At 58.5% G+C, this 55,783-nt stretch carries 59 protein-coding genes (2 of these 59 only partly in view); 48 read left to right on the top strand and 11 right to left on the bottom strand.

Annotated features, from left to right (window positions below):
* The 38 genes from rplJ to bfr form a co-directional block, all read left to right on the top strand.
* On the top strand, positions 1 to 2 hold a 2-nt sliver of the coding sequence (gene rplJ, locus WHX55_RS27995) for a 50S ribosomal protein L10 (protein ID WP_007970413.1). Its footprint begins 499 nt before the window's first position; only 2 of the gene's 501 nt are visible here; its start codon lies beyond the left edge, outside the window; its stop codon straddles the left edge of the window (only 2 of its three bases are visible, at positions 1 to 2).
* Positions 3 to 77: 75 nt separating this feature from the next.
* Positions 78 to 443, top strand: coding sequence for a 50S ribosomal protein L7/L12 (gene rplL, locus WHX55_RS27990; protein WP_108218340.1), 366 nt, complete (start codon positions 78 to 80; stop codon positions 441 to 443).
* A gap of 220 nt (positions 444 to 663) precedes the next feature.
* The gene (gene rpoB, locus WHX55_RS27985; RefSeq protein ID WP_108218341.1) at positions 664 to 4,737 is read left to right on the top strand and encodes a DNA-directed RNA polymerase subunit beta; all 4,074 of its coding nucleotides are present in this window, start codon (positions 664 to 666) and stop codon (positions 4,735 to 4,737) included.
* Positions 4,738 to 4,801: 64 nt separating this feature from the next.
* On the top strand, positions 4,802 to 9,001 hold the full coding sequence (gene rpoC / locus WHX55_RS27980) for a DNA-directed RNA polymerase subunit beta' (protein WP_150726866.1): 4,200 nt from the start codon (positions 4,802 to 4,804) through the stop codon (positions 8,999 to 9,001).
* 216 nt (positions 9,002 to 9,217) lie between these two features.
* A complete protein-coding gene (gene rpsL, locus WHX55_RS27975) occupies positions 9,218 to 9,589 on the top strand; it encodes a 30S ribosomal protein S12 (protein WP_003186084.1) in 372 nt (123 codons plus the stop codon).
* 108 nt (positions 9,590 to 9,697) lie between these two features.
* The gene (rpsG, locus tag WHX55_RS27970) at positions 9,698 to 10,171 is read left to right on the top strand and encodes a 30S ribosomal protein S7 (RefSeq protein ID WP_007994653.1); all 474 of its coding nucleotides are present in this window, start codon (positions 9,698 to 9,700) and stop codon (positions 10,169 to 10,171) included.
* Between the two features lie 30 nt (positions 10,172 to 10,201).
* Positions 10,202 to 12,307: an elongation factor G gene (gene fusA, locus WHX55_RS27965; protein ID WP_007994652.1), complete on the top strand. Its 2,106-nt coding sequence runs from the start codon at positions 10,202 to 10,204 to the stop codon at positions 12,305 to 12,307.
* 30 nt (positions 12,308 to 12,337) lie between these two features.
* A complete protein-coding gene (tuf, locus tag WHX55_RS27960) occupies positions 12,338 to 13,531 on the top strand; it encodes an elongation factor Tu (RefSeq protein ID WP_008053875.1) in 1,194 nt (397 codons plus the stop codon).
* Between the two features lie 157 nt (positions 13,532 to 13,688).
* Positions 13,689 to 14,000, top strand: a complete 312-nt coding sequence (gene rpsJ, locus WHX55_RS27955) for a 30S ribosomal protein S10 (protein WP_003186070.1) — start codon at positions 13,689 to 13,691, stop codon at positions 13,998 to 14,000.
* Positions 14,001 to 14,080: 80 nt separating this feature from the next.
* Complete coding sequence (rplC, locus tag WHX55_RS27950) at positions 14,081 to 14,716, top strand: 50S ribosomal protein L3 (RefSeq protein ID WP_003186059.1); 636 nt, start codon at positions 14,081 to 14,083, stop codon at positions 14,714 to 14,716.
* Between the two features lie 12 nt (positions 14,717 to 14,728).
* Positions 14,729 to 15,331 carry a 50S ribosomal protein L4 gene (gene rplD / locus WHX55_RS27945; RefSeq protein WP_003228735.1) on the top strand — a complete coding sequence of 201 codons (603 nt, stop codon included), beginning with the start codon at positions 14,729 to 14,731 and terminating at the stop codon, positions 15,329 to 15,331.
* The gene (gene rplW / locus WHX55_RS27940) at positions 15,328 to 15,627 is read left to right on the top strand and encodes a 50S ribosomal protein L23 (RefSeq protein ID WP_002555488.1); all 300 of its coding nucleotides are present in this window, start codon (positions 15,328 to 15,330) and stop codon (positions 15,625 to 15,627) included. Before rplD ends, rplW begins: the two co-directional genes overlap by 4 nt.
* A 14-nt stretch (positions 15,628 to 15,641) precedes the next feature.
* Positions 15,642 to 16,466 (top strand): 50S ribosomal protein L2, encoded by an 825-nt coding sequence (gene rplB / locus WHX55_RS27935; protein WP_003176423.1) that lies wholly within the window; start codon positions 15,642 to 15,644, stop codon positions 16,464 to 16,466.
* 16 nt (positions 16,467 to 16,482) lie between these two features.
* Entirely contained in the window at positions 16,483 to 16,758 is a 276-nt protein-coding gene (gene rpsS / locus WHX55_RS27930) for a 30S ribosomal protein S19 (RefSeq protein WP_002555486.1), read from the top strand.
* 11 nt (positions 16,759 to 16,769) lie between these two features.
* Positions 16,770 to 17,102, top strand: a complete 333-nt coding sequence (gene rplV / locus WHX55_RS27925; RefSeq protein ID WP_003103908.1) for a 50S ribosomal protein L22 — start codon at positions 16,770 to 16,772, stop codon at positions 17,100 to 17,102.
* 13 nt (positions 17,103 to 17,115) lie between these two features.
* A complete protein-coding gene (gene rpsC, locus WHX55_RS27920; RefSeq protein ID WP_008065719.1) occupies positions 17,116 to 17,802 on the top strand; it encodes a 30S ribosomal protein S3 in 687 nt (228 codons plus the stop codon).
* Between the two features lie 12 nt (positions 17,803 to 17,814).
* Positions 17,815 to 18,228, top strand: coding sequence for a 50S ribosomal protein L16 (gene rplP, locus WHX55_RS27915; protein ID WP_003228729.1), 414 nt, complete (start codon positions 17,815 to 17,817; stop codon positions 18,226 to 18,228).
* Positions 18,228 to 18,419, top strand: coding sequence for a 50S ribosomal protein L29 (gene rpmC / locus WHX55_RS27910; RefSeq protein ID WP_002555481.1), 192 nt, complete (start codon positions 18,228 to 18,230; stop codon positions 18,417 to 18,419). The genes rplP and rpmC overlap by 1 nt, the downstream gene beginning before the upstream one ends.
* A gap of 2 nt (positions 18,420 to 18,421) precedes the next feature.
* Positions 18,422 to 18,688, top strand: coding sequence for a 30S ribosomal protein S17 (gene rpsQ, locus WHX55_RS27905; RefSeq protein ID WP_003176419.1), 267 nt, complete (start codon positions 18,422 to 18,424; stop codon positions 18,686 to 18,688).
* A 23-nt stretch (positions 18,689 to 18,711) separates the two neighbouring features.
* Positions 18,712 to 19,080, top strand: coding sequence for a 50S ribosomal protein L14 (gene rplN, locus WHX55_RS27900; protein ID WP_002555479.1), 369 nt, complete (start codon positions 18,712 to 18,714; stop codon positions 19,078 to 19,080).
* Between the two features lie 11 nt (positions 19,081 to 19,091).
* A complete protein-coding gene (rplX, locus tag WHX55_RS27895) occupies positions 19,092 to 19,406 on the top strand; it encodes a 50S ribosomal protein L24 (RefSeq protein ID WP_003176416.1) in 315 nt (104 codons plus the stop codon).
* A 22-nt stretch (positions 19,407 to 19,428) separates the two neighbouring features.
* Positions 19,429 to 19,968: a 50S ribosomal protein L5 gene (gene rplE / locus WHX55_RS27890; protein ID WP_003210069.1), complete on the top strand. Its 540-nt coding sequence runs from the start codon at positions 19,429 to 19,431 to the stop codon at positions 19,966 to 19,968.
* A gap of 13 nt (positions 19,969 to 19,981) precedes the next feature.
* Complete coding sequence (gene rpsN / locus WHX55_RS27885) at positions 19,982 to 20,287, top strand: 30S ribosomal protein S14 (protein WP_003176414.1); 306 nt, start codon at positions 19,982 to 19,984, stop codon at positions 20,285 to 20,287.
* 209 nt (positions 20,288 to 20,496) lie between these two features.
* Positions 20,497 to 20,889, top strand: coding sequence for a 30S ribosomal protein S8 (gene rpsH / locus WHX55_RS27880; RefSeq protein ID WP_003186040.1), 393 nt, complete (start codon positions 20,497 to 20,499; stop codon positions 20,887 to 20,889).
* 12 nt (positions 20,890 to 20,901) lie between these two features.
* On the top strand, positions 20,902 to 21,435 hold the full coding sequence (gene rplF / locus WHX55_RS27875) for a 50S ribosomal protein L6 (protein WP_003176412.1): 534 nt from the start codon (positions 20,902 to 20,904) through the stop codon (positions 21,433 to 21,435).
* Between the two features lie 10 nt (positions 21,436 to 21,445).
* Positions 21,446 to 21,796, top strand: coding sequence for a 50S ribosomal protein L18 (gene rplR, locus WHX55_RS27870; RefSeq protein ID WP_003186037.1), 351 nt, complete (start codon positions 21,446 to 21,448; stop codon positions 21,794 to 21,796).
* A gap of 3 nt (positions 21,797 to 21,799) precedes the next feature.
* A complete protein-coding gene (gene rpsE, locus WHX55_RS27865; RefSeq protein WP_003186035.1) occupies positions 21,800 to 22,300 on the top strand; it encodes a 30S ribosomal protein S5 in 501 nt (166 codons plus the stop codon).
* Between the two features lie 2 nt (positions 22,301 to 22,302).
* Positions 22,303 to 22,479, top strand: coding sequence for a 50S ribosomal protein L30 (gene rpmD / locus WHX55_RS27860; RefSeq protein ID WP_003186033.1), 177 nt, complete (start codon positions 22,303 to 22,305; stop codon positions 22,477 to 22,479).
* Positions 22,480 to 22,482: 3 nt separating this feature from the next.
* Positions 22,483 to 22,920: a 50S ribosomal protein L15 gene (rplO, locus tag WHX55_RS27855; protein WP_003228720.1), complete on the top strand. Its 438-nt coding sequence runs from the start codon at positions 22,483 to 22,485 to the stop codon at positions 22,918 to 22,920.
* Positions 22,921 to 24,249: a preprotein translocase subunit SecY gene (secY, locus tag WHX55_RS27850; RefSeq protein WP_042610655.1), complete on the top strand. Its 1,329-nt coding sequence runs from the start codon at positions 22,921 to 22,923 to the stop codon at positions 24,247 to 24,249. It abuts the gene before it with no gap.
* A 24-nt stretch (positions 24,250 to 24,273) separates the two neighbouring features.
* Positions 24,274 to 24,390, top strand: coding sequence for a 50S ribosomal protein L36 (gene rpmJ / locus WHX55_RS27845; protein WP_002555468.1), 117 nt, complete (start codon positions 24,274 to 24,276; stop codon positions 24,388 to 24,390).
* 130 nt (positions 24,391 to 24,520) lie between these two features.
* On the top strand, positions 24,521 to 24,877 hold the full coding sequence (rpsM, locus tag WHX55_RS27840; RefSeq protein WP_009045849.1) for a 30S ribosomal protein S13: 357 nt from the start codon (positions 24,521 to 24,523) through the stop codon (positions 24,875 to 24,877).
* Between the two features lie 30 nt (positions 24,878 to 24,907).
* The gene (gene rpsK, locus WHX55_RS27835) at positions 24,908 to 25,297 is read left to right on the top strand and encodes a 30S ribosomal protein S11 (protein WP_002555466.1); all 390 of its coding nucleotides are present in this window, start codon (positions 24,908 to 24,910) and stop codon (positions 25,295 to 25,297) included.
* Between the two features lie 18 nt (positions 25,298 to 25,315).
* A complete protein-coding gene (rpsD, locus tag WHX55_RS27830) occupies positions 25,316 to 25,936 on the top strand; it encodes a 30S ribosomal protein S4 (protein WP_003176404.1) in 621 nt (206 codons plus the stop codon).
* 22 nt (positions 25,937 to 25,958) lie between these two features.
* Positions 25,959 to 26,960: a DNA-directed RNA polymerase subunit alpha gene (gene rpoA / locus WHX55_RS27825; RefSeq protein WP_007970428.1), complete on the top strand. Its 1,002-nt coding sequence runs from the start codon at positions 25,959 to 25,961 to the stop codon at positions 26,958 to 26,960.
* A gap of 42 nt (positions 26,961 to 27,002) precedes the next feature.
* Positions 27,003 to 27,389: a 50S ribosomal protein L17 gene (gene rplQ / locus WHX55_RS27820; RefSeq protein ID WP_046041617.1), complete on the top strand. Its 387-nt coding sequence runs from the start codon at positions 27,003 to 27,005 to the stop codon at positions 27,387 to 27,389.
* Between the two features lie 237 nt (positions 27,390 to 27,626).
* Positions 27,627 to 29,081, top strand: coding sequence for a catalase (locus tag WHX55_RS27815; RefSeq protein WP_353741665.1), 1,455 nt, complete (start codon positions 27,627 to 27,629; stop codon positions 29,079 to 29,081).
* A 148-nt stretch (positions 29,082 to 29,229) separates the two neighbouring features.
* A complete protein-coding gene (bfr, locus tag WHX55_RS27810) occupies positions 29,230 to 29,694 on the top strand; it encodes a bacterioferritin (RefSeq protein WP_150726869.1) in 465 nt (154 codons plus the stop codon).
* Between the two features lie 65 nt (positions 29,695 to 29,759).
* On the opposite strand, the gene uvrA is transcribed toward bfr, so the two are convergent.
* On the bottom strand, positions 29,760 to 32,594 hold the full coding sequence (uvrA, locus tag WHX55_RS27805) for an excinuclease ABC subunit UvrA (RefSeq protein WP_353741664.1): 2,835 nt from the start codon (positions 32,592 to 32,594) through the stop codon (positions 29,760 to 29,762).
* A gap of 191 nt (positions 32,595 to 32,785) precedes the next feature.
* Between uvrA and WHX55_RS27800 the strand changes: the two genes are divergently transcribed.
* From WHX55_RS27800 to WHX55_RS27790, 3 genes are all read left to right on the top strand, one after another.
* Complete coding sequence (locus tag WHX55_RS27800; protein ID WP_353741663.1) at positions 32,786 to 34,183, top strand: MFS transporter; 1,398 nt, start codon at positions 32,786 to 32,788, stop codon at positions 34,181 to 34,183.
* A gap of 9 nt (positions 34,184 to 34,192) precedes the next feature.
* The gene (locus WHX55_RS27795; protein ID WP_007984430.1) at positions 34,193 to 34,711 is read left to right on the top strand and encodes a single-stranded DNA-binding protein; all 519 of its coding nucleotides are present in this window, start codon (positions 34,193 to 34,195) and stop codon (positions 34,709 to 34,711) included.
* Between the two features lie 162 nt (positions 34,712 to 34,873).
* Entirely contained in the window at positions 34,874 to 35,746 is an 873-nt protein-coding gene (locus WHX55_RS27790) for an AraC family transcriptional regulator (protein WP_353741662.1), read from the top strand.
* 30 nt (positions 35,747 to 35,776) lie between these two features.
* On the opposite strand, the gene WHX55_RS27785 is transcribed toward WHX55_RS27790, so the two are convergent.
* Positions 35,777 to 36,277 (bottom strand): DUF417 family protein, encoded by a 501-nt coding sequence (locus tag WHX55_RS27785; protein WP_150726873.1) that lies wholly within the window; start codon positions 36,275 to 36,277, stop codon positions 35,777 to 35,779.
* 220 nt (positions 36,278 to 36,497) lie between these two features.
* Positions 36,498 to 37,058, bottom strand: coding sequence for a cysteine hydrolase family protein (locus tag WHX55_RS27780; protein ID WP_150726874.1), 561 nt, complete (start codon positions 37,056 to 37,058; stop codon positions 36,498 to 36,500).
* Positions 37,059 to 37,159: 101 nt separating this feature from the next.
* Here WHX55_RS27780 and WHX55_RS27775 point away from each other — a divergent pair, with 101 nt between their 5' ends.
* The 4 genes from WHX55_RS27775 to WHX55_RS27760 all read left to right on the top strand — a co-directional run bounded on the left by WHX55_RS27775 (position 37,160) and on the right by WHX55_RS27760 (position 40,295).
* A complete protein-coding gene (locus WHX55_RS27775; protein ID WP_150757827.1) occupies positions 37,160 to 38,152 on the top strand; it encodes a GlxA family transcriptional regulator in 993 nt (330 codons plus the stop codon).
* A gap of 66 nt (positions 38,153 to 38,218) precedes the next feature.
* On the top strand, positions 38,219 to 38,386 hold the full coding sequence (locus WHX55_RS27770; RefSeq protein ID WP_353741661.1) for a hypothetical protein: 168 nt from the start codon (positions 38,219 to 38,221) through the stop codon (positions 38,384 to 38,386).
* Between the two features lie 51 nt (positions 38,387 to 38,437).
* Entirely contained in the window at positions 38,438 to 39,547 is a 1,110-nt protein-coding gene (locus tag WHX55_RS27765; protein WP_150755409.1) for a DUF3182 family protein, read from the top strand.
* Complete coding sequence (locus tag WHX55_RS27760) at positions 39,537 to 40,295, top strand: alpha/beta fold hydrolase (RefSeq protein ID WP_150755408.1); 759 nt, start codon at positions 39,537 to 39,539, stop codon at positions 40,293 to 40,295. The genes WHX55_RS27765 and WHX55_RS27760 overlap by 11 nt, the downstream gene beginning before the upstream one ends.
* Positions 40,296 to 40,433: 138 nt before the next feature.
* Here the strand turns inward: WHX55_RS27760 and WHX55_RS27755 are convergent, their stop codons facing one another.
* From WHX55_RS27755 to WHX55_RS27740, 4 genes are all read right to left on the bottom strand, one after another.
* Entirely contained in the window at positions 40,434 to 41,420 is a 987-nt protein-coding gene (locus tag WHX55_RS27755) for a lysylphosphatidylglycerol synthase domain-containing protein (RefSeq protein ID WP_151214214.1), read from the bottom strand.
* Positions 41,407 to 42,699, bottom strand: a complete 1,293-nt coding sequence (gene clsB, locus WHX55_RS27750) for a cardiolipin synthase ClsB (RefSeq protein WP_150726879.1) — start codon at positions 42,697 to 42,699, stop codon at positions 41,407 to 41,409. Before clsB ends, WHX55_RS27755 begins: the two co-directional genes overlap by 14 nt.
* Positions 42,696 to 43,460, bottom strand: coding sequence for an endonuclease/exonuclease/phosphatase family protein (locus WHX55_RS27745; protein WP_224789068.1), 765 nt, complete (start codon positions 43,458 to 43,460; stop codon positions 42,696 to 42,698). Before WHX55_RS27745 ends, clsB begins: the two co-directional genes overlap by 4 nt.
* 251 nt (positions 43,461 to 43,711) lie before the next feature.
* Positions 43,712 to 44,923 carry an MFS transporter gene (locus tag WHX55_RS27740; protein ID WP_150757823.1) on the bottom strand — a complete coding sequence of 404 codons (1,212 nt, stop codon included), beginning with the start codon at positions 44,921 to 44,923 and terminating at the stop codon, positions 43,712 to 43,714.
* A gap of 204 nt (positions 44,924 to 45,127) precedes the next feature.
* Between WHX55_RS27740 and WHX55_RS27735 the strand changes: the two genes are divergently transcribed.
* The gene (locus WHX55_RS27735) at positions 45,128 to 47,257 is read left to right on the top strand and encodes a mechanosensitive ion channel family protein (RefSeq protein WP_353741660.1); all 2,130 of its coding nucleotides are present in this window, start codon (positions 45,128 to 45,130) and stop codon (positions 47,255 to 47,257) included.
* A 152-nt stretch (positions 47,258 to 47,409) separates the two neighbouring features.
* Here the strand turns inward: WHX55_RS27735 and WHX55_RS27730 are convergent, their stop codons facing one another.
* Entirely contained in the window at positions 47,410 to 51,717 is a 4,308-nt protein-coding gene (locus WHX55_RS27730) for a DEAD/DEAH box helicase (protein WP_353741659.1), read from the bottom strand.
* A gap of 307 nt (positions 51,718 to 52,024) precedes the next feature.
* On the opposite strand from WHX55_RS27730, the gene WHX55_RS27725 reads away from it, so the two are divergent.
* Positions 52,025 to 52,909: a sugar nucleotide-binding protein gene (locus WHX55_RS27725; protein WP_150726884.1), complete on the top strand. Its 885-nt coding sequence runs from the start codon at positions 52,025 to 52,027 to the stop codon at positions 52,907 to 52,909.
* Positions 52,902 to 53,831 (top strand): NAD-dependent epimerase/dehydratase family protein, encoded by a 930-nt coding sequence (locus WHX55_RS27720; protein ID WP_353741658.1) that lies wholly within the window; start codon positions 52,902 to 52,904, stop codon positions 53,829 to 53,831. The genes WHX55_RS27725 and WHX55_RS27720 overlap by 8 nt, the downstream gene beginning before the upstream one ends.
* 272 nt (positions 53,832 to 54,103) lie before the next feature.
* On the opposite strand, the gene WHX55_RS27715 is transcribed toward WHX55_RS27720, so the two are convergent.
* The 3 genes from WHX55_RS27715 to WHX55_RS27705 all read right to left on the bottom strand — a co-directional run.
* Positions 54,104 to 54,802 (bottom strand): OmpW family outer membrane protein, encoded by a 699-nt coding sequence (locus tag WHX55_RS27715; protein WP_150726886.1) that lies wholly within the window; start codon positions 54,800 to 54,802, stop codon positions 54,104 to 54,106.
* Positions 54,803 to 55,022: 220 nt separating this feature from the next.
* Entirely contained in the window at positions 55,023 to 55,541 is a 519-nt protein-coding gene (locus tag WHX55_RS27710; protein ID WP_150755399.1) for a DUF3299 domain-containing protein, read from the bottom strand.
* Positions 55,542 to 55,552: 11 nt separating this feature from the next.
* Positions 55,553 to 55,783, bottom strand: partial view of an ABC transporter permease gene (locus tag WHX55_RS27705; protein ID WP_057713119.1) — the 3' end only. The gene runs 1,035 nt beyond the window's last position; the window shows 231 of its 1,266 coding nt (coding positions 1,036–1,266); the start codon falls outside the window, past its right edge — the gene reads right to left on this strand; it ends in the stop codon at positions 55,553 to 55,555.

Below are 55,783 nucleotides of genomic sequence, written 5' to 3'. Positions count from 1 at the left end.
AAGGCTCGTCAACTTCTCGCGTTTTTTGTTTTTTTCGATGGTCGCGTAGGCCGTCCCCAATATCAGGAATTAGATTCATGTCTATCTCTCAGAACGATATCCTTGAAGCAGTTGGCAACATGTCCGTAATGGAAGTTGTTGAGCTGATCAAAGCTTTCGAAGAAAAATTCGGTGTTACCGCTGCTGCTGCATCGGCAGGTCCTGCCGCTGCTGCCGCTGTTGTTGAAGAGCAAACTGAATTCAACGTCATGCTGCTGGAAGCTGGCGAGAAGAAAGTTAACGTGATCAAGGCAGTACGTGAACTGACCGGTCTGGGCCTGAAAGAAGCCAAGGCTGTAGTTGACGGCGCTCCTGCCATGGTTCTGGAAGCAGTGACCAAAGATGCAGGCGACAAAGCCAAAGCAACTCTGGAAGAAGCAGGCGCTAAAGTCGAGCTGAAGTAAGCATCGACTTTGCGTCTCCAGCCCGAGCGTTAAGCGACAGGCTGATGGCTGGTGGCTCTTGCCACCGGCCTTTTTCCGTTATTGGCAGCCGACTGGGTCGGTGCCGATAACGTGCTGTAACCACCCGATGCGGTGGCGCAAACCATGGGGTTTGCACGATTTTCTGGCTGCTCCCGTCGGGAGGGGCCAAACAAGCAGGTGACCAAGCTGGGGAACGCTGATGGCTTACTCATATACTGAGAAAAAACGTATCCGCAAGGACTTTAGCAAGTTGCCGGACGTCATGGATGTGCCGTACCTCCTGGCCATCCAGCTGGATTCGTATCGTGAATTCTTGCAAGCGGGAGCGACTAAAGATCAGTTCCGCGACGTGGGCCTGCATGCGGCCTTCAAATCCGTTTTCCCGATCATCAGCTACTCCGGCAATGCTGCGCTGGAGTACGTCGGTTATCGCCTGGGCGAACCGGCATTTGATGTCAAAGAATGCGTATTGCGCGGTGTAACTTACGCCGTACCTTTGCGGGTAAAAGTGCGCCTGATCATTTTCGACAAAGAGTCGTCGAACAAAGCGATCAAGGACATCAAAGAGCAAGAAGTCTACATGGGTGAAATCCCCCTGATGACTGAAAACGGTACCTTCGTAATCAACGGTACCGAGCGTGTAATCGTTTCCCAGCTGCACCGTTCCCCGGGCGTGTTCTTCGACCACGACCGTGGCAAGACGCACAGCTCCGGTAAACTGCTGTACTCCGCGCGCATCATTCCTTACCGCGGTTCGTGGCTGGACTTCGAGTTCGACCCGAAAGACTGCGTATTCGTGCGTATCGACCGTCGTCGCAAGCTGCCTGCATCGGTACTGCTGCGCGCGCTGGGCTATACCACTGAAGAAGTGCTGGACGCGTTCTATACCACCAACGTATTCCACGTGAAGGGCGAGACCCTGAGCCTGGAGCTGGTGCCTCAGCGCCTGCGCGGTGAAATCGCTGTCCTCGATATTCTGGATGACAAAGGCAAGGTTATTGTCGAGCAGGGTCGTCGTATCACCGCTCGCCACATCAACCAGCTGGAAAAAGCCGGGATCAAAGAGCTGGATGTGCCTCTGGACTACGTCCTGGGTCGCACAACCGCCAAGGTCATCGTGCATCCGGCAACCGGCGAAATCCTGGCAGAGTGCAACACCGAGCTGAATACCGAGATCCTGGCCAAAATCGCCAAGGCTCAGGTTGTTCGCATCGAAACTCTGTACACCAACGATATCGACTGCGGTCCGTTCGTCTCCGACACCCTGAAGATCGACTCCACCAGCAACCAATTGGAAGCGCTGGTCGAGATCTATCGCATGATGCGTCCAGGCGAGCCGCCAACCAAGGACGCTGCCGAGACCCTGTTCAACAACCTGTTCTTCAGTCCTGAGCGCTATGACCTGTCTGCGGTCGGCCGGATGAAGTTCAACCGTCGTATCGGTCGTACCGAGATCGAAGGTTCGGGCGTGCTGTGCAAGGAAGACATCGTCGCGGTACTGAAGACCCTGGTCGACATCCGTAACGGTAAAGGCATCGTCGATGACATCGACCACCTGGGTAACCGTCGTGTTCGCTGCGTAGGCGAAATGGCCGAGAACCAGTTCCGCGTTGGCCTGGTACGTGTTGAGCGTGCGGTCAAAGAGCGTCTGTCGATGGCTGAAAGCGAAGGCCTGATGCCGCAAGACCTGATCAACGCCAAGCCAGTGGCTGCGGCGGTGAAAGAGTTCTTCGGTTCCAGCCAGCTGTCCCAGTTCATGGACCAGAACAACCCGCTGTCCGAGATCACCCACAAGCGTCGTGTTTCTGCACTCGGCCCTGGCGGTCTGACTCGTGAGCGCGCCGGCTTTGAAGTGCGTGACGTACACCCGACTCACTACGGTCGTGTATGCCCGATTGAAACGCCGGAAGGTCCGAACATCGGTCTGATCAACTCCCTGGCCGCTTATGCGCGCACCAACCAGTACGGCTTCCTGGAAAGCCCGTACCGTGTGGTGAAAGACGCTCTGGTCACCGACGAGATCGTGTTCCTGTCCGCCATCGAAGAAGCCGATCACGTGATCGCTCAGGCCTCGGCCACGATGAACGACAAGAAAGTCCTGATCGACGAGCTGGTAGCTGTTCGTCACTTGAACGAATTCACCGTCAAGGCGCCGGAAGACGTCACCTTGATGGACGTATCGCCGAAGCAGGTAGTTTCGGTTGCTGCGTCGCTGATTCCGTTCCTCGAGCACGACGACGCCAACCGTGCGTTGATGGGTTCGAACATGCAGCGTCAAGCTGTACCAACCCTGCGCGCTGACAAGCCGCTGGTAGGTACCGGCATGGAGCGTAACGTAGCCCGTGACTCCGGCGTTTGCGTCGTGGCTCGTCGTGGCGGCGTGATCGACTCCGTCGACGCCAGCCGTATCGTGGTTCGTGTTGCCGATGACGAAGTTGAAACCGGTGAAGCCGGTGTCGACATCTACAACCTGACCAAGTACACCCGCTCCAACCAGAACACCTGCATCAACCAGCGTCCGCTGGTGCGTAAGGGTGATCGGGTTCAGCGTAGCGACATCATGGCCGACGGCCCGTCCACCGACATGGGTGAACTGGCTCTGGGTCAGAACATGCGCATCGCGTTCATGGCATGGAACGGCTTCAACTTCGAAGACTCCATCTGTCTGTCCGAGCGTGTTGTTCAGGAAGACCGTTTCACCACGATCCACATCCAGGAACTGACCTGTGTGGCCCGTGACACCAAGCTTGGCCCAGAGGAAATCACTGCCGACATCCCGAACGTGGGTGAAGCGGCTCTGAACAAGCTGGACGAAGCCGGTATCGTTTACGTAGGTGCTGAAGTTGGCGCAGGCGACATCCTGGTTGGTAAGGTCACTCCGAAAGGCGAGACCCAGCTGACTCCGGAAGAAAAACTGCTGCGTGCGATCTTCGGTGAAAAAGCCAGCGACGTTAAAGACACTTCCCTGCGTGTACCTACCGGTACCAAAGGTACTGTCATCGACGTACAGGTCTTCACCCGCGACGGCGTTGAGCGTGATGCTCGTGCACTGTCGATCGAGAAGTCCCAGCTGGACGAGATCCGCAAGGACCTGAACGAAGAGTTCCGTATCGTTGAAGGTGCTACTTTCGAACGTCTGCGTTCCGCTCTGGTCGGCCACAAAGCCGAAGGCGGCGCCGGTCTGAAGAAAGGCCAGGACATCACCGACGAAGTTCTCGACGGTCTTGAGCACGGCCAGTGGTTCAAACTGCGCATGGCTGAAGATGCTCTGAACGAGCAGCTCGAGAAGGCTCAGGCCTACATCGTTGATCGTCGCCGTCTGCTGGACGACAAGTTCGAAGACAAGAAGCGCAAACTGCAGCAGGGCGATGACCTGGCTCCAGGCGTGCTGAAAATCGTCAAGGTCTACCTGGCAATCCGTCGTCGCATCCAGCCGGGCGACAAGATGGCCGGTCGTCACGGTAACAAAGGTGTGGTCTCCGTGATCATGCCGGTTGAAGACATGCCGCACGATGCCAATGGCACCCCGGTCGACGTTGTCCTCAACCCGTTGGGCGTACCTTCGCGTATGAACGTCGGTCAGATCCTTGAAACCCACCTGGGCCTCGCGGCCAAGGGTCTGGGCGAGAAGATCAATCGCATGATTGAAGAGCAGCGCAAAGTTGCCGAGCTGCGCAAGTTCCTGCACGAGATCTATAACGAGATCGGCGGTCGTCAGGAAAGCCTCGATGACTTCTCGGACCAGGAAATCCTGGACCTGGCTCAAAACCTGCGTGGCGGCGTTCCAATGGCCACTCCAGTGTTCGACGGTGCCAAGGAGAGCGAAATCAAGGCCATGCTGAAACTGGCGGACCTGCCAGAAAGCGGCCAGATGCAGCTGACCGACGGCCGTACCGGCAACAAGTTCGAGCGCCCGGTTACCGTTGGCTACATGTACATGCTGAAGCTGAACCACTTGGTAGACGACAAGATGCACGCTCGTTCTACCGGTTCGTACAGCCTGGTTACCCAGCAGCCGCTGGGTGGTAAGGCGCAGTTCGGTGGTCAGCGTTTCGGGGAGATGGAGGTCTGGGCACTGGAAGCATACGGTGCCGCTTACACTCTGCAAGAAATGCTCACAGTGAAGTCGGACGATGTGAACGGCCGTACCAAGATGTACAAAAACATCGTGGATGGCGATCACCGTATGGAGCCGGGCATGCCCGAGTCCTTCAACGTGTTGATCAAGGAAATTCGTTCCCTCGGCATCGATATCGATCTGGAAACCGAATAACACGTGACGCGAATCGAGAGCGGGGCAGGATTGCCCGCTCTCTGCTCCGCCAGGAGGAAAGGCCTTGAAAGACCTACTGAATTTGCTGAAAAACCAGGGTCAAGTCGAAGAGTTCGACGCCATCCGTATCGGATTGGCATCGCCTGAGATGATCCGTTCGTGGTCGTTCGGTGAAGTTAAAAAGCCGGAAACCATCAACTACCGTACGTTCAAACCTGAGCGTGACGGCCTGTTCTGCGCCAAGATCTTTGGCCCGGTAAAGGATTACGAGTGCCTGTGCGGTAAGTACAAGCGCTTGAAGCACCGTGGTGTGATCTGCGAGAAGTGCGGCGTTGAAGTCGCGCTGGCAAAAGTTCGTCGTGAGCGCATGGCGCACATCGAACTGGCCTCGCCGGTTGCCCACATCTGGTTCCTGAAATCGCTGCCGTCCCGTATCGGCTTGCTGATGGACATGACCCTGCGTGATATCGAACGCGTTCTCTACTTCGAGAGTTATGTCGTTATCGATCCAGGCATGACCACCCTTGAAAAAGGTCAGCTGCTCAACGACGAGCAGTACTTCGAAGCGCTGGAAGAGTTCGGCGACGATTTCGATGCCCGCATGGGTGCCGAAGCTGTCCGTGAACTGCTGCACGCTATCGACCTGGAGCACGAGATTGGCCGCCTGCGTGAAGAAATTCCGCAAACCAACTCCGAAACCAAGATCAAGAAGCTGTCCAAGCGTCTGAAGTTGATGGAAGCCTTCCAGGGTTCCGGCAACCTGCCAGAGTGGATGGTGCTGACCGTTCTGCCGGTTCTGCCGCCAGATCTGCGTCCACTGGTCCCGCTGGATGGCGGTCGCTTCGCGACTTCCGACCTCAACGATCTGTATCGTCGAGTGATCAACCGTAACAACCGCTTGAAGCGCCTGCTGGATCTGTCCGCACCGGACATCATCGTGCGCAACGAAAAGCGTATGTTGCAGGAAGCTGTCGACGCATTGCTCGACAACGGTCGTCGTGGCCGCGCTATCACCGGTTCGAACAAGCGTCCTCTGAAATCCCTGGCTGACATGATCAAGGGTAAGCAGGGTCGTTTCCGTCAGAACTTGCTCGGTAAGCGTGTTGACTACTCCGGCCGTTCGGTAATTACCGTAGGTCCGACCCTGCGTCTGCACCAGTGCGGTCTGCCGAAGAAAATGGCTCTCGAGCTGTTCAAGCCGTTCATTTTCGGCAAGCTTGAAATGCGTGGTCTCGCTACCACCATCAAGGCTGCCAAGAAGATGGTCGAGCGCGAGCTGCCAGAGGTTTGGGACGTTCTCGCTGAAGTGATTCGCGAACACCCGGTACTTCTCAACCGTGCGCCGACCCTTCACCGTCTGGGTATCCAGGCGTTTGAACCGGTACTGATCGAAGGTAAGGCTATCCAGCTGCACCCTCTGGTCTGCGCCGCGTACAACGCCGACTTCGACGGCGACCAAATGGCCGTGCACGTACCGCTGACGCTGGAAGCCCAGCTCGAAGCGCGTGCGTTGATGATGTCGACCAACAACATTCTGTCGCCAGCCAACGGTGAGCCAATCATCGTTCCGTCGCAGGACGTTGTATTGGGTCTGTACTACATGACTCGTGAAGCGATCAACGCCAAGGGCGAAGGTCGTGTGTTCGCGGATCTGCAGGAGGTTGACCGTGTGTTCCGTGCCGGCGAAGCCGCACTGCACGCCAAGGTCAAGGTGCGGATCAACGAAACCGTCAACGACCGTGATGGCGGCAGCGTGAGCAACACCCGTATCGTCGACACCACTGTCGGCCGTGCTCTGTTGTTCCAGGTTGTGCCAAAAGGTCTGTCGTACGACGTCGTCAACCTGCCGATGAAGAAGAAGGCGATCTCCAAGCTGATCAACCAGTGCTATCGCGTGGTTGGTTTGAAAGAGACTGTGATCTTCGCTGACCAGTTGATGTACACCGGTTTTGCCTATTCGACCATTTCCGGCGTTTCCATCGGTGTTAACGACTTCGTTATCCCGGATGAAAAAGCCCGCATCATCGCGGCTGCAACCGATGAAGTGAAAGAGATCGAAAGTCAGTACGCCTCGGGCCTGGTAACTCAGGGCGAGAAGTACAACAAGGTAATCGACCTTTGGTCGAAAGCTAACGACGAAGTCTCCAAGGCAATGATGTCGAACCTCTCGAAAGAGAAGGTTATCGACCGTCACGGCAACGAAGTTGAGCAAGAATCGTTCAACTCGATGTACATGATGGCCGACTCCGGTGCTCGAGGTTCTGCTGCGCAGATCCGTCAGCTGGCCGGTATGCGTGGTCTGATGGCCAAGCCGGACGGCTCCATCATCGAAACGCCGATTACTGCGAACTTCCGTGAAGGTTTGAGCGTACTCCAGTACTTCATCTCGACTCACGGTGCTCGTAAGGGTCTGGCGGATACCGCCTTGAAAACTGCTAACTCCGGTTACTTGACGCGTCGTCTGGTAGACGTTGCGCAGGATCTGGTTGTGACCGAAGTTGACTGCGGGACCGAACACGGTCTGCTGATGACTCCGCACATTGAAGGCGGCGACGTTGTAGAGCCGTTGGGTGAGCGCGTATTGGGTCGTGTTATCGCCCGTGACGTATTCAAGCCGGGTACCGAGGACGTCATCGTTCCTGCTGGCACCCTGGTAGACGAGAAGTGGGTCGAGTTCATCGAGCTGAACAGCATCGACGAAGTGATCGTGCGTTCGCCGATCAGCTGCGAAACCCGTTTCGGTATTTGCGCCAAGTGCTACGGCCGCGATCTGGCTCGTGGTCACCAGGTGAACATCGGTGAAGCGGTCGGCGTTATCGCTGCCCAGTCCATCGGTGAGCCGGGTACCCAGCTGACGATGCGTACGTTCCACATCGGTGGTGCGGCAAGCCGGACCTCCGCAGCCGACAGCGTTCAGGTGAAGAATGGCGGTACCGTCCGTCTGCATAACCTGAAGCACGTTGAGCGAGTGGATGGTTGCCTGGTTGCTGTGTCCCGTTCCGGTGAGCTGGCCATCGCTGACGACTTCGGTCGTGAGCGCGAGCGTTACAAGCTGCCGTACGGTGCCGTGATTTCGGTTAAAGAAGGTGACAAGGTCGAAGCTGGCGCTATCGTGGCCAAGTGGGATCCGCACACTCACCCAATCGTTACCGAAATGAAAGGTACCGTGACCTACGTGGGCATGGAAGAAGGCATCACGATCAAGCGTCAGACTGACGAATTGACCGGTATGACCAACATTGAAGTACTCGACGCCAAAGATCGTCCAGCTGCCGGTAAGGACATCCGTCCTGCTGTGAAGATGGTCGACGACAACGGCAAGGATCTGTTGCTGCCAGGCACTGACGTTATCGCTCAGTACTTCCTGCCAGCCAACGCCCTGGTCGGTGTAGCGGATGGTGCGAAGATCGCGATCGGTGATGTTATCGCTCGTATCCCGCAAGAGACTTCGAAAACTCGCGACATCACCGGTGGTCTGCCGCGTGTTGCCGACTTGTTCGAAGCTCGTCGTCCGAAAGAAGCGTCGATTCTGGCTGAAGTCAGCGGCACCATCGCATTCGGTAAAGAGACCAAGGGCAAGCGCCGTCTGGTCATCACCCCGAACGACGGTACCGATCCGTACGAAGAGCTGATTCCGAAGTGGCGTCACCTGAACGTCTTCGAAGGCGAACAGGTAAACCGCGGCGAAGTTATCTCCGACGGTCCGAGCGATCCACACGACATCCTGCGTCTGCTGGGTGTGAGTGCGCTGGCCAAGTACATCGTTAACGAGATCCAGGACGTTTACCGTCTGCAAGGCGTGAAGATCAACGACAAGCACATCGAGACCATCCTGCGTCAGATGCTGCGTAAAGTTGAGATCGCTGAATCCGGCGATTCCAGTTTCATCAAGGGCGACCAGATGGAATTGACTCACGTACTGGTAGAGAACGAGCGTCTGAGCGGCGAAGACAAGTTTGTCTCCAAGTTCACTCGCGTTCTGCTGGGTATCACCAAGGCGTCGTTGTCCACCGAATCGTTCATCTCGGCGGCTTCCTTCCAGGAAACCACTCGCGTACTGACCGAAGCGGCGGTAACCGGCAAGCGCGATTACCTGCGCGGCCTGAAAGAAAACGTGGTCGTGGGTCGTCTGATCCCGGCTGGTACCGGCCTGGCTTATCACAGCGAGCGTAAGCGCCGCCGTGATGCAGACAAGCCGTTGCGCGTAAGCGCCAGTGAAGTGGAAGCTGCACTGACCGAAGCGCTGAACTCGAGCGGTAACTGAGTTCTGCGGTAAATGAGTGTGAGGCCCTGGTCACTCCGTTCATCGAATCGAGACAATTTGTCGAGATTGGATGAGCGGGGAGGGCGGGGCCTTGCCTTGACTGGGGACAAGATCCTCTTTAGACTCTTGTACCCCTAAATTTGGCGGGAACTCGTTCCTGCCATTTTGCTTTTCTTGCAAGACAATAGCGTCGCAAGACAACAGTGGAGCTAGTAGATGGCAACTATCAACCAGCTGGTACGTCAGCCGCGTAAGCGTATCGTCGAGAAATCCGACGTGCCTGCGCTGCAGAACTGCCCGCAACGCCGTGGCGTGTGCACCCGTGTGTACACCACCACGCCGAAAAAACCTAACTCGGCACTGCGTAAAGTATGCCGTGTGCGTCTGACCAACGGTTTCGAGGTTTCCTCGTACATCGGCGGTGAAGGCCACAACCTGCAAGAGCACAGCGTGGTACTGATCCGCGGCGGTCGTGTAAAAGACTTGCCAGGTGTTCGTTACCACACCGTTCGCGGTTCGTTGGATACTTCCGGTGTTAAAGGTCGTAACCAGGGTCGTTCGAAGTACGGTACCAAGCGTCCGAAGTAATTGGCCGTTTTGCAGTTTTTCATTTTATTGAGTCGATAAGAGTAAGGTCGGGCACGCATCCATAGGAGCTGTCCCGGGCTAACCTGAAGACCGTTTGAGGGCTTATCAATGCCAAGACGTCGCGTAGCAGCCAAGCGTGAGATTCTGGACGATCCGAAATACGGAAGCCAAATCCTCGCCAAATTCATGAACCACGTAATGGAAAGCGGCAAGAAAGCCGTTGCCGAGCGTATCGTTTATGGTGCCCTGGATACCGTGAAGGCTCGTAAGGCCGGCACCGATCCCCTGGAACTCTTCGAAAAAGCACTCGACGCCATCGCTCCGCTGGTCGAAGTGAAGTCGCGCCGCGTTGGTGGTGCTACTTACCAGGTTCCGGTCGAAGTTCGTCCTTCCCGTCGTAACGCTCTGGCAATGCGCTGGTTGGTAGACTACGCCCGCAAGCGCGGCGAGAAGTCTATGGCTCTGCGTTTGGCTGGCGAACTGTTGGACGCTGCCGAAGGTAAAGGTGCTGCAGTTAAGAAGCGTGAAGACGTTCACCGTATGGCTGAAGCCAACAAGGCTTTCTCGCACTACCGCTTCTAATTTTAGCGTCACTAATTTTGCGAGGGCTTTATGGCTCGTACAACACCGATTAATCGCTACCGTAACATTGGTATCGTTGCACACGTGGATGCTGGTAAAACCACCACCACTGAGCGCGTCCTTTTTTACACTGGCAAAAGTCACAAAATGGGCGAGGTGCATGACGGCGCCGCGACCACAGACTGGATGGTGCAGGAGCAGGAGCGTGGTATTACCATTACTTCTGCTGCCATTACCGCCTTCTGGCAGGGTTCCGCCAAGCAGCACAAAGACCAGTACCGTTTCAACGTCATCGATACCCCGGGCCACGTAGACTTCACTATTGAAGTAGAGCGTTCCCTGCGTGTACTCGACGGCGCGGTCGTTGTGTTCTGCGGTACTTCCGGCGTTGAGCCTCAGTCCGAAACCGTATGGCGTCAAGCCAACAAGTACGGTGTTCCACGTATCGTTTACGTGAACAAGATGGACCGTGCCGGTGCGAACTTCCTGCGCGTGATCGCTCAGATCAAACAGCGTCTGGGTCACACTCCGGTGCCTATCCAGTTGGCTATCGGTTCCGAAGACAACTTCCAGGGTCAGATCGATCTGATGACCATGGAAGCGGTTTACTGGAACGATGCCGACAAGGGTATGACTCCTCGTCGTGAGGCCATCCCTGCTGAACTGCAGGAACTGGCTGAAGAGTGGCGCAACAACATGGTTGAGGCTGCGGCCGAAGCCAGCGAAGAGCTGATGAACAAGTACCTTGAAGGTGAAGAACTCACCATCGAGGAAATCAAGGGTGCTCTGCGTCAGCGTACTATCGCTGGTGAGATCGTTCTGGCTGTTTGCGGTTCTTCCTTCAAGAACAAGGGTGTTCCCCTGGTTCTCGACGCCGTTATCGACTACCTGCCGGCTCCAACCGACATTCCTGCCATCAAGGGTACTGACCCGGATGACGAGGAAAAGCAAATGGAGCGTCATGCAGACGACAACGAGCCGTTCTCGGCTCTGGCGTTCAAGATCGCTACCGATCCATTCGTGGGTACCTTGACTTTCGTCCGTGTTTACTCGGGCGTGTTGGCCTCCGGCGACGGCGTGATCAACTCGGTCAAAGGCAAGAAAGAGCGCGTGGGCCGTATGGTGCAGATGCACGCAAACGCCCGTGAAGAGATCAAGGAAGTACGCGCTGGTGACATCGCGGCCCTGATCGGCATGAAGGACGTCACCACTGGTGAAACCTTGTGCAACGCTGACAAGCCAATCATCCTGGTTCGCATGGACTTCCCGGAGCCGGTTATTTCGGTTGCCGTTGAGCCTAAGACCAAGGATGACCAGGAAAAAATGGGTATCGCTCTGGGCAAACTTGCTCAGGAAGACCCGTCTTTCCGCGTCAAAACTGATGAAGAGACTGGTCAGACGATCATCTCTGGCATGGGCGAGTTGCACCTGGACATCCTGGTTGACCGGATGCGCCGTGAGTTCAACGTCGAAGCCAACATCGGTAAGCCTCAGGTTTCGTATCGTGAGCGCATCACGAAGAATTGCGAAATCGAAGGCAAGTTCGTTCGTCAGTCCGGCGGTCGTGGCCAGTTCGGCCACTGCTGGATCCGTTTTGCTCCTGCTGACGAAGGTCAGGAAGGTCTGCAATTCGTGAACGAAGTAGTGGGTGGTGTGGTTCCTAAGGAATACATCCCGGCTATCCAGAAGGGTATCGAAGAGCAGATGAAGAACGGCGTAGTTGCCGGCTATCCGCTGATCGGCCTGAAGGCTACCGTGTTTGATGGTTCTTACCACGACGTCGACTCGAACGAGATGGCGTTTAAGGTGGCTGCTTCCATGGCGACCAAGCAACTGGCCCAGAAGGGTGGTGGTGAGTTGCTCGAGCCGATCATGGCGGTAGAGGTTGTTACGCCTGAAGACTATATGGGTGACGTGATGGGCGACCTTAACCGTCGTCGCGGCATGATTCTGGGTATGGAAGACACGGTCTCCGGTAAGGTGATCCGTGCTGAAGTTCCGTTGGGCGAGATGTTCGGTTATGCGACCGACGTTCGTTCGATGTCCCAGGGTCGCGCAAGCTACTCTATGGAATTCAAAAAATACAATACAGCTCCGTCGCACATCGTCGAAACTGTAACCAAAAAACAAGGCTGATTCAGTCCTTTAGGCAAGGAGTTAATTGTCGTGGCTAAAGAAAAATTTGATCGTTCCCTACCGCACGTCAACGTTGGCACCATCGGTCACGTTGACCACGGTAAAACCACTCTGACCGCAGCTCTGACTCGCGTTTGCTCCGAAGTTTTCGGTTCCGCAATCGTTGATTTCGATAAAATCGACAGCGCTCCAGAAGAAAAAGCTCGTGGTATCACCATCAACACCGCGCACGTCGAGTACAACTCGAAGATCCGTCACTACGCTCACGTTGACTGCCCAGGTCACGCTGACTATGTGAAGAACATGATCACCGGTGCTGCCCAGATGGACGGCGCGATCCTGGTTTGCTCGGCCGCTGATGGTCCGATGCCACAAACCCGTGAGCACATCCTGCTGTCCCGTCAGGTAGGCGTTCCGTACATCGTGGTTTTCCTGAACAAGGCTGACCTGGTAGACGACGCTGAGCTGCTGGAACTGGTCGAAATGGAAGTTCGCGACCTGCTGTCCACCTACGACTTCCCGGGCGATGACACTCCAATCATCATCGGTTCGGCTCGTATGGCGCTGGAAGGCAAAGACGACAACGAAATGGGCACCACTGCCGTTCGTAAACTGGTTGAAACCCTGGACAGCTACATCCCAGAGCCAGAGCGTGCTATCGACAAGCCATTCCTGATGCCAATCGAAGACGTATTCTCGATCTCGGGTCGTGGTACTGTTGTGACTGGTCGTATCGAGCGCGGTATCGTTCGCGTTCAAGATGCACTGGAAATCGTTGGTCTGCGTGACACCACCACCACCACCTGCACCGGTGTTGAAATGTTCCGCAAGCTGCTCGACGAAGGTCGTGCTGGCGAGAACTGCGGCGTTCTGCTGCGTGGTACCAAGCGTGACGACGTTGAGCGTGGCCAGGTTCTGGTTAAGCCAGGTTCGGTTAAGCCGCACACCAAGTTCACCGCAGAGGTTTACGTTCTGAGCAAGGAAGAAGGCGGTCGTCACACTCCGTTCTTCAAAGGCTACCGTCCACAGTTCTACTTCCGTACTACTGACGTGACTGGTAACTGCCAGCTGCCAGAAGGCGTTGAAATGGTAATGCCAGGTGATAACATCCAGATGGAAGTTACCCTGATCAAGACCATCGCAATGGAAGACGGCCTGCGTTTCGCTATCCGTGAAGGCGGTCGTACCGTCGGCGCTGGCGTCGTAGCCAAAATCATCGAGTAAGCATCTCTTTTGAGATAGCTTCGATGCTTTGAAAAGCCCCCGCTCAGCGGGGGCTTTTTTATTGGGTTGACACCCATCTGGGGCGTCTATAGAATTGCGCCTCCTTTTAACGGGCGTATTGCGCTCGGTGGGAATAGCAGCCGGAGTCTGAAATCCAATGCAAAATCAGCAAATCCGTATCAGGTTGAAGGCTTTCGACCATCGCCTGATCGACCAATCAACCCAGGAAATCGTGGAAACCGCGAAACGTACTGGTGCTCAAGTGCGTGGTCCAATTCCACTGCCTACCCGTAAAGAGCGGTTCACCGTTCTGGTCTCCCCGCACGTCAACAAAGACGCGCGTGACCAGTACGAGATCCGTACTCATAAGCGCGTTCTGGACATCGTCCAGCCAACGGATAAAACCGTTGATGCTCTTATGAAGCTTGATCTTGCGGCCGGTGTGGAAGTGCAGATCAGCCTCGGCTAAGACTCGGTCTTAGTCGTGTAACGCTCTGAAATGGGCGGCCATAGCGGGTGAAAGCCCCGTACACTCATGAGGTTTACAACATGACTATTGGTGTAGTCGGTCGTAAATGCGGTATGACCCGTATTTTCACCGAAGAAGGTGTCTCCATTCCGGTCACGGTCATTGAGATCGAACCGAATCGCGTCACCCAGTTCAAAACTGAAGAGACCGATGGCTATCGTGCAGTGCAAGTCACTGTCGGCGAGCGTCGTGCTTCGCGTGTAACAGCAGCTCAGGCTGGCCACTTCGCTAAAGCGAACGTTGCCGCCGGTCGTACCGTAATGGAATTCCGCCTTGAAGAAGGCGAGTACCAGGCCGGCGATCTGATCAACGCTGAAATCTTCGCCGCTGGTCAACTGGTTGATGTAACCGGTCAGTCCAAGGGTAAAGGCTTCCAGGGTACGATCAAGCGTTGGAATTTCCGCGGGCAAGATAACACCCACGGTAACTCCGTATCCCACCGCGTTCCAGGCTCTATCGGCCAGTGCCAGACTCCTGGTCGTGTATTCAAGGGCAAAAAAATGTCCGGTCATATGGGCGCTGAGCGCGTGACCGTGCAGTCCCTCGAAGTAGTGCGCGTGGACGCTGAACGCAATCTGTTGTTGGTCAAGGGCGCTGTTCCTGGCGCTACTGGCGGCAACTTGGTTGTACGTCCAGCAGCCAAGGCTCGCGGTTAAGGGGAAGCTGACATGCAATTAAATGTAAATGACGCTCAAGCGATCGAAGTTTCCGAACTGACATTTGGCGGCGAATTCAACGAGACGCTGGTTCACCAAGCAGTCGTGGCCTACATGGCCGGCGGCCGTCAGGGCTCCAAGCAGCAAAAGACCCGTTCCGACGTTCGTGGTGGCGGTAAGCGCCCATGGCGTCAGAAAGGTACTGGCCGTGCTCGTGCCGGTACTATCCGTAGCCCAATCTGGCGTGGCGGCGGTACCACTTTCGCAGCTCGTCCTCAGGATCACTCCCAGAAGCTGAACAAGAAGATGTATCGCGCAGCAATGCGTTCCATCCTTGCTGAGCTGGTGCGTACTGATCGTCTGGTCGTGGTTCAGGATTTCGCCGTTGAAACGCCGAAAACCAAAGACCTGCTGGGCAAACTGAACAACATGAGCCTGACCGACGTTCTGATCGTGTCCGACGCTGTTGATCAGAACCTGTACCTGGCTGCTCGTAACCTGCCACACGTAGATGTACGTGACGTGCAAGGTTCCGATCCAGTTAGTCTGATCGCATACGACAAGGTGTTGATCACCGTGTCGGCCGTGAAGAAATTCGAGGAGCTGCTGGGATGAACCAGGAACGCGTATTTAAAGTTCTGCTTGGCCCGCACGTTTCCGAGAAGGCTACGGTTCTGGCAGACAAGAAAGGCCAGTTCGTTTTCAAGGTTGCTACCGACGCAACCAAGCTGGAAATCAAGAAGGCCGTCGAAAGCCTGTTCAGCGTGAAAGTAGAGCGTGTTACTACCCTGAATGTTCTGGGTAAGAGCAAGCGCACTGCTCGCGGTCTGGGCAAGCGTAATGACTGGAAGAAGGCAGTTATCTCCCTTCAGCCAGGCCAAGATCTCGATTTCAGCAGCAGTGCTGAGTAAGGAAGGGGTGCATCATGGCAATCGTTAAATGCAAACCGACTTCCCCTGGCCGCCGTTTTGTGGTCAAGGTGGTCAACCAGGAGCTGCATAAAGGCGCTCCTCACGCACCGCTGCTCGAGAAGAAATCGAAGACTGGTGGTCGTAACAACAATGGCCGTATTACCACTCGTCACATCGGTGGTGGTCATAAGCAGCATTATCGTCTGGTCGACTTCCGTCGCAACGACAAAGATGGCATCTCTGCCACTGTCGAGCGTATCGAATACGATCCAAACCGTACTGCTCACATCGCTCTGCTGCTGTACGCAGATGGCGAGCGTCGCTACATCATCGCCCCTAAAGGCGTGAGCGCTGGCGACCAGCTGATCGCAGGTGCCCTGGCACCGATCAAGCCGGGCAACGCTCTGCAACTGCGCAACATTCCAGTTGGTAGCACCGTACACGGCATCGAATTGAAGCCAGGTAAAGGCGCTCAGATCGCTCGTTCCGCTGGTGCTTCGGCTCAGCTGATCGCTCGTGAAGGCGTGTACGTTACCCTGCGTCTGCGTTCCGGTGAAATGCGTAAAGTCCTGGCTGAATGCCGTGCGACCCTGGGCGAAGTCTCGAACTCCGAGCACAGCCTGCGTTCGCTGGGTAAAGCTGGTGCCAAACGCTGGCGTGGCGTTCGCCCAACCGTTCGTGGTGTTGCCATGAACCCGGTTGACCACCCACATGGTGGTGGTGAAGGTCGTACCTCTGGTGGTCGTCATCCGGTATCGCCATGGGGCTTCCCGACTAAGGGCGCGAAGACTCGTGGTAATAAGCGTACCGACAAAATGATCGTCCGTCGTCGCAAGTAAATAGAGGGATACGACAGTGCCACGTTCTCTGAAAAAAGGTCCTTTTATCGATCTTCACCTACTGAAGAAGATCGAAGTGGCGGCGGAAAAGAACGATCGCAAACCGGTGAAAACCTGGTCGCGTCGTTCGATGATCCTGCCACAAATGGTCGGTTTGACCATCGCAGTACACAACGGTCGTCAGCACGTCCCAGTTCTCGTGAACGAAGACATGGTCGGCCACAAACTGGGCGAGTTCGCCGGTACCCGCACTTATCGCGGGCACGTGGCAGACAAGAAAGCCAAGCGTTAAGGGGTTAGGAAATGGAAGTAGCCGCTAAGTTGTCGGGCGCTCGAATCTCCGCCCAGAAAGCCCGCTTGGTCGCCGACCAGATCCGCGGGAAGAAGGTGGGCGAAGCGCTCAACCTGTTGGCTTTCAGCAGTAAGAAAGCCGCCGAGATCATGAAGAAAGTGCTGGAGTCGGCCGTAGCCAACGCCGAGCATAACGAAGGCGCAGACGTTGATGACCTGAAGGTCAGCACCGTTTTCGTCAACGAAGGGCGTTCGCTGAAGCGCATCATGCCACGTGCCAAAGGCCGTGCTGATCGCATCGTCAAGCGGTCTTGCCATATCACTGTCAAGGTTGCTGACAAGTAACGGAGTCGAAGAGATGGGTCAGAAAGTACATCCCATTGGCATTCGCCTGGGAATCGTCAAGGAGCACACCTCCGTCTGGTACGCAGACGGTCGGACTTATGCGGACTATTTGCTCGCAGATCTGAAGGTGCGTGAGTATCTCCAAGACAAACTAAAAAGCGCGTCCGTAAGCCGTATCGATATCCATCGTCCGGCCCAAACTGCACGTATCACCATCCACACCGCTCGTCCAGGTATCGTTATCGGGAAGAAAGGTGAAGATGTTGAGAAACTGCGTCAGGACCTGACCAAGCAAATGGGTGTGCCTGTGCACATCAATATCGAAGAGATCCGCAAGCCGGAGCTCGACGGTATGCTGGTTGCGCAGAGCGTAGCTCAGCAGCTGGAGCGTCGTGTAATGTTCCGTCGCGCTATGAAGCGCGCCGTACAGAACGCCATGCGCATTGGTGCCAAAGGCATCAAAATCCAAGTGAGCGGTCGTCTCGGCGGTGCTGAAATCGCACGTACTGAATGGTATCGCGAAGGTCGTGTGCCATTGCACACCCTGCGTGCCGACATCGACTATGCCAACTACGAAGCTCACACCACTTACGGTGTGATCGGTGTAAAGGTTTGGATCTTCAAAGGCGAAGTAATTGGTGGTCGCCAAGAAGAACTGAAACCACAAGCACCAGCGCCTCGTAAAAAAGCTGCTAAGTAAGGGGTACGCCAAATGTTGCAACCAAAGCGTACGAAGTTCCGCAAGCAAATGACTGGTCACAACCGTGGCCTGGCATTGCGCGGTAGCAAAGTCAGCTTCGGCGAGTTCGCGCTGAAGTCTGTTGCTCGTGGTCGTCTCACCGCTCGTCAGATCGAGTCAGCGCGTCGTGCTCTGACCCGTCACGTAAAACGTGGCGGCAAGATCTGGATCCGTGTATTCCCGGACAAGCCTATTTCCAAGAAGCCACTCGAAGTTCGGATGGGTAAAGGTAAGGGTAACGTCGAATACTGGGTTGCCCAGATTCAGCCAGGCAAAGTCCTGTATGAAATCGAGGGTGTTTCTGAAGAGCTGGCGCGTGAGGCTTTCGCCCTGGCTGCTGCAAAGCTGCCGCTCGCCACCTCCTTTGTTAAACGGACGGTGATGTGATGAAAGCGAATGAACTTCGTGAAAAATCCGCACAGCAGCTGAACGAGCAACTGCTCGGCTTGCTGCGCGACCAGTTCAATCTGCGTATGCAGAAAGCAACTGGCCAGTTGGGGCAGTCTCATCTGCTCTCGCAAGTTAAGCGTGACATCGCTCGCGTGAAGACTGTGCTCAACCAGCAGGCAGGTAAGTAATCATGGCTGAAGCCGAAAAAACTGTCCGTACGCTGACTGGCCGTGTTGTCAGCGACAAGATGGACAAAACCATCACCGTTCTGATCGAGCGTCGCGTTAAGCACCCGATCTACGGTAAATACGTTAAGCGTTCGACTAAGCTGCACGCGCACGACGAAACCAATCAGTGCCACATCGGCGACAAAGTCACTATTCGTGAAACTCGTCCTTTGGCCAAGACCAAGTCTTGGGCGCTGGTTGATGTTCTCGAACGCGCTGTGGAAGTCTAAGGACTAGGGGTCGGAGAAATTATATGATTCAGACTCAATCCATGCTCGATGTGGCCGATAACAGCGGCGCTCGCCGCGTTATGTGCATCAAGGTGCTGGGTGGCTCCCATCGTCGTTACGCTGGTATCGGTGACATCATCAAAGTTACCGTCAAGGAAGCAATTCCTCGCGGTAAAGTGAAAAAAGGCCAAGTGATGACTGCTGTTGTAGTCCGCACTCGTCACGGCGTACGTCGTGCTGATGGCTCCATTATCCGCTTTGATGGCAACGCTGCTGTTCTTCTGAACAACAAGCAAGAGCCGATCGGCACCCGTATCTTTGGGCCAGTGACCCGTGAACTTCGTACTGAGAAGTTCATGAAGATCGTCTCGCTCGCCCCAGAAGTGCTGTAAGGAGATCCGACATGCAAAAGATTCGTCGTGACGACGAGATCATCGTGATCGCCGGCAAAGACAAAGGTAAGCGCGGTAAGGTGCTTAAGGTTCTCGCTAACAACCGTTTGGTTATTGGTGGTCTGAACCTGGTCAAGCGTCATACCAAGCCTAACCCTATGTCGGGCGTGCAGGGCGGTATCGTCGAAAAAGAAGCTCCACTGGATGCTTCTAACGTCGCCATTTTCAACGGCGAAACCAACAAGGCTGACCGCGTTGGTTTCAAAGTAGAAGACGGCAAGAAAATTCGTGTCTTCAAGTCGACCCAAAAAGCGGTTGATGCTTGAACACTGCTAGGTAGATGAGACCATGGCACGACTAAAAGAGATTTACCGGAAGGAAATTGCTCCGAAACTTAAGGAAGAACTTAAGCTTTCGAACGTGATGGAAGTTCCGCGCGTTACCAAAATCACCCTGAACATGGGTCTGGGCGAAGCGATCGGCGACAAAAAAGTCATCGAGCACGCTGTTGCTGACCTGGAAAAGATCACCGGCCAGAAAGTCGTTGTGACCTACGCTCGCAAATCCATCGCAGGCTTTAAAGTCCGTGAAGGTTGGCCGATCGGCGTCAAAGTGACCCTGCGCCGTGAGCGTATGTACGAGTTCCTGGATCGTCTGCTGTCGATCTCCCTGCCTCGGGTTCGCGACTTCCGCGGCCTGAATGCCAAGTCCTTCGATGGTCGTGGCAACTACAGCATGGGCGTGAAAGAGCAGATCATCTTCCCGGAAATCGACTACGACAAGATCGATGCTCTCCGCGGTCTGGACATCACCCTGACCACCACTGCCAAGAACGATGATGAAGGCCGCGCTCTGCTGCGTGCGTTCAAATTCCCGTTCCGCAACTGATTGGAGTAGGACCATGGCCAAGATGAGCATGAAAAACCGCGAGCTGAAGCGTCAGCTCACGGTTGCCAAGTACGCCAAGAAGCGTGCAGCACTGAAAGCTATCATCGTTGATCTGAACGCAAGTCCAGAAGCGCGTTGGGAAGCTACAGTAGCCCTGCAGAAGCAGCCACGTGACGCAAGCGCTTCGCGCATGCGTAACCGCTGCCGCCTGACCGGTCGTCCACACGGCGTTTACCGCAAGTTCGGCCTCGGCCGTAACAAGCTGCGTGAAGCTGCCATGCGTGGTGACGTACCGGGTCTGGTTAAAGCCAGCTGGTAAGTACTGTCAAAGTCTCGGTGTCCAGGATCGCAAGATCCTGACCACCGGTGGCCTTGAATCTGAATCAAGCCCCTTTTGGGGCTTGATTCATTTCTGGGGTGTGTCTAGAATACCCGGCTCGCCTGAGCCCGTGTTTTTCATGCTCGGAGATTCTCGGCGACACGTAATAGCCGCAAGGCTAATTTTTTTGTATTAGGAGCGTCTAGCCCATGAGTATGCAGGACCCGTTAGCGGACATGCTAACTCGTATCCGTAATGCCCAGATGGCTGAAAAGTCCGTCGTAAGCATGCCATCTTCCACGTTGAAGGTAGCTGTTGCCAAAGTCCTGAAGGACGAAGGTTACATTGCGGGTTATCAGATCAGCAGCGAAATCAAACCACTGCTGTCCATCGAGCTGAAGTACTTCGAAGGCCGTCCGGTTATCGAAGAAGTGAAGCGCGTTAGCCGTCCAGGCCTGCGTCAGTACAAGTCCGTCGATGATCTGCCAAAAGTTCGTGGCGGTCTCGGTGTGTCTATCGTCTCCACCAACAAGGGTGTGATGACTGATCGTGCTGCGCGCGCTGCCGGTGTCGGCGGCGAAGTTCTTTGCACTGTGTTCTAAGGGGGGATAAGCATGTCTCGCGTCGCTAAGAACCCCGTTAAGCTGCCAGCCGGTGTCGAAGTAAAATTCGCAGGCCAACAGCTTTCGGTGAAGGGTGCCAAGGGCACTCTTGAACTGAACATCCATTCGTCCGTTGAGATCGTTGAAGAAGCTGGTGAGCTGCGTTTCGCTGCTCGCAATGGCGATCAACAGACTCGCGCAATGGCTGGTACCACTCGTGCGTTGGTAAACAACATGGTCCAAGGCGTAAGCCAAGGCTTCGAGCGCAAGCTCCAGCTGGTCGGTGTTGGTTACAAAGCGCAAGCAAAAGGCACAGTGCTGAACCTGGCTCTTGGCTTCTCGCACCCAGTGGATTACGAACTGCCGGAAGGCATCACCGCTGAGACTCCTAGCCAGACCGATATCCTGATCAAGGGCATCGACAAGCAGCTGGTAGGTCAAGTGGCCGCCGAGATCCGCGACTTCCGTCCACCAGAGCCGTACAAAGGCAAAGGTGTGCGCTACGCGGACGAAGTCGTCCGTCGTAAAGAAGCCAAGAAGAAGTAGGGCATAGCAAATGACCGACAAAAAAGTTACTCGACTGCGTCGCGCTCGCAAAGCACGCCTGAAAATGCACGAACTCGAAGTCGTGCGTCTCTGCGTGTTCCGCTCTTCGCAGCACATCTACGCCCAGGTCATTTCGGCCGACGGCAACAAAGTCCTGGCAAGCGCCTCGACTTTGGATAAAGAACTGCGTGATGGTGCCACCGGCAACATCGACGCGGCCACTAAGGTTGGCCAGCTGGTCGCTACGCGTGCTAAGGCCGCTGGCGTCTCGCAAGTGGCTTTCGACCGCTCTGGCTTCAAGTACCACGGCCGCGTTAAAGCGCTGGCTGATGCTGCTCGTGAAGCTGGGCTGGAGTTCTAAGTTATGTCAAATAACGACCAAAAGCGCGACGAAGGCTACATCGAGAAGCTGGTTCAAGTTAACCGCGTAGCCAAAACCGTTAAAGGCGGCCGTATCTTCACTTTCACCGCGTTGACCGTGGTTGGTGATGGTAAGGGCCGTGTTGGCTTCGGCCGTGGCAAGTCGCGTGAAGTGCCTGCTGCGATCCAGAAGGCAATGGAAGCTGCTCGCCGCAACATGATCCAGGTTGATCTGAACGGCACCACTCTGCAGTACGCAATGAAGTCCGCTCACGGCGCTTCGAAGGTGTACATGCAGCCTGCTTCTGAAGGTACCGGTATCATCGCTGGCGGCGCTATGCGTGCTGTCCTCGAAGTTGCTGGCGTTCAGAACGTTCTGGCCAAGTGCTACGGCTCGACTAACCCGGTAAACGTGGTTCACGCCACTTTCAAGGGTTTGAAAGCAATGCAGTCTCCTGAATCCATTGCCGCCAAGCGTGGCAAAAGCGTCAAGGAGATCTTCTGATCATGGCTACCGTAAAAGTAACGCTGATCAAAAGCATGACCGGCCGTATCCCTAACCACAAACTGTGCGTTAAGGGTCTGGGTCTGCGTCGCATCGGTCACACTGTAGAAGTCCTGGATACTCCCGAGAATCGCGGGATGATCAACAAGGCTTACTACATGCTGCGTGTCGAGGGTTAATCGATGAAACTCAATGATCTGAGTCCAGCGCCGGGTTCCCGTCGCGAAAAGCATCGTCCGGGCCGTGGTATCGGTAGCGGTTTGGGTAAGACTGGTGGCCGTGGTCACAAAGGTCAGACCTCCCGCTCCGGTGGCACCATTGCTCCAGGCTTTGAAGGCGGTCAACAGCCGCTGCATCGTCGCCTGCCGAAGTTCGGTTTCGTTTCCCTGAAGGCCATGGACCGCGCAGAAGTGCGTCTGTCCGAGCTGGCTAAAGTGGAAGGCGACATCGTCACCGTGCAGTCCCTGAAAGATGCCAACGTGATCAACGTCAACGTACAGCGTGTGAAAATCATGCTGTCCGGTGAAGTGACTCGCGCTGTCACTATCGGCAAGGGAATCGGCGCCACCAAAGGTGCGCGTGCGGCTATCGAAGCAGCTGGCGGCAAGTTCGAGGAATAAATGGCTAAGCAAGGTGCTCTCTCTGCGCTCGGCAAAGGCGGTATGTCTGAACTCTGGGCTCGTCTGCGTTTTCTGTTCCTGGCGATTATCGTCTACCGAATAGGCGCACACATCCCGGTTCCAGGTATCAACCCGGACCGACTCGCGGACCTGTTTCGACAGAATGAGGGGACCATTCTTAGCTTGTTCAACATGTTTTCCGGCGGCGCGCTGGAACGGATGAGCATCTTTGCACTGGGGATCATGCCGTACATTTCGGCATCGATCATCATGCAGCTGATGACCGCCGTCAGCCCGCAGCTGGAGCAGTTGAAGAAGGAAGGTGAAGCTGGCCGTCGCAAGATCAGCCAGTACACCCGCTACGGCACTGTCGTCCTCGCTCTCGTCCAGGCCATTGGCATGTCCATTGGTCTGGCGGGGCAGGGCGTTGCGTTCACTGGTGACTTTGGCTTCCATTTCGTCGCGGTAACCACATTTGTGGCTGGTGCGATGTTCATGATGTGGCTGGGTGAGCAGATTACTGAGCGTGGTGTTGGCAACGGTATCTCGATGTTGATTTTTTCGGGTATCGTCGCCGGTCTTCCGAGAGCGATCGGGCAGTCTTTCGAGTCTGCACGTCAGGGTGATATCAACATCTTCGCCCTGGTTGCCATCGGTTTGCTGGCAGTAGCGATTATCGGTTTCGTGGTGTTCATTGAGCGTGGTCAGCGTCGTATTGCTGTTCACTACGCCAAGCGTCAGCAGGGCCGCAAGGTCTTCGCTGCGCAGACCAGCCACTTGCCGCTGAAGGTGAACATGGCCGGTGTTATTCCGGCTATTTTCGCGAGCAGCATTTTGCTGTTCCCGGCTTCGTTGGGTGCCTGGTTCGGTCAGTCTGAAGGTATGGGCTGGTTGCAGGACATCTCGCAGTCGATCGCTCCTGGTCAGCCGTTGAATATTCTGCTGTTTAGTGCAGGGATTATTTTCTTCTGCTTCTTCTATACGGCGTTGATGTTCAATCCGAAAGACGTAGCGGAAAACCTGAAGAAGTCCGGTGCCTTTATTCCGGGCATCCGTCCAGGTGAGCAGTCTGCGCGCTACATTGATGGCGTTCTGACTCGCTTGACCATGTTCGGTGCTCTTTACATGACGGCCGTCTGCCTGTTGCCCCAGTTCCTGGTGGTTGCAGCCAACGTACCGTTCTACCTTGGCGGGACCTCGTTGCTGATCGTCGTCGTGGTTGTGATGGACTTCATGTCCCAAGTACAATCGCACCTCGTTTCGCACCAGTACGAATCCCTGATGAAGAAAGCCAACCTGAAGGGTTACGGCAGCGGCATGCTGCGCTGACCCATAAGGTTCGAGGAGTTGGTGATGAAAGTTCGTGCATCGGTGAAAAAGCTGTGCCGTAACTGCAAGATTATTCGCCGCGAAGGTGTTGTTCGAGTAATTTGCAGCGCGGAACCGCGTCACAAACAGCGCCAAGGCTGAGTGTGATTGTGCTTCAAGCCCGGCAGCTAGTGCGCTGCCGGGTTGATTATTTGTTATTACAGCGATATTATCTCGCGCCCTATTTCTTGGCTTCCGGGGCGTAGGTAGCTGTCAATTGGAGTCCCACTGAATGGCCCGTATTGCAGGCGTTAACATTCCAGATAACAAGCATACTGTTATCTCGCTGACCTACATCTATGGTGTTGGTCGCACTACTGCACAGAAAATTTGTGCAGAGACTGGGGTAAACCCAGCAGCAAAGATCAAAGATCTGAGCGACGAGCAAATTGAACAGCTGCGTGGCGAAGTGGCGAAGTTCACCACTGAAGGTGACCTGCGTCGCGAAATCAACATGAAAATCAAGCGCTTGATGGACCTCGGTTGCTATCGCGGTCTGCGTCATCGTCGCGGTCTTCCAGTGCGCGGTCAGCGTACCAAGACCAACGCGCGTACCCGTAAAGGTCCGCGTAAGCCGATCCGCAAGTAATCGCCCCAGCGAATCGACAGGAATTTAATCATGGCAAAACCTGCTGCTCGTCCTCGTAAAAAAGTTAAAAAGACAGTGGTTGATGGCATCGCCCACATCCATGCATCTTTTAACAACACCATCGTGACCATCACCGACCGTCAAGGTAACGCTCTTTCCTGGGCTACCTCCGGTGGTTCGGGTTTCCGCGGTTCCCGCAAGTCCACCCCGTTTGCTGCTCAAGTAGCTGCTGAACGTGCTGGTCAAGCTGCGCTGGAATACGGCCTGAAAAACCTCGACGTCAACGTCAAAGGTCCAGGTCCAGGTCGTGAATCCGCAGTCCGCGCTTTGAACGGCTGTGGCTACAAGATCGCCAGCATCACCGACGTGACGCCAATCCCGCACAACGGGTGCCGTCCGCCGAAGAAGCGCCGCGTGTAATCCAGGAGATTGTAAAGAATGGCTCGTTACATTGGTCCAAAATGCAAACTCGCTCGTCGCGAAGGCACCGATCTCTTCCTGAAGAGCGGCGTGCGCGCGATCGAATCGAAGTGCAACATTGAAGCAGCACCTGGTATCCACGGCCAACGCCGCGGTCGCCAGTCCGACTACGGCACCCAACTGCGTGAAAAGCAGAAGGTCCGTCGTATCTACGGCGTTCTCGAGCGTCAATTCAGCGGCTACTACAAAGAAGCTGCTGGCAAGAAAGGTGCAACCGGTGAAAACCTGCTGCAACTGCTCGAATGCCGTCTGGACAACGTTGTATACCGTATGGGCTTTGGTTCGACTCGTGCCGAATCCCGTCAGCTGGTATCGCACAAGTCGATCAGCGTAAACGGTCAGACCGTTAACGTTCCGTCCTACCAGGTTCGTGCTGGTGACGTGGTCGCTGTTCGCGAGAAAGCAAAAAATCAACTTCGCATTGTCCAAGCTCTCGATCTGTGTGCCCAACGTGGCCGCGTAGAATGGGTAGAAGTAGACACTGAGAAGAAGTCGGGCGTTTTCAAGAACGTTCCAGCTCGCAGTGATCTGTCCGCCGACATCAACGAAAGCCTGATTGTCGAGCTCTACTCCAAGTAAGGGCTAGAAAATAGGTGCATCCATGCAGATTTCGGTAAATGAGTTCCTGACACCCCGCCACATTGATGTGCAGGTTGTCAGTCCAACCCGCGCCAAGATCACTCTCGAGCCTCTCGAGCGTGGCTTTGGCCATACCCTGGGCAACGCGCTGCGCCGCATCCTGTTGTCCTCAATGCCCGGCTGTGCAGTAGTCGAGGCCGAGATTGACGGTGTGCTCCACGAGTACAGCGCCATCGAAGGTGTACAGGAAGACGTAATTGAAATCCTGTTGAACCTTAAAGGTCTGGCTATCAAGCTGCACGGTCGTGACGAAGTTACGCTGACCTTGTCGAAGAAGGGTTCGGGGGTGGTTACCGCTGCCGATATTCAGCTGGATCATGATGTCGAGATCGTTAATCCCGATCACGTAATCGCTAACCTGGCGTCTAACGGCGCCCTGAACATGAAGCTCGTAGTAGCTCGTGGTCGTGGTTATGAACCGGCAGATTCGCGTCAGAGCGATGAAGACGAAAGCCGCAGCATCGGTCGCTTGCAGCTTGACTCTTCGTTCAGCCCGGTTCGCCGTATCGCATACGTGGTGGAAAACGCCCGTGTCGAGCAGCGTACTAACCTGGACAAGCTGGTTATTGATCTGGAAACCAACGGTACTCTGGATCCTGAAGAGGCAATTCGCCGCGCTGCAACCATTCTGCAACAGCAGTTGGCTGCGTTCGTCGACCTCAAGGGTGACAGTGAGCCAGTGGTTGTCGAGCAGGAAGACGAGATCGATCCGATCCTGCTTCGCCCGGTTGACGATCTGGAACTGACTGTACGTTCGGCTAACTGCCTTAAGGCGGAAAACATCTACTACATCGGCGACCTGATTCAGCGTACCGAAGTAGAGCTGTTGAAGACTCCGAACCTGGGCAAGAAATCCTTGACTGAAATCAAGGACGTTCTGGCCTCCCGCGGTCTGTCCCTCGGCATGCGCCTCGACAACTGGCCGCCTGCAAGTCTTAAGAAGGACGACAAGGCGACTGCCTGATCGTCGTAATCACCGAACGTAGTGTTTGGTAAGGAATGAACCATGCGTCATCGTAAAAGTGGTCGTCACCTGAGCCGCACCAGCTCGCACCGCAAGGCCATGTTCCAAAACATGGCGGTGTCGCTGTTCGAGCACGAGCTGATCAAAACTACTCTGCCAAAAGCTAAAGAACTGCGCCGCGTTGCCGAGCCGCTGATCACTTTGGCCAAGATAGATAGCGTTGCTAACCGCCGTCTGGCTTTCGACCGTACTCGTTCGAAAGCTATCGTTGGTAAGCTCTTCAACGACCTGGGCAAGCGTTACGCTACCCGTGAGGGTGGCTACCTGCGCATCCTCAAGTGCGGTTTCCGCGCTGGCGACAACGCGCCTATGGCGTACGTCGAGTTGGTTGATCGTGCTACTGCCGGCGAAGCTGTATCTGCCGAGTAAGACGTCAGTCTGAAACAAAGAACCGGGCCTAGTGCCCGGTTTTTTGTGCCTGCAAGAAACGCGTCGTTTGTACAAGCGTCTCCTTCGTCCGCATCGGCATTATGTGATGGGGATGATCATTAGTTTTTCTCTATCGATGTCTGCAAGTTAATGAATTTGTAGCTGTCATATTGATGATCAATACTCCTTCTCAGCCGATAGCCGGCAGTTCAAGACCGACAGAGGAAGGAAGATCGCATGAGCCAAAACAAAACGCTTACCACCGCCAGTGGCGCTCCTGTTGCCGATAACCAGAATTCCCGTTCCGCCGGCCCTCGTGGCCCGCTGCTGCTCGACGACTTTCACCTGATCGAGAAGCTTGCTCACTTCAACCGTGAAAACATCCCTGAGCGCCGTGTACACGCCAAAGGCTCGGGTGCCTACGGTACGTTCACTGTGACGCGCGATATCACTCAATACACCAGCGCGAAGCTGTTCGAGGCAGTCGGCAAGCAAACCCCGACTTTCCTGCGGTTTTCCACCGTGGGCGGCGAGCGTGGTTCGGCCGATACCGAGCGTGATCCGCGCGGGTTCGCCTTGAAGTTCTACACCGAGGAAGGCAACTGGGACATCGTTGGCAACAATACCCCCGTGTTCTTCATTCGTGATCCACTGAAGTTTCCAGACTTTATCCACACCCAGAAGCGTTTACCGCAAAGCAACCTGAAGAGTGCCCAGGCGATGTGGGACTTCTGGTCGCATTCGCCCGAGGCGCTGCACCAGGTCACCATCCTGTTCTCCGACCGGGGTATCCCTGACGGATACCGCCACATGCACGGCTTTGGCAGCCACACTTACAGCCTCATCAACGCTCAAGGTGAGCGTCACTGGGTGAAGTGGCACTACAAGACCAAACAGGGGATCAAGAACCTTGCTCCTGCCGAGGCGGCGCGCCTGGCGGGTACTGATCCGGATTACGCCCAGCGCGACTTGTTCAATGCCATCGAGCAGGGGGATTTCCCGAAATGGCGCGTGTGCATTCAGATCATGAGCGAGGCTCAGGCGGCGGCGCACTACGAGAACCCGTTTGATGTCACCAAAACCTGGTCGCAGAAAGAGTTTCCACTGATTGAAGTCGGAGAGTTGGAGCTCAATCGCAACCCGCAGAACTACTTCGCGGAAGTCGAGCAAGCGGCGTTCGGTCCCAGCAATATGGTTCCAGGCGTCGGTCTGTCGCCGGATCGTATGCTGCAAGGTCGGGTCTTCGCCTATGCGGACGCTCACCGCTACCGTGTCGGCACCAATCACCAGCAGTTGCCAGTCAACGCTCCGCGGAGTCCGGTCAACAGTTACCAGCGCGATGGCTCGATGGCTTTTGGCAGCAATGGCGGGGCGGCGCCGAACTACGAGCCGAACAGCTATGTCGAGTCGCCGAAGCAGGCGTCTCGTTACGCAGAGCCCGCGTTGGCCCTCAGTGGTGCCGCCGATCGTTACGACCACCGTGAAGACACTGATTACTACAGTCACGCCGGCGCATTGTTCCGCTTGATGACTGAAGAGCAGCAATCACTGCTGGTCAGCAACATCGCCGGTGCGATGGCGGGTGTGTCGAGTGATGTGGTTGATCGCCAGCTGCAACATTTCTACAAGGCTGACCCGGCGTATGGAGAAGCAATCGCAAAGCTGCTCAACGTACAGCTTAACGAAGTCTAAATGAGAAGCAGAACCGCCCTTGTTTGGGCGGTTTTTGCGTTATTTCAACCTGTTTTCTCAGAATATCTTCGCTTTTATTGCGTCTTGCGAGTGACGATAAGGGCATGTTGGTTCAAACTACAACTTTCAAGCAGGGAGATGTAGGGCGATGCAAGGCCACCCAGATGTGATCGATTACCTCAACACGTTGCTGACCGGCGAACTGGCCGCGCGTGATCAATATTTCGTCCACTCGCGGATGTATGAGGACTGGGGTTTCACCAAGCTCTACGAACGAATCAACCACGAGATGGAAGAGGAAGCAGGGCACGCTGATGCCCTGATGCGCCGGATTCTGATGCTCGAAGGCACGCCGCGCATGCGTGCGGACGATCTCGATGTCGGCACCACGGTGACCGAGATGCTCGAAGCGGATTTGCGCCTGGAATACAAGGTGCGGGCTGCGCTGTGCAAGGGCATCAAGCTCTGCGAGCAGCACAAGGACTATGTCAGCCGCGAAATGCTGCGGGTTCAATTACACGACACCGAAGAAGATCACACCTACTGGCTCGAGAAGCAGTTGGGTCTGATCAAGTTGATCGGGCTTGAGAACTACCTGCAATCCCACACCTGATTGCTGCGAATACAAAAAAGCCCCTGTCACTGATGAAGTGACAGGGGCTTTTTCATGGGGCCCGGTTAAGCCCGATCGCGTTCCAGCAGCGGCTTGAGGTAGTAACCGGTATGGGATTGCTTCATCTCTGACACTTCCTCCGGTGTGCCGACGGCAATGATCTGCCCGCCCTTGGAACCACCCTCCGGACCCAGGTCCACCAGCCAGTCAGCGGTCTTGATCACGTCCAGGTTGTGTTCGATCACTACCACCGTGTTGCCGTGGTCGCGCAGGCGATGCAACACGTCCAGCAGTTGCTGGATATCCGCGAAGTGCAGCCCGGTGGTGGGTTCATCGAGGATGTACAGGGTCTTGCCGGTATCACGCTTGGACAGCTCGCGGGACAGTTTCACCCGCTGGGCTTCACCGCCGGAGAGCGTGGTCGCCGATTGCCCCAGCTTGATGTACGACAGGCCGACGTCCATCAACGTTTGCAGCTTGCGCGCCAGGGCCGGTACGGCATCGAAGAACTCCCGTGCTTCCTCGATGGTCATCTCGAGGGTCTCGTGGATGCTCTTGCCCTTGTACTTGATCTCCAGGGTTTCGCGGTTGTAACGCTTGCTCTTGCACACGTCGCAGGGCACGTAGATGTCCGGCAGGAAGTGCATCTCGACTTTGATCAGGCCGTCGCCCTGGCAGGCCTCGCAGCGGCCGCCCTTGACGTTGAAGGAGAAGCGCCCCGGCCCGTAGCCCCGGGAGCGGGACTCCGGTACGCCGGCGAACAACTCGCGGATCGGTGTGAACAATCCGGTGTAGGTAGCCGGGTTGGAACGCGGTGTACGGCCAATCGGGCTCTGGTCGATGTCGACGACCTTGTCCAGGTGCTCCAGGCCCTTGATGCTGTCGTGGACGGCCGCTTCAAGGGTAGTGGCGCCATTCAGCGCCGTGGCGCTCAGCGGGAACAGCGTGTTGTTGATCAGCGTCGACTTCCCGGAGCCGGACACGCCGGTCACACAGGTCAGCAGACCGATCGGAATCTCCAGGTCGACATTGCGCAGGTTGTTGCCACGCGCGCCCTTGAGCGACAGCGACAGCTTCTTGTTGCGCGGCGTGCGCTTGGCCGGGACTTCGATCTTCACCCGGCCCGACAGGTATTTGCCCGTCAGCGAGTCCGGATGCGCCATGACCTCGGCCGGTGTGCCTTCGGCGACGATATGCCCGCCGTGCACGCCAGCGCCCGGGCCGATGTCCACCACGTAGTCGGCCAGACGGATCGCGTCTTCGTCGTGCTCGACCACGATCACCGTGTTACCGATATCGCGCAGATGCTTGAGGGTGCCCAGCAGCCGGTCGTTATCGCGCTGATGCAGGCCGATGGAGGGTTCGTCGAGGATGTACAGGACGCCCACCAGGCCGGCACCAATCTGGCTGGCCAGACGAATGCGCTGGGCCTCGCCACCGGACAAGGTGTCCGCGCTGCGATCCAGCGACAGGTAGTCGAGGCCGACGTTGACCAGGAACTGCAGGCGCTCGCGGATTTCCTTGAGGATCTTGTCGGCAATTTCGCCACGCCGGCCGGTGAGCTTGAGCCCGCCAAAATACTCGGACGCATCGCCGATCGGCAGGTTGGTCACTGCCGGCAGGGTTTTCTCGCCGACCCACACATGCCGCGCCTCACGCCGCAGGCGGGTCCCGCGGCAGTCCGGGCACGACTGGGTGCTGAGGAACTTGGCCAGTTCTTCGCGCACCGATGCCGATTCGGTTTCGCGGTAACGGCGTTCCAGGTTCGGCACGATGCCTTCGAACGGGTGCGAGCGTTTGACGATATCGCCACGGTCGTTCAGGTATTTGAAGTCGACGTTTTGCGAACCGCTGCCGTGCAGGATGAATTTCTGCTGATCGGCCGGCAGTTCGTTGAACGGAACTTCCAGGCTGAACTTGTAGTGCGAGGCCAGCGAGCCGAGCATCTGGAAGTAATAGACGTTACGCCGGTCCCAGCCACGAATCGCCCCTTCGGCCAGGGTCAGTTCGCCATTGACCAGGCGCTTGATGTCGAAGAACTGCTTCACCCCCAAGCCATCGCAGGTCGGGCAAGCGCCGGCCGGGTTGTTGAAGGAGAACAGCTTGGGTTCCAGTTCGCTGATCGCGTGGCCGCAGATCGGGCAGGCGAAGCGTGCGGAGAAGATCATCTCTTCACCCGGCTCGTCATCCATCGGCGCCACCAGGGCGATGCCGTCCGCCAGTTTCAACGCGGTCTCGAAGGATTCGGCCAGGCGTTGTTGCAGGTCGGCGCGAACCTTGAAGCGGTCGACCACGACATCGATGGTGTGTTTTTTCTGCTTGTCGAGCTTGGGCGCTTCGTCCAGCTCGTAAAGCTTGCCGTTGATCCGGGCACGGACGAAGCCTTGCGCGCGCAGCTCTTCGAAAACCGACAGGTGCTCGCCTTTGCGCTCGCGGATGACCGGCGCCAACAGCATCAACTTGCTGCCCTCCGGTTCGGCGAGGACCAGGTCGACCATCTGGCTGACGGTCTGCGCTTCCAGCGGGATGTCGTGATCCGGGCAGCGGGGAATACCCACGCGTGCATAAAGCAGACGCAGGTAGTCGTAGATTTCGGTGATGGTGCCGACCGTCGAGCGCGGGTTGTGCGAGGTCGACTTCTGTTCGATGGAGATCGCTGGCGACAGGCCTTCGATGGTGTCGACGTCGGGCTTTTCCATCATCGACAGGAACTGCCGGGCGTAGGCCGACAGCGATTCGACGTAGCGGCGCTGACCTTCGGCGTACAGGGTGTCGAAAGCCAGGGATGACTTGCCGGAGCCGGACAGGCCGGTGATGACGATCAGCTTGTCCCGTGGCAGGGTCAGGTCGATGTTCTTCAGGTTGTGGGTTCGAGCCCCACGAATCAGGATCTTGTCCAAGGTGGCCTCGCTCGGCGGGCGTCGAAAACGTAGGAGTATACGGCCAAATACTGGATGGATGCACACTATCAAGCGAGTGGGCTACTGTCTTGCATGAAGAGTGTGTCAGCAATGCGCGTCAAAGCGTCGCGATATACCCTGCCAATCGATGGGACTGGTAGAATCGCCGCCGGTTCACATGAGGTTTTTCCATGCACGATCCCCACAGCGAGCGCATGAGTGGCAGCGAGACCCGCGCGGCAAGCGGTCTGGCCCTGGTGTTCGCCTTCCGTATGCTTGGCATGTTCATGGTGTTGCCGGTACTGGCGACCTATGGGATGGATCTGGCGGGTGCGACCCCGGCCCTGATTGGTCTGGCGATTGGCGCATACGGCCTGACCCAGGCGGTTTTCCAGATCCCGTTCGGTATCATTTCTGACCGCATCGGTCGCCGTCCGGTGATTTACCTGGGGCTGATTGTCTTTGCCCTCGGCAGCGTGCTGGCGGCCAATGCCGATTCGATCTGGGGCGTGATCGCCGGGCGAATCCTGCAGGGCGCCGGGGCGATTTCCGCGGCGGTCATGGCCTTGCTGTCAGACCTGACCCGTGAGCAGCACCGGACGAAGGCGATGGCCATGATCGGCATGACGATTGGTCTGTCGTTCGCTGTCGCCATGGTCGTAGGACCGTTGCTGACACGTGCTTTCGGCCTGTCCGGGTTGTTTTTCGCCACGGGCGGCATGGCGTTGTTCGGCATCTTGATCGTGATGTTCATGGTGCCGCGGTCCAACGGGCCGTTGCAGCATCGTGAGTCCGGTGTGGCGCGTCAGGCGCTGATGCCGACGCTCAAGCACCCAGACCTGCTGCGCCTGGACCTGGGAATTTTTGTGTTGCACGCCATGTTGATGTCGAGCTTCGTTGCCTTGCCGCTGGCCTTGGTAGAAAAAGCCGGCCTGCCCAAGGAGCAGCACTGGTGGGTATACCTGACCGCACTGCTGATTTCTTTCTTCGCCATGATCCCGTTCATTATCTACGGCGAGAAGAAACGCAAAATGAAACGAGTTTTACTCGGTGCCGTCGTGACGCTGATACTCACTGAGCTATTCTTCTGGCAGTTCGGCGACAGCCTGCGGGCTCTGGTGATCGGTACGGTGGTGTTCTTCACCGCATTCAATCTGCTGGAAGCTTCGTTGCCATCGCTGATCAGCAAGGTTTCACCGGCCGGCGGCAAGGGCACGGCGATGGGGGTTTATTCCACCAGCCAGTTCCTCGGGTCGGCATTGGGCGGCATTCTTGGCGGCTGGCTGTTCCAGCATGGCGGTCTGTCGGTTGTGTTCCTCGGATGCGCCGGTCTGGCTGCCCTCTGGCTGGCCTTTGCTGTTACCATGCGCGAACCTCCCTACGTCACGAGCCTGCGCTTGCCGTTGTCGCCCGAGGCGATCCGCGAAGCGGGTCTGGTCGAGCGCCTGAAGGCGGTCGTAGGGGTAACAGATGCAGTCATCGTCGCGGAAGAGGCGGCGATTTACATCAAACTGGACACCGAACTATTGGATCGCACCACCCTTGAGCGCCTGGTGAACAACCCGGCCGGGGCAGCGTGCGTAGCCTAGGAGAACGTTATGGCCCGTGGGGTTAACAAAGTCATATTGGTCGGCACTTGCGGCCAGGATCCCGAAGTTCGCTACTTGCCTAACGGTAACGCCGTGACCAACCTGAGTCTGGCGACCAGCGAACAGTGGACCGACAAGCAAACCGGTCAGAAAGTCGAAAAGACCGAATGGCACCGTGTGTCGATGTTCGGCAAGGTTGCAGAAATCGCTGGCGAATACCTGCGTAAAGGTTCGCAGGTCTACATCGAAGGCAAGCTGCAGACCCGTGAGTGGGAAAAAGACGGTATCAAGCGTTACACCACCGAAATCGTGGTCGACATGCAAGGCACCATGCAACTGCTGGGCGGCCGTCCACAGGGCGACCAGCAGGGCCAGGGCGGTGGTAACAACTACCAGCAATCTGCGCCACGCCAGCAGGCTCCGCGTCCACAGCAGTCGGCGCCGCAACAGTCGCGCCCGGCTCCACAGCAGGCGGCTCCTCAGCCGGCTCCGGATTTCGACAGCTTTGATGACGATATCCCGTTCTGATTCTTTCACCAAAGAATAGAACCTGAAAAAGCCCGGCCTCCCTATGGATGCCGGGCTTTTTGCATTTTTACCAGGGCATTCCTCGCCGGGATCGAGGACCGTCCAGCCGTCAGCGCGCAGTGATACTCTGCTATGGGTCCAGACCTTGTGCAGAGTTGCCCTATGGATCGCCTGTCTACGTTGTTGTCACAGTTCGGTGTGCGCGCGAACTTGTTTTACAGCGGCATGCTTTGCGGCGTGGCGTCCTACGATGGCACCGACCAGCGCGGTCATATTCACCTGTTGCAGGCCGGCTCTGTCACCTTGAAAGGCCCCGGAAGGAGTGAGTTGTTGCTCACTCGCCCCAGCCTGATTTTCCTGCCGCGCCCCAGCCGACATCAGCTCATCGCCAGTGACCCTGAAGGTGCCCAGCTGTTATGTGCGTCGATGCTGTTCGATGGTGGCGCCAGTAATCCGATATCTGCTTCGCTCCCCGATCTTATGGTTTTGTCCCTGGATGAGCTGTCGTTGCTGGCCGACACCCTGAGATGGCTGTTCGGTGAAGCTGGCGCCGGGCATTGTGGCAGGGAGGCGGTGCTTGATCGTTTGTTCGAACTGTTGATCATCCTGCTGTTCCGGCATTTGCTCGACCACCAGCAGTTGAGCACTGGAATGATGGCCGGGTTGGCCGATGTGCGGCTGTCGCGCTCGCTGATACAGATGCATAACCAACCTCAGCGGGCCTGGTCTGTGGCCGAACTGGCGAATGAGTCGAACATGTCCCGCGCCGCTTATGCGGTGCATTTCCGCGCGGTCCTGGGACAAACACCGTTGGATTATCTTCTGAGCTGGCGCATCAGTCTGGCGCAGAAGCGCCTGCGGGAGGGGCGGCCGATTACGCTGATCGCCGATGAGGTGGGCTATGAAAGTCCGTCGGCGCTTGCCCGGGCGTTTCGCCGCAAGACCGGCTGCAGTCCACGGGACTGGATGAAATCCTTGGCCGCTGAGGGCGGCGTACTTGCTGAGGATGGCGATGACCTGAATGCATCGAGCTGATTCAGGCCATCGGCGGATGAGGTTGTCAGCTCAAGGGGTTTCCAGTCTGGTCAGCGAATGGCCCGCCACGAACAGGGAGGCGGCAAGCAAGCCGATGTCCTTGAGCAGGAACTGGCCTGGCGCGACCGTAATGGCCGGGAAACCAAGGCCGGGCTCAATCACGCCGGGTGTCGAGAACATAAAGCTCAAGGTGGTGAAAAATAACCCGGCCGATAAGGCACCTCCGATCAAGGAAAGCTTTGGTGACAGCAGGCGGCCTGCAATCAGTACGCCGATGGAAACCTCCAGGACACCGAGCAAACTGGAAAACAGATCGACACTGAAAAGGTCATAGACCCATCCCAGGAAGGGGCTGTTGCTCACCAGTGGCACCAGTCCCTCCGCTTCATAGTGGGTAAATTTCATTCCGCCGAACCAGAAGTAGATAACGGCGAGGGCAAAGTAAATGCCGTAGGTCCCGATCGCCATGGTGGTGAGTCCGAGGGATGTTTTTTTCGACAGGCTGTCAGTGCTGATATTCATGCTGTTCATTGTTCAGGCTTCCAGTGAGTTATCCAGAAAGTGGCATGGGTGAAAGCAACATCCCCCGCGTAGGCGTTGGGAGTGGAGTGATTGTTGGCTTTGGCATGACTTTCCAGGGTTCTGGCGGTATTGCGTTCGATGCAGATCGTCCAGACTCACTGGCAATAAAAGCCCATGGCATGTGAGGCCATGGGCTTTTTCATTTTTGCTGTCTCGTCCTGAATAAGGTTTACACCTTCTGGCTTCCTATCAGGAACTCGTTGGTCGACACCACGCTGGCATAGGCAAACGCCAAGGCCGCCATGAACGCTGCATGAACCTGCGCCGCCGGGACCGTCACGCCATTGAACTCCAGGTCACGGGTCGCGCAGGCATCATGGATGACGGTGACCGTATAGCCAAAATCCGCCGCCGCACGGGTGATGCCGTCGACGCACATGTGGCTCATGCTGCCCACGACCACCAGTTCCTTGATGCCTTGCTCGTCGAGGATCGATTTCAGCTCGGTTTCGCGGAACGAGTTGACGAAGTGCTTGAGCACCACCGGTTCGTCCGCACGGTTGAGCACTTTCGGGTGCAACTTCGCGCCTTCAGAGTTCGGAGTGAAAAACGGCGCCTCTTCGGAAGTGAATTCGTGGCGGATGTGCACCACCGAATCCCCCGCGTCGCGGAAGGCCTTGATCAGGCGGACGGCGTTGTCGGCGGCGGCGTCGGCACCGACCAGCGGCCACTTGCCTTGGGGGAAGTAGTCGTTCTGGATATCGACTACGATGAGCGCTTGCTTGGCCATGACTGATTCCTCGAAGTGTGTGTTGGTGTGGAATGAAGTATTGGCTCTGGCAGGCGATCCGAGGATTGGCCGCACCGACAATAGAAGGGGGAAAACTGACAATGGACGCAGAAAGGGCAATCGCTGAACTGGGCGTGCTGATCTATCCCGGCGCGCAGATGGCGGCGGTGCATGGGCTGACGGACTTGTTCGGGGTGGCCAACCGGATTGCCGCCGAGCATCAGTCTGCGCAGTTGCCGCTGTTGCGGGTCAGCCATTGGCAGGTCGAAGGCGATCAGCCGCCGGTTCGGGTCTTCGATAGTCATTCCGGACCGGAGCGCGCCCTGGTGGCCGTGTTGATTCCGCCGTCAATCGGCGGTTTTTCCGAGGGCCAGGCGCCACAGGGATTGATCCGCTGGTTGCGTGAGCAACATGCCAACGGCGCGACACTGGGCGGGGTTTGCGTGGGTTCTATCCTGTTGGCCGAAAGTGGTCTGCTCGACGGTCGCAGCGCCACCACCCACTGGACCTCGGCCAAAGCCTTTGCCGAACGTTATCCGGCGATCCGGCTCAAGGCCGATACGCCTATTGTCGATGACGGCGACCTGATTACCACCGCCGGGCTGATGGCTTGGTCGGAACTGGGTCTGCGCCTGGTCAACCGGCTGCTGGGGCCAAGCATCGCCACCAACACCGCGCGTTTTCTGGTGGTGGAACACAGCGACAGCGCCAGTGAGTGCGGCAGCAATTTTGCGCCGATCCTCAGCCACGGCGATGCGGCGATCCTCAAGGTGCAACACTGGTTGCAAAGCACCGGGGCGACCGATGTGTCGCTGGCGGCGATGGCCGAAAAGGCAGGGCTGGAAGAACGCACCTTCCTGCGCCGTTTCCGCGGGGCCACCGGGCTCAAACCCACGGAATACTGCCAGCATCTGCGAGTCGGCAAGGCCCGGGAAATGCTTGAGTTCACCAACGGCACCATTGACCACATCGCCTGGACCGTGGGTTATCAGGACCCCGGGGCGTTTCGTGCGACGTTCAGGAAAATCACCGGGCTGGCGCCGAGTGATTATCGGACGCGGTTTGGGGTGACGCCGGGGGCTGCGGCACGGTAAGTGGAACACCGAAAATCCAGTGTAGGAGCGAGCCTGCTCGCGATAGCAGTGTGTCAGGCGACATCAATGTTGATGATGCTGGCCTCATCGCGAGCAGGCTCGCTCCCGCAGGGAGTCGTGCAAAATGCCGGAATATCAAAGGGCGTCGTGCAGAATAAAACAGGCCCAATGCCATCATTTTCCACGCAATGGGCTGATTTAAAACCCCTTTTTCCACAACAGGCCTTGGCCTGATCTCTGCACCCCTTCAGCTACATTCATCAAGCCTCGATTGAAGGGGGATGCATGACCCCAGCAAACAGCAGGAAACTGGTGGTCGCCCATTCGGTGCTCGCCGATGCGCCAGAGCACGAAGTTGAAACCAACCGTGCACTGGCCCGCTGGCTGGCGCAGATACTGGGGCTCAAGTACGGCGGCAGCTACGACCCGCAGCTGCATGCCGGGCGGGACCTCTACCTGTTGCCGACCCAGACCCTGGTGGGCGCTGCGGCTGCCCGGCAACTGGGGGTCAAGGGGCCGGAGGATTTGTGGGGTGGTTATGTCGACCACGACTTCATCTGCACCAAAGCCATCAGTCACGGATTGCTCAACCGTCACGCCCATGCGCCGCCAGGCTGGGCTCCGTTGTTTTCTGAGCGGGTGCGCAGCGTGGTGCTCGACGGTCTCAGCGTGTTCTCCCTGAAGGATGCGCGCCCGGCGGCGGAGCATCTGTTGTACACCGGGCCGATCCGCCTGAAGCCGATTCATGCCTGTGCCGGACGTGGACAGGAGGTGATCAAGAGCCTCGACGAGTTCGATGAGCTGCTTGCCCAACCCGAGGCTGAGGCGATGTTCACCGAAGGCGTGGTGCTCGAACAGGACCTGGACCAGGTGATCACCCACAGCGTCGGCCAGAGTCGTATCGGCGGCAAGGTACTCAGTTACTGCGGTGATCAATATTTGACCGAGGACGCTCAGGGTGAACAGGTGTATGGCGGATCCAACCTGCTGGTGGTGCCAGGCGGCTATGACGAATTGTTGAAACTGGATCTGCCGGAAGACGTGCGCCTGGCGATCCACCAGGCACAGGTGTTCGACAGCGCGGCGGATGAAGCCTACCCAGGTTTCTATGCCTCGCGGCGCAACTACGACATCGCCCAGGGCGTCGGCAGCGACGGCCGGCCACGCAGCGGTGTGCTCGAACAGTCCTGGCGCATGGGCGGAGCCAGCAGCGCCGAAGTGGCGGCGTTGCAGAGTTTCGTCAACGATCCGGGGATGTGCGCGATTCGTGTGTCTTCGGTGGAAACCTACATCGATCAGCCGCTGCCGGCGGACGCCATCGAGGTGTACCGCGGGCCGGCGCAGTCCAGTGACTTTCTCCTCAAGTACGTGACGGTTAAATCCTATGACGGCTAGAAGCGAATCCATTCAGATCGACATCGACGACGAACAGATGAGCGGGACCTTCCTGAGCCCCAAATCGAAAGTCCCCGGCGTGCTCTTCGTGCACGGTTGGGGCGGCAGCCAGGAGCGGGATCTGGAACGCGCCAAAGGCATCGCCGGGTTGGGTTGTGTATGCCTGACCTTCGACCTGCGCGGGCACACTGGTGGCACCGGCATCCCATTGACCCGGGTGACCCGGGAAGACAATTTGCGTGACCTGCTGGCGGCCTATGACCGCTTGCTCGCGCACCCGGCCCTCGATACCTCGGCGATTGCCGTGGTCGGCACCAGTTACGGGGGTTATCTGGCCTCGATCCTGACCTCGCTCAGACCGGTGCGCTGGCTGGCGCTGCGGGTGCCGGCGCTGTATCGCGACGAGCAATGGCTCGCGCCGAAACGCGACCTGGACAAGCTGGATCTGCGTGATTACCGAAGCACCCTGGTGCGTGCCGACAGCAATCGTGCCTTGCATGCCTGCTCGCAATTCACCGGGGATGTCCTGCTGGTGCAGTCGGAGACCGACGACTACGTGCCCCATTCGACAATCATGAGTTACCGCGCGGCGTGCCAGCAGACTCACTCGCTGACCCATCGCATCATCGATGGCGCCGACCACGCGCTGAGCGACCCGGTTTCGCAGCAGGCCTACACCTCGATCCTCGTTGGCTGGATTACCGAGATGGTGGTGGGGGAGCGGTTGAGCATTATTCAATCGTCCTGAGATTTGCGGTGGTCTTGCGACCAATCGCGAGCAGGCTCGCTCCCACAGTAGTTCGGTGGTGAATACAGTTTTTGTGGAACACTTGAGATCCAATGTGGGAGCGAGCCTGCTCGCGATGGCGTCGTCACAACCACCCCATCACTTCGGTTTTCTCTCGACCCGCAACGCCTTGGCCTTGGCTTCCACCAGCAAATACATCACCAGGGCAATCAACAACGGCAGGATGAAATAAATCGCTCGATAGGCCAGCAGTCCCGCCACCAGGCTGCCCCGCGAAGCCTCGTGTTGCAGCAGCGCCACGAACACGGCTTCCAGCACGCCGAGCCCGGCCGGGATGTGAGTGATGACCCCGGCGATGGCGCTGATCAACAGCACGCCCAGCACCAGTGGATAGTCCAGTTTGTTCGGCAGCAAGGTGAAGATCACCGCTGCCATCAGCGACCAGTTCAGGGCACCGAGGGCCAGTTGCAGCACGGCCATGCGCGGCGACGGCAGGTCAATCTCCACACCACGAATCACCCACTCCCGTCGTTTGGCAAACCGGCACGCCACCAGGTATCCGGCGCTCAGCAGCAATAGCAAAATCCCCACGCCTTGCAGCGCGCTACTGCTGAGCTTCCAGCCCGGTGGCATGCGCACCAGCCCGCTGCTGAACACGGCGCCGGCAATGACCATGTAACCAAACCAGTTGGTGGCCAGGCTCAGGCCGAGGATTTTCGCGATGTTGCTCTTGCTGACCCCTAGCCGCGAATACAACCGGTATCGCATGGCGATGCCACCGACCCAGGCGCTCAGGTTCAGGTTGAAGGCGTAGCTGATGACGCCCACGGGCAGAATCTGCTTCCAGGTCAGGTTCTGGCGGATGTAGGTGCGGCCGATCAGGTCGAAGCAGGCGTACACCAGAAAACTCACCAGGGTCAGCCCCGACGCAATGATCAGTGTGCGCACCTTGAAATCTGCCAGGTTATCGAACACTTCGCTCCATTCGAGGCGCTGGGCGAGCATCGTGAACAGCACGATCAGCATCAGGAAAAACAGCATCGTCAGCGGTCGTTTCCAGCGGCTCCAGTGCGACTTGCCGGGGCTTTTGGCGTGAGTTGCCGTGTCGGGCTCAGCGCGGTTCATGGTCAGCGCTCCCGGTCGGAGGGGGGAAGGGTTTCAGGCGAGGTTTATGCGCTGGCAACCAACCGGCCCACGCCGGGAAATGCCGCAGGAAGTGAAACACCAGAAAACCTATGGTCATGTGCCAGACACGTCCGCGTGGCGCGATGTCGGGAGACATGACCTTGCAATGGTTGTCGCTGAGGTCTTCCAGGCGATCGAACAGATGACGATTGAAGCCTCGGTCGCGGATCAGCACGTTGGCTTCCAGATTCATCGACAGGCTCAACGGGTCGAGGTTGCTCGAGCCAACGGTGCTCCAGTCCTCATCCACCAGCGCGACCTTACCGTGCAGCGGGCGGTCGCAATATTCGTAGATCTTCACCCCGGATTTGAGCAGGTAGTCATAGGTCATGCGCGCCGCGAGCCTGGCCACCCGCATGTCTGGCTGGCCCTGCAGGATCAGCCGCACATCCACGCCTCGGCGGGCCGCGTTACGGATCTCGCGCAGCAAACGGAAACCGGGAAAGAAGTAGGCGTTGGCGATCACCACCCGGCGCTGCGCCTGGCGCAATACCTGGCGGTAAACCTCCTCGATGTCGGTCTGGTGTTCCCCGTTGTCGCGGTACACCAGCCGCACCTGGCCATCGTGATCGCTGAAGGCCAGTTCCGAACGTCGCTGCCAGCGGCGGCGCCACCAGTATTTGGCGTGCGCCGGGCGACCGCATTGCAGCAGGGCAAAGTGATGGATATCGGCAACGGCCGGACCCTGAACTTCTACGGAATAATCCTGTTTGGCCTCGGGGCCGAAGTCGGCCAGATGATCGGCGGAAAAGTTGATCCCGCCGACGAACGCCACGGTGCCATCCACCACCACAATCTTGCGGTGCAGGCGCCGGAACCAGTTGGTGCGGATGCCCAGGCGTTTCGGAGCCGGGTCGAATATTTGCAGGTGCACGCCGGCGGCGGTCAGGGCGGTGAGGAACCCGGTACTCAGTTCGCCGCAGCCAAAGCCGTCGAGGCTGACGGTGGTACGCACGCCGCGTTGAGCGGCTTCGATCAGGATCTGTTGCAGCTCGTTGCCGACCTTGTCCTCGAACAGAATGAAGGTTTCCAGCAGGATTTCACTTTGCGCCCGGCGCAGGGCTTCAAACACCCGGGGAAAGTACGCCTCGCCGTTTTCCAGCAACTCGACCCGATTGCTGCCTTGCCAGCCGTATTCGACATCGACCGCAGTCGGCTCGCGGGAGGGCGGAGCGGGGATGTGTTCCAGCGTGGTTTTTTCCATCGAGTGGCTGCTCATAGCTCGATCTCCACCGACAGCGGGACGTGGTCGGAAAGGTGTGACCAGGGCCGGGAGGTCAGCACTTGCGGATGGCTGGCCTTGAGGTTGCGTACGTAGATGCGGTCCAGGCGCAAAGCCGGCAAGCGCGCGGGGAAACTGCGCGCCGGTTTGCCATGGTGCGCGGCGAAGACTTCGCGCAAACCGCTGGGCGTGAGCAATGCATCGGCGCGCTGGCGCCAATCGTTGAAGTCCCCGGCGACAATCACCGGGGCGTCGTCGGGCAGGGCGTCCAGGCGTTGGGCGAGCAACTTCAGTTGCGCTGTGCGGTGGGTTTCGCGCAGCCCCAGGTGCACGCAGATCGCATGCACTTCCTGGCCATCATCGGGCAAGCGCAACACGCAATGCAGAATTCCGCGGTTCTCGTGGCCGCTGATGGACACGTCGAGGTTGTCGTGGCGGATGATCTGGAACTTCGACAACAGCGCATTACCGTGATCGCCCGCCGGATACACCGCATTGCGGCCATAGGCGAACTGCGGCCACAGGCTGTCGGCGAGGAATTCGTATTGCGGCATCGCCGGCCAGTTGGTGTAGCGCCTGGGATGCTGTTCGTGGGTGCCGTGGACTTCCTGCAAAAACACCACATCGGCAGACACACTGCGCACCGCTTCACGCAGTTCCGGCAGGATGAAGCGCCGGTTGAGCGCGGTGAAACCTTTATGGGTGTTGACCGTCAGCACCGTGAAACGACAAGTGACGGACGAACCCTGTACCCGCATTTCGGTTGCGTTTGAGTGTGCGGGAATATCGGTGTGATTCGCTGTCATGTCGTCTCCCGCCTGACGGCTCCTGTCTTTGGATGACCCTGGAGCGGTGGCGAAAGTTTCGATGGGGCTACGGACGGTACATTTTCTGCAGAACACCACCGAACAATTGTGGGAGCGAGCCTGCTCGCGAAGGCGGCTTATCAGTCACATCCATATTGAATGGACCACCGTCATCGCGAGCAGGCTCGCTCCCACAGGGTTTATCAGTGACTTGTTACAACGCGGGCAGAGCCCTCAGCCGGTTCGGCATAGACCGGGCCGAGGCGATCAAGACGTCCACTCCAAGCGGTCAATGCCAGCGCCACCAACACCACCAGACCACCGATCCACGCGGTGTGAATCAACCCCATGTGGGCGACGATCAGGCCACCACCCCACGCGCCACCGGCAATGCCGAGGTTGAACGCCGCGATGTTCAGGCCGGACGCCACGTCCACCGCCTGCGGGGTGTGATGCTCCGCCTGACGCACCACATACACCTGCAATCCCGGCACGTTGCCGAATGCCACAGCGCCCCAGACCAGCACGGTGGCCAGCGCGAGCCAAGGATTGCCGGCGGTGAAAGTCAGCACGAACAACACGGCGGCGAGCAGGGCAAAGATGATTTTCAGGGCGCTGATCGGGCCGCGCTTGTCCGCCAGTTTGCCGCCCCATATGTTGCCGACGGCCACGGAGATGCCGTAGACCAGCAACACCAGGCTGACGGTGCTGGCGCTGAAGCCGGAGAGGTCCTGAAGAATCGGTGCGAGGAAGGTGAAGGCAATGAACGAGCCACCGTAGCCGACGGCCGTCATGGCATACACCAGCAACAGGCGCGGTTGTTTGAGCACCTGCAGTTGCTGCAACAACGAGGCGGGTTTGCTGTGGGCGATATTTTTCGGCACGTAGAGCAGGCTGCCGATGAAGGCGATCACGCCCAGTACGGAAACGGCGAGGAAGGTTTCACGCCAGCCGAAATGCTGGCCGATGAATGTCCCCAGCGGCACGCCGGTGACCAACGCCACGGTCAGGCCGGTGAACATGATGGCAATCGCGCTGGCGGCTTTTTCCTTCGGCACTAGACTGGTGGCGATAGTTGAGCCGATCGAGAAAAACACCCCGTGGGCCAGGCCGGTGACGATCCGTGCGAGGATCAATGACTCGTAACTTGGTGCTTGCCACGCCAGCAGATTGCCGAGGGTGAACAGCACCATCAGCGACAACAGCAGCAATTTGCGCGGAACCTTGCCGGTGAGGGCGGTCAGCACCGGGGCGCCGACGGCAACGCCAAGGGCATACAGACTGACCAGCAGGCCAGCGGACGGCAGACTGACGCCGAGGTCGGCGCCAATGGTGGGTAACAGGCCAACGATGACGAACTCGGTCGTCCCGATGGCAAAGGCGCTGAGGGTCAGCGCGAGCAGGGCAATGGGCATGGCTGCAACTCCGGAGATTGATTCGATGGAGCGCAGTGTCGGGATTTGGCTCGTTCAGAAAAATACAGGGATGGACATTTGATATTTGCCTTGGGCGCAAAGATCGCGAGCGCGGGTGTTAGTCTGTGGCGAGGGAGCTATATCCGAACTTGCCCGGCATTTCTCGATCAGTTCCTTACCGACACAGCCAAAGGAGCGGGTGCATTGATCAGGCTCAAGACCGCGATTCTGCTGGGAGCGTTGCTGTTTGTGGGCAGCGAGCAACTGGAAGCCGCCGCGATACCGGGGCTGCCCGCCACCGCGACTGCCGCGACGCCGCCGGCCCACCCCGAACCGCTGGTGCAAGGCGGGTTATTGGGGGCCATCAGTTCAAGCATCGACGAGGTCCAGACCAAACTCGATCTCAACGAAAACCTCGTCGACGTCTGGCGCCTGCGTGCCGACCGCGCGGCCGATGAAGTGGATCAGTTGGTCAATCAGCCATCGGCCCGTTCGCCCTGGAGCGTCGCCAGCGATTTCCTGCTGCTGACCTGCGTGTGGGCGGTGGTGTTTGCCTGTCTGTGGCTGCTTGGGCGGATGGCCGCCAGGCGACTGTGCGAGCATCGTCTGCTGCTCAGTCGTGAGCGGGGCCAGGCGTTGCTCGGCTACGTGCTGCCCTACACCCTTGCGGCGGTGATCAGTCTGCCGTTGACGATTTATGCCAGTCAGTTTTTGCCGATATCGGCGGGACGGGCGCTGGCGCTGTGTCTGGCTTATGCCGCCAGCGCGGGGATATTTGCCGCGTCATTGGTGCTGTCGCTGGTGGTGGTGTTCAATACCGGGCACAAGCGGCGGGCGGTGCAGATCATCCGCGTGAAGAGTCCCCGGCCCTTGTTCGTTATCGGCTTTCTGGTGGCATTGAGCGACGCCCTGACCAGCCCGCAGATCGCCCATCAACTGGGCAACAATCTCACCAGCAGCATCGCCGTATTCACCGGGTTGGCAGCGTCGATGTCCTTCGGCTTGCTGGTGATCCGCATGCGTCGCCCGGTCGCCCAGGTGATCCGCATCCTGCCGCTGGCCCAGCGCCTCAGGCAGCCGGCGCTGCGTGAAACCCTGCGGATATTTTCCGGGCTCTGGTATTGGCCGATTCTGTTGATGGTACTGGTTTCGATCATCAACCTGATCGGCGCCGGGGCGGACAATCAGAGAGTGCTGCGCAGCGCCTTGTTCACCACGGTGTTGCTGATTGCCACGGTATTTCTCAGCACCACGCTGCACCATTTGTTCAAGGCGCGCAGCGAAGCGGACCTGCGCCGCAGCAGCGCCTACAAGGAGCGCTTTCTCAATCTGTCCCATGCCTTGCTGCGCATCGCCATGGCCATCGTGTTCATCGATATCCTCGGACGGGTCTGGGGCGTGTCGCTGTTCGAATTCGCGGTGAGCAATGCCGTGGGCCGGGCGATCAGTGATTCCCTGGGCCACATCGGTTTGATCCTGCTGGTGACCTGGATGGTCTGGGTGGTGCTCGACACGGCGATTCAGGAAGCCCTGAAACCGCCGACCAACAAGCGCTCGGCGCGCCAGCCGAGTACGCGGGTGAAAACCATCCTGCCGCTGCTGCGCAACGCGATCAAAATCATCCTGGTGGTGATTTGCGCGATCACCACCATGGCCAACCTGGGGATCAACGTCGCGCCATTCCTGGCAGGTGCCGGGGTCATCGGCCTGGCGATCGGTTTCGGTTCCCAGCAACTGGTGCAGGACGTGATCACCGGGCTGTTCATCATCATAGAAGACACCTTGTCCATCGGTGACTGGGTGGTGCTCGATTCAGGGCATGCCGGTACCGTCGAAGGCCTGACCATCCGCACCTTGCGCCTGCGCGACGGCAAGGGCTTCGTGCACTCGGTGCCGTTCGGGCAGATCAAGGCCGTGACCAACCAATCGCGGCAATTCGCCTATGCGTTTTTCTCGGTGCAATTCACCTACGACACCGATGTCGACAAGGCCATCGAACTGATCCGCGAGGCCGGGCACTCCATCAGCAACGACCCGTTCCTGCGCTACAACCTGCAAGGGCCGCTGGATGTTTTTGGCGTCGACAGGATGGACCTCAACGGTGTGGTGCTGACCGCGCAATTCCGCACGGTGTCCGGTGGCCAATATGCGGTGAGCCGGGCTTTCAACCAGCGTTTGAAAAAGCTTGTGGATAACTGCCCGTGGGTGAACTTCGCGCAGACTTATCCACAGCAGGCGCTGGTGCCGAGGCATCCGGTCGAACCACCACCCGAGGCAGGGCATGAGCCGGACCATTCGGCGGTGCTGATGCCGGATCGGCCGCGGTCTCAATAGTCAGTTTTGTACTTGAGGTTTTCAGTGGCTGGTCTGGCCCCATCGCGAGCAAGCTCGCTCCCACAGTGATCTCTTTTGTGCCCAAAATTTGTATTCACAGAAAATCCCCTGTGGGAGCGAGCTTGCTCGCGATGGGGCCGGTTCAGACGACATTAATGCCGGATAAGCTTACTGCGCACTTCAGCCATCGCCTGTTCATTCAGCTCCAACCAGAACTGCTGCTTGCCGGCAATCTCCGCAGCCACCGGCAAACCATCGCGATACACCAGCCGATTGCTCGCCAGTGCCGGGACTTTCGCACCGGGCAATAGCGTGCCGGCGAGGTTCAGCGGATCGACCCCGCACACTGCGACCAGGCTGCCGTCATGGGGCCGACGCCGCACTTCCCGCAACAAGGGGATCGCCTCGGGCAGGGCGAATTGCTCGCCCGCCAGTCCGCTGACAAACCGCCCGCCGCGAATCTCGCCGCGTGCCTCCAGGCGATGGAAAGTGCGCAGCAGTTCACGCCAGCTCGGCAACCAGTCCGCCTCACGTTCCAGCAGGCGCCAGAACACCACACCGTAGCGGCGCAGCAAGGTCATGGCGATGTGTTCAAGGGTTTCGGCAGGCATCCGCTGGTTTTGCTCCACCGGCGCGGCAGGCGCGCGTCGCAACAGGGCCCAGCGCCCGGCGTCGTCCATGCCACCGATGAATGCCCCGCGTCCACGCCGACTGTTGCGCGGCTGGCGCTTGCTGGCCGGGGTGATCAGTGCGCGCAATCCGGCGAAGCTGTCGGCATTCACCAGCCCTGCGCCCACCAGTTCCTGCAGGGCGATTTCCAGCTCCGAACGCAGCAGGTGGGCCTCATGGATCAGCTCGTCGAAAAACAGCGCGCCATGCTGGCTGAGGGCGGCGTGGACCTTTTGCGTTTTCGGCGACAGTTCGCTGACCGGCGTCTGTTCGGTCAAGCCGCTCCAGAGGCCGACCCGGTTGCGCGGCAGCAACACAATCGGCGTACTGCGCAGCGCGGTGCTGGCGCTTTTGTTGTGCGCAGTCAGGCGCGTCCACGCCAGTCTGCCACTGCGACACAACTCATCCAGCCAGGTCGCTGAGTAGTCCTTGATCCGTCCCGCCAGGATGTCGCTGTCCCAGGCTGAAGCGGCGGCGGGGTAGCCTTCGAATTGCGCAATAACGGCCGGCAAAACCGCCGCGCCCTGACCCTGACTTGCGCTCGACACATGCTGCCAGTCGAACAGGAATCGCATGAAATCCTGCAACGCCACCGGTTCGATTTCCCGGCGCAGGCGCTTGACCGTATAGCGATGAATCCGCGCCAGCAAATGCCGCTCGCACCATTCTTCCTGGGCGGTGCCCGGAGTGAAGCGACCGCGCAGCACGTAGCCTTCGCGTTCCAGTTGGGCCAGGGCCTGGTTGACCTGTGCAGCGGGCAAGCCGAGCGGTTCGGCAATGCGATCGAGCGCCAGCGGACCGAAGGCGCTGAGCCGCGCGCGGATCAGTTCGAGGATGGCGTCGTCGGCTTCCCAGACCTCGTCGAAGTCCGGCAGCGCTTGCAGCGACGGCGTCAATTCGGCCTGTGGATAAATCGCCCGCAGGCAAGTCAGCCGTTCCAGTGCCAGCCACAGTGATTGCCCTGCGTTGATCTGCAAACGGCTCGCGCGTCCGCTATCGGTCAGGGTCGTGAGCCAGTCGAGCCACTGCGGATTGGCGTCGGCCTCGGCATCGGTGATGCACGCCAGGCTCATCAAGGCCTCGTGCATTTCATCGACAGCGGAGGGCGCTGGCCAGGCTTCGTCGCGCACGGCGGCAATCGCCTCGGCGTCCAGCGCACCGAGATCGTTGGTGGATTGCGGGTCGCTCCAGCGCCGATTGAGCACTGCCTGGGTTCTACGTTCCTCCAGCGGCGCATCGTCGAGAAAGGTGTAGGGGCGGGCGCTGAGAATCTCCGCCGCCAGCGGCGAAGGCGCTGGCAAGTCGCGGCTGATCAGGCGAATGTCGCCGCGCTCCATGCGCCGCAACAAGTCCAGCCAGCCTTGGCTGTCCATGGCGTCGTGCAGGCAATCGTCGAGGGTCTGCTCTACCAGCGGATGGTCGGGAATCTCCCGTTCGCCGGCGAGGTTTTCCACGCAGGCGATCTGATCGGGAAACACACTGGCGATCAGGTCTTCGCTTTTCATCCGCTGGATCTGCGGCGGGACTTTACGCCCGCCGCTGTAGCGCGGCAACGCCAGGGCCACGCCGGCATTCCAGCGCCAGCGCACGCCGAACAGCGGCGCGTCGAGCACGGCCTGGATCAGGATGTGTTCGGCACTGTTGCTGTGCAGGTAGCGCCAGACGTCGTCCAGTTCAAAACTGTGGCTGGTGGACAGCGACAGCACGATGGCGTCTTCGCTGGCGGCGGCCTGCAATTCGAAGTTGAAGGTGCGACAGAAACGCTTGCGCAGGGCCAGGCCCCAGGCGCGGTTGATACGGCTGCCAAACGGCGTGTGAATGACCAGTTGCGTGCCGCCGGACTCGTCGAAAAAGCGCTCCATCAGCAGCGTGTCTTGGGATGGCAGGGCGCCCAGCGTTTGCCGCGCGCGGGCCAGGTAGTCCACCAGTTGTTCGGCGCTGGCGATGTTCAAACCCAGGGTCTCGGTCAGCCAGTCGAGCGCTGGCTGCAAGTTGCCTGGCGCAGCCCCCAGCAGGTCGTCGAGTTGTGCCTGCAAGCGCGCTACCGCCGAGGACAATTCGGCGCTGCGCCCCGGTGCTTCACCGAGCCAGAACGGAATGGTCGGCGGTTGGCCCTGGGCATCCTCGACCCGGACCTTGCCGGTTTCCACCCGCAGGATCCGATAGGACGTGTTGCCCAACTGGAAGATATCCCCGGCAATGCTTTCCACGGCGAAGTCTTCGTTGATGGTGCCGATGTTCAGCCCTTGAGGCTCCAGCAGCACGCTGTAGTCGGCGTTGTCCGGAATGGTCCCGCCACTGGTCACCGCCGTCAGTTTCGCACCCCGGCGGCCGCGCAGGGTGCGGCTCACGGCGTCGCGATGCAGGTAGGCGCTGCGGATACCCTGACGCCCGTTGTAACCCTCTGCGAGCATGTGCAGCAGCGCCTGATAGTGTTTGTCGTCGAGTGCGGCGTAGGGCGAGGCGCGGCGCAGCATTTCCAGCAGCGCTTGCTCCGGCCACTCCTGACAACTGACCTCGGCGATGATCTGCTGCGCCAGCACGTCCAGCGGCGCTTGCGGTATCAACAAGATATCGAGTTCGCCCCGGCGCACGCAGTCGAGCAGCGCGGCGCATTCGATCAGGTCGTCGCGAGTGGTGGCGAACAAACGGCCCTTGGGCGTGCCGCCGACCTGATGCCCGGAACGGCCGACCCGTTGCAGAAAGCCGGCAATCGAACGCGGCGAGGCGATCTGGCACACCAGGTCGACGTCGCCGATGTCGATCCCCAGTTCCAGCGACGCCGTGGCGATCAGCACTTGCAGGTCGCCGCGCTTGAGACGCTGCTCGGCATCGAGGCGAAATTCCTTGGCCAGGCTGCCGTGATGGGCCGCCACGGCATCCTTGCCCAGGCGCTCGCTCAGGTGCCGGCTCAGGCGTTCGACCAGGCGCCGGGTGTTGACGAAAATCAGCGTGGTCCGGTGTTCCCGGGCGAGGGCGGCGAGACGGTCGTACACCAGTTCCCAGACATCGTTGGCCATCACGGCCGATAGCGGCACGGGCGGCACTTCGATGTCCAGGTCGCGGGGACGGGCGTGGCCGATGTCGACGATCTCGCACGGGCGGTTGTGACCGACCAGGAAGCGCGAGACGGCTTCGATGGGTTTTTGCGTGGCAGACAGACCGATGCGCAGCAGCGGCTCCGGGCAGAGTGCTTGCAGGCGTTCAAGGCTCAGGGCCAGGTGACTGCCGCGCTTGCTGGCGGCCATGGCGTGGATTTCGTCGACGATCACCGTTTGTGCGGTGCCGAGCATCTGCCGGCCGGAGTCGGAGCCGAGCAGCACATACAGGGATTCCGGCGTGGTCACCAGAATGTGCGGCGCCGTTTTGCGCATCGCCGAACGGTCTTTTTGCGGCGTATCGCCGGTGCGCACGGCGGTGCTGATCTGCAATTGCGGCAGGCCCATCACGCGCAATTGCTCGGTAATGCCGACCAGCGGGGTTTGCAGGTTGATCTGGATGTCGTTGGACAGCGCCTTGAGCGGCGAGACGTAGACCACCAGGGTGGCGTTGGGCAAGCCTTCGGGGCTTTCCAGGCCACGGTGCACCAGGTCGTCGATGACGGCGAGAAAGGCGGTGAGGGTCTTGCCGGAACCGGTGGGCGCGGCGACCAAAGTCGAGCGGCGCTGGCGGATCAACGGCCACGCCCGGGCCTGGGCGGCGGTGACCGCTGCGAACGTGTGGCTGAACCAGGCGCTGACGGCAGGGTGAAAGCCGCTCAGGGCACTGTCTGCGGGGATGGGCAGGTTCATGCAGCAATTTATGCGGGTGGGGACGGGAAGTTGCAAGTACCGCTCGGGGATCTCTGTTGACTGACAGGGCCTCATCGCGAGCAAGCTCGCTCCCACAATGGTTTTGTGTACACCGGCCCACTGTGGGAGCGAGCTTGCTCGCGATGAGGCCAGTCCAGGCACCGCAAAAGTCGGACATCTACACTTTACGGGTGACGGTTGCGCACTAAACCCGCAAAATGCAACGATTCCGGCAATTACCAACGACATCGCCTGGGCGCGGTGTCGATAACGCCATTGTTTCAATCAGACTGGGCCTGCTGACTCTATGCGAATGCGCCTTATGTTACTGGGCGGCGGAAATGCCCTTGGGCAGGCGCTGATTCGCCTCGGTGCGGAGGAAGACATCGGTTTCCTCGCCCCCCGCCCGCCCGAAAACGGCTGGGATGCCGCGAGCCTGACTCAACTGCTCGACGACACCCGTCCCGATGCGTTGATCAACCTTGCCTACTACTTCGACTGGTTTCAGGCAGAGGCAGTGAGCGAATCGCGCCTGGCCGGCCAGGAGCGCGCGATCGAGCGTCTGGCGGAACTGTGCCAGCACCACAACATAGTCCTGCTGCAACCTTCCAGCTATCGCGTGTTCGACGGCTCCCGCGCCACCGCCTACAGCGAAAAAGACGAACCCGTGCCATTGGGCTTGCGTGGTCAGGCCTTGTGGCGGATCGAGCAAAGCGTGCGCGCCACCTGCCCGCAACACGTGCTGCTGCGTTTCGGCTGGCTGCTGGACGACAGCCCGGATGGCGCCCTTGGACGCTTCCTCGCCCGTGCCGAACAACCCGAAGAACTGCTGATGGCCGACGACCGACGCGGCAATCCGACGCCGGTCGACGATGCCGCCCGTGTGATCATTTCAGTGCTCAAGCAACTCGATTGCGCCGCGCCGCTGTGGGGCACCTACCACTACGCCGGGCATGAGGCGACCACGCCGCTGGCGCTGGGGCAGGCGATTCTGACCGAAGCCCGCAGCCTGCACCCGCTGGCCATCGAAGCCCCGACCGCCCAGGCCCACGCCGCGCGTCCGGATGCAGCCGAAGAGCCGCAACACGCGGTCTTGGCCTGCAAGAAAATTCTGCACACCTTCGGGATCAAACCGCGCGCCTGGCGTGCGGCGCTTCCCGGCCTACTGGACAGGTTCTATCGCCATGGCTGACGGCCCCGTTTTGATCACCGGTGGTGCCGGTTTCATTGGTTCACACCTGACTGACGCCCTGCTTGCCAAAGGCCATGCGGTGCGGATTCTCGATGACCTGTCCACCGGCAAGCGCAGCAATTTGCCGCTGGATAATCCCAGGGTCGAACTGATCGTCGGCGACGTGGCCGATGCGGCTTTGGTCGCTCAGGCGATGGCCGGGTGCAGCGCCGTGGCGCACCTGGCGGCCGTGGCTTCGGTGCAGGCCTCGGTGGACGATCCGGTGCGCACGCACCAGAGCAACTTCATCGGCACGCTGAACGTCTGCGAAGCCATGCGCCAGACCGGGGTCAAACGCGTGCTGTTTGCCTCCAGTGCGGCGGTGTATGGCAACAATGGCGAAGGTGAGTCGATCGACGAAGACACGCCCAAGGCGCCATTGACGCCTTACGCGGTGGACAAACTGGCCAGCGAGCATTACTTCGACTTCTACCGCCGCCAGCATGCGCTGGAACCGGTGATTTTCCGTTTCTTCAACATCTTCGGCCCGCGCCAGGATCCGTCCTCGCCGTACTCCGGGGTGATCAGCATATTCAGCGAGCGCGCACTGAAGGGCTTGCCGATCACGGTGTTCGGCGACGGTGAGCAGACCCGGGATTTTGTCTACGTCGAAGACCTGGTCGACTTGCTGGTGCAGGCCATCGAAATGCCCCAGGTCGAAGTCGGTGCGGTCAACGTTGGCTGGAACCAGGCGACGACCCTCAAGCAAATGCTCGAAGCGCTCGAAGCCGTGGTCGGCAAGTTGCCACCGGTGAGCTACGGCCCGGCGCGCTCCGGTGACATTCGTCATTCCCGGGCGAACAACCGGCGTTTGTTGGAACGCTTCAGTACCACTGAGCAAACCCCGATGCGCGAGGGGCTGGCGCGGTTGCTGGGGCGCTGAGGTTCTGCGGCCACAAAAAAGGCGCCCATGAAGGGCGCCTTTTTTGTGGCCGGAATTTACTTACAACTTGTGCAATTCCTGTGGCGAGGGAGCTTGTCGGATCGCCGCATCGTCCCGCTCGACTGCGTAGCAGTCGTCAATCCAGTCAATGCGGTTTTTCTGAGTCACCGCTTCTGCCTGGTCTGGGGCTGCTTCGCAACCCGGCGTGAGCAAGCTCCCTCGCCACAACAGCCAGGTTCACCACCACGTGAACATTCTTCCAGCGATGTCGCTTAGAACTTGTAACCCAGACCCACCATGTAGATGAACGGGTCTACATCGACGTCCACACGTGCCCGGGTACCTGGGGCAATCGAGTTGTTCTCGACGGTGGCGCGGGTATCGATGTCGATGTAGCGCACCTGGGCGTTGATCAAGATGTTGTCAGTCAGCATGTAGTCAGCACCGACCTGCCACGCCAGGCCCCAGGAGTTTTCCGCCTTGAAGTTGCTGAAACCGGCGGACTGCGCTTGGCTGCCAACGTGTTCGTCGTAGATATAGGTGTAGTTGATGCCGCCGCCGACGTACGGCTGGAAGGCCGACTTCGGATCCAGCGGGTAGTACACCAGGCTCAAGGTCGGCGGCAGGTGCTTGAGGGTGCCGAGTTTGCCGTTGGCCGCGCTCAGGGCCGTGCCCTTGAGTTTCACGTCATGCTCGAACGGTGTGGCCGCCAGCAGCTCGATACCCAGGTGGTTGGTGAGCATGTAGGCGAAGTTCAAGCCCAGTTGTGTGTCGCTGCTCATGGTCGCCTTGCCACCCAGGTCGGCACCTGCGAGCGGGCCTTGATCGACCTTGACGCTGGAGCTGTCGGCTTCCGGGTTGACGGTGATTGCGCCGGCACGAATGAGAATGTCGCCGGCCTCAAAGGCGTGGGCGAGCGGGGCTGCGAGCGCGAGGGCAACCAGCGAAGCGCTGAGCATGGACTTGTTCATGGGGGCTCCAGAGGACGTTAAAAGTGTTCGATGTCCAATGGTAAGCCGGCTAACTATTCGGTCTTTTGATGCAGCTCAATGAAAGTGGGAAGGGGTTGGATTTTGTGGTGATTTTGATGACCTCATCGCGAGCAGGCTCGCTCCCACAAGGGTAGCGATCACCTGTGGGAGCGAGCCTGCTCGCGATGACTGACTATCAAACAACACATGACTACCGGACTCACTCCGGCAATTCATACAGATAAATCTTGTCCGCCTCCATCTGATACCCGGCATCCGCCAACTCGCTGGTGGACGCCTTGACCTGCAACGCGCCTTCGATCCAGTAAGGCTGATACAACTCGTCGAGCTTCACGCCGACTTCGCTCTTGACGTGCACGATCTGGTTCGACGGCGGTGGCGGCACATGGATGCAGGCGCCGAAATACGGCACCAGCAGAAACTCGGTGGTGCGGCCTTCCTCGCTTACTTCCAGCGGCACGATGTAGCCCGGCAGGCGAATGTTCTGGCCGTCGAGGGTCTTGACCACCGGTGCGTTGGGCATGTCCTGCCTGGCTGCTGGCGCCGACTCTGCCGAGAGCGTGCTGCTCATCTGCGACAGATCGTGCAGCGGCGTCATGTTCGGCACCTCTTTCGGCGCGTCGGGCGGGATCATCTCCGACCAGGTCAGGTCCTTTGGCTGGGCCGCCCACAGGGGCAGGGCAACCAGCATCAACAGCGCAAGTACAGCGCGGGGCATTTTCAACGTCCTCATAAACGGATCGACAGGCCATCGGCCAGGGATTGGCGATAGGCGCGCCAGGCCGGCACGCTGCCCATCAGCAGCGCGGCGATCAGGATGCCACCGAGCAACGTCCATTCATACTCGCTCGGCCAGGACAGCGGCAGGAACAGACCGTAGTTGGCTTGCACATAACCCTGGGCCGCCGCGATGCACACATACAGCAACGCCACGCCGGCGATCACACCCGATAGCGCCAG

The organism is Pseudomonas fluorescens, assembly GCF_040448305.1.
Taxonomy (GTDB): domain Bacteria; phylum Pseudomonadota; class Gammaproteobacteria; order Pseudomonadales; family Pseudomonadaceae; genus Aquipseudomonas; species Aquipseudomonas fluorescens_BH.
This window is presented reverse-complemented; position numbering and strand designations above follow the sequence as displayed.

What these genes read in the sequence shown, in the direction of transcription:
- rplW (WP_002555488.1), top strand. Translation starts at nt 15,328, where the DNA reads ATGAACCAGGAACGCGTATTTAAAGTTCTGCTTGGCCCGCACGTTTCC.
- WHX55_RS27790 (WP_353741662.1), top strand. Translation starts at nt 34,874, where the DNA reads ATGGATCGCCTGTCTACGTTGTTGTCACAGTTCGGTGTGCGCGCGAAC.
- WHX55_RS27765 (WP_150755409.1), top strand. Translation starts at nt 38,438, where the DNA reads ATGACCCCAGCAAACAGCAGGAAACTGGTGGTCGCCCATTCGGTGCTC.
- rpmD (WP_003186033.1), top strand. Translation starts at nt 22,303, where the DNA reads ATGGCTACCGTAAAAGTAACGCTGATCAAAAGCATGACCGGCCGTATC.
- WHX55_RS27785 (WP_150726873.1), bottom strand. Translation starts at nt 36,277, where the DNA reads ATGAACAGCATGAATATCAGCACTGACAGCCTGTCGAAAAAAACATCC.
- rpsE (WP_003186035.1), top strand. Translation starts at nt 21,800, where the DNA reads ATGTCAAATAACGACCAAAAGCGCGACGAAGGCTACATCGAGAAGCTG.
- rpsJ (WP_003186070.1), top strand. Translation starts at nt 13,689, where the DNA reads ATGCAAAATCAGCAAATCCGTATCAGGTTGAAGGCTTTCGACCATCGC.
- rplV (WP_003103908.1), top strand. Translation starts at nt 16,770, where the DNA reads ATGGAAGTAGCCGCTAAGTTGTCGGGCGCTCGAATCTCCGCCCAGAAA.
- rplO (WP_003228720.1), top strand. Translation starts at nt 22,483, where the DNA reads ATGAAACTCAATGATCTGAGTCCAGCGCCGGGTTCCCGTCGCGAAAAG.
- rpsG (WP_007994653.1), top strand. Translation starts at nt 9,698, where the DNA reads ATGCCAAGACGTCGCGTAGCAGCCAAGCGTGAGATTCTGGACGATCCG.
- rplF (WP_003176412.1), top strand. Translation starts at nt 20,902, where the DNA reads ATGTCTCGCGTCGCTAAGAACCCCGTTAAGCTGCCAGCCGGTGTCGAA.
- rplN (WP_002555479.1), top strand. Translation starts at nt 18,712, where the DNA reads ATGATTCAGACTCAATCCATGCTCGATGTGGCCGATAACAGCGGCGCT.
- rplL (WP_108218340.1), top strand. Translation starts at nt 78, where the DNA reads ATGTCTATCTCTCAGAACGATATCCTTGAAGCAGTTGGCAACATGTCC.
- WHX55_RS27740 (WP_150757823.1), bottom strand. Translation starts at nt 44,923, where the DNA reads ATGCCCATTGCCCTGCTCGCGCTGACCCTCAGCGCCTTTGCCATCGGG.
- rpsH (WP_003186040.1), top strand. Translation starts at nt 20,497, where the DNA reads ATGAGTATGCAGGACCCGTTAGCGGACATGCTAACTCGTATCCGTAAT.
- rpsC (WP_008065719.1), top strand. Translation starts at nt 17,116, where the DNA reads ATGGGTCAGAAAGTACATCCCATTGGCATTCGCCTGGGAATCGTCAAG.
- WHX55_RS27710 (WP_150755399.1), bottom strand. Translation starts at nt 55,541, where the DNA reads ATGCCCCGCGCTGTACTTGCGCTGTTGATGCTGGTTGCCCTGCCCCTG.
- rplQ (WP_046041617.1), top strand. Translation starts at nt 27,003, where the DNA reads ATGCGTCATCGTAAAAGTGGTCGTCACCTGAGCCGCACCAGCTCGCAC.
- rpsL (WP_003186084.1), top strand. Translation starts at nt 9,218, where the DNA reads ATGGCAACTATCAACCAGCTGGTACGTCAGCCGCGTAAGCGTATCGTC.
- WHX55_RS27760 (WP_150755408.1), top strand. Translation starts at nt 39,537, where the DNA reads ATGACGGCTAGAAGCGAATCCATTCAGATCGACATCGACGACGAACAG.
- WHX55_RS27815 (WP_353741665.1), top strand. Translation starts at nt 27,627, where the DNA reads ATGAGCCAAAACAAAACGCTTACCACCGCCAGTGGCGCTCCTGTTGCC.
- rplD (WP_003228735.1), top strand. Translation starts at nt 14,729, where the DNA reads ATGCAATTAAATGTAAATGACGCTCAAGCGATCGAAGTTTCCGAACTG.
- clsB (WP_150726879.1), bottom strand. Translation starts at nt 42,699, where the DNA reads ATGAGCAGCCACTCGATGGAAAAAACCACGCTGGAACACATCCCCGCT.
- bfr (WP_150726869.1), top strand. Translation starts at nt 29,230, where the DNA reads ATGCAAGGCCACCCAGATGTGATCGATTACCTCAACACGTTGCTGACC.
- rpsQ (WP_003176419.1), top strand. Translation starts at nt 18,422, where the DNA reads ATGGCTGAAGCCGAAAAAACTGTCCGTACGCTGACTGGCCGTGTTGTC.
- rplP (WP_003228729.1), top strand. Translation starts at nt 17,815, where the DNA reads ATGTTGCAACCAAAGCGTACGAAGTTCCGCAAGCAAATGACTGGTCAC.
- rpsN (WP_003176414.1), top strand. Translation starts at nt 19,982, where the DNA reads ATGGCCAAGATGAGCATGAAAAACCGCGAGCTGAAGCGTCAGCTCACG.
- rplE (WP_003210069.1), top strand. Translation starts at nt 19,429, where the DNA reads ATGGCACGACTAAAAGAGATTTACCGGAAGGAAATTGCTCCGAAACTT.
- rplX (WP_003176416.1), top strand. Translation starts at nt 19,092, where the DNA reads ATGCAAAAGATTCGTCGTGACGACGAGATCATCGTGATCGCCGGCAAA.
- rpsK (WP_002555466.1), top strand. Translation starts at nt 24,908, where the DNA reads ATGGCAAAACCTGCTGCTCGTCCTCGTAAAAAAGTTAAAAAGACAGTG.
- WHX55_RS27755 (WP_151214214.1), bottom strand. Translation starts at nt 41,420, where the DNA reads ATGAACCGCGCTGAGCCCGACACGGCAACTCACGCCAAAAGCCCCGGC.
- WHX55_RS27770 (WP_353741661.1), top strand. Translation starts at nt 38,219, where the DNA reads ATGTTGATGATGCTGGCCTCATCGCGAGCAGGCTCGCTCCCGCAGGGA.
- WHX55_RS27730 (WP_353741659.1), bottom strand. Translation starts at nt 51,717, where the DNA reads ATGAACCTGCCCATCCCCGCAGACAGTGCCCTGAGCGGCTTTCACCCT.
- secY (WP_042610655.1), top strand. Translation starts at nt 22,921, where the DNA reads ATGGCTAAGCAAGGTGCTCTCTCTGCGCTCGGCAAAGGCGGTATGTCT.
- rpoA (WP_007970428.1), top strand. Translation starts at nt 25,959, where the DNA reads ATGCAGATTTCGGTAAATGAGTTCCTGACACCCCGCCACATTGATGTG.
- rplR (WP_003186037.1), top strand. Translation starts at nt 21,446, where the DNA reads ATGACCGACAAAAAAGTTACTCGACTGCGTCGCGCTCGCAAAGCACGC.
- WHX55_RS27775 (WP_150757827.1), top strand. Translation starts at nt 37,160, where the DNA reads ATGGACGCAGAAAGGGCAATCGCTGAACTGGGCGTGCTGATCTATCCC.
- rpmJ (WP_002555468.1), top strand. Translation starts at nt 24,274, where the DNA reads ATGAAAGTTCGTGCATCGGTGAAAAAGCTGTGCCGTAACTGCAAGATT.
- WHX55_RS27800 (WP_353741663.1), top strand. Translation starts at nt 32,786, where the DNA reads ATGCACGATCCCCACAGCGAGCGCATGAGTGGCAGCGAGACCCGCGCG.
- WHX55_RS27715 (WP_150726886.1), bottom strand. Translation starts at nt 54,802, where the DNA reads ATGAACAAGTCCATGCTCAGCGCTTCGCTGGTTGCCCTCGCGCTCGCA.
- WHX55_RS27795 (WP_007984430.1), top strand. Translation starts at nt 34,193, where the DNA reads ATGGCCCGTGGGGTTAACAAAGTCATATTGGTCGGCACTTGCGGCCAG.
- rplC (WP_003186059.1), top strand. Translation starts at nt 14,081, where the DNA reads ATGACTATTGGTGTAGTCGGTCGTAAATGCGGTATGACCCGTATTTTC.
- WHX55_RS27720 (WP_353741658.1), top strand. Translation starts at nt 52,902, where the DNA reads ATGGCTGACGGCCCCGTTTTGATCACCGGTGGTGCCGGTTTCATTGGT.
- fusA (WP_007994652.1), top strand. Translation starts at nt 10,202, where the DNA reads ATGGCTCGTACAACACCGATTAATCGCTACCGTAACATTGGTATCGTT.
- WHX55_RS27780 (WP_150726874.1), bottom strand. Translation starts at nt 37,058, where the DNA reads ATGGCCAAGCAAGCGCTCATCGTAGTCGATATCCAGAACGACTACTTC.
- rpoB (WP_108218341.1), top strand. Translation starts at nt 664, where the DNA reads ATGGCTTACTCATATACTGAGAAAAAACGTATCCGCAAGGACTTTAGC.
- WHX55_RS27725 (WP_150726884.1), top strand. Translation starts at nt 52,025, where the DNA reads ATGCGAATGCGCCTTATGTTACTGGGCGGCGGAAATGCCCTTGGGCAG.
- rplB (WP_003176423.1), top strand. Translation starts at nt 15,642, where the DNA reads ATGGCAATCGTTAAATGCAAACCGACTTCCCCTGGCCGCCGTTTTGTG.
- rpsM (WP_009045849.1), top strand. Translation starts at nt 24,521, where the DNA reads ATGGCCCGTATTGCAGGCGTTAACATTCCAGATAACAAGCATACTGTT.
- rpmC (WP_002555481.1), top strand. Translation starts at nt 18,228, where the DNA reads ATGAAAGCGAATGAACTTCGTGAAAAATCCGCACAGCAGCTGAACGAG.
- rpsD (WP_003176404.1), top strand. Translation starts at nt 25,316, where the DNA reads ATGGCTCGTTACATTGGTCCAAAATGCAAACTCGCTCGTCGCGAAGGC.
- WHX55_RS27745 (WP_224789068.1), bottom strand. Translation starts at nt 43,460, where the DNA reads ATGCGGGTACAGGGTTCGTCCGTCACTTGTCGTTTCACGGTGCTGACG.